Source organism: Allobosea sp. (genome assembly GCF_035944895.1).
In the GTDB taxonomy this organism is placed as follows: domain Bacteria; phylum Pseudomonadota; class Alphaproteobacteria; order Rhizobiales; family Beijerinckiaceae; genus Allobosea.
Genome location: NZ_DASZAT010000016.1, coordinates 1 through 53465 on the forward strand (window position 1 = coordinate 1; position 53465 = coordinate 53465).

General features: G+C 66.7%; 61 protein-coding genes. 32 read left to right on the forward strand and 29 right to left on the reverse strand.

Features of this window, described 5'->3' with window-relative positions:
- On the reverse strand, positions 1–1473 hold a 1473-nt coding region (locus tag VGV58_RS27015; protein WP_326877156.1), incomplete at its 3' end, for a beta strand repeat-containing protein.
- A 318-nt stretch (positions 1474–1791) separates the two neighbouring features.
- On the opposite strand from VGV58_RS27015, the gene VGV58_RS27020 reads away from it, so the two are divergent.
- The 5 genes from VGV58_RS27020 (at position 1792) to VGV58_RS27040 (ending at position 6777) form a co-directional block, all read left to right on the forward strand.
- Positions 1792–2973: an ABC transporter substrate-binding protein gene (locus VGV58_RS27020; RefSeq protein WP_326877157.1), complete on the forward strand. Its 1182-nt coding sequence runs from the start codon at positions 1792–1794 to the stop codon at positions 2971–2973.
- Between the two features lie 14 nt (positions 2974–2987).
- Positions 2988–4010 carry a Gfo/Idh/MocA family protein gene (locus tag VGV58_RS27025; protein WP_326877158.1) on the forward strand — a complete coding sequence of 341 codons (1023 nt, stop codon included), beginning with the start codon at positions 2988–2990 and terminating at the stop codon, positions 4008–4010.
- A complete protein-coding gene (locus VGV58_RS27030; RefSeq protein WP_326877159.1) occupies positions 4007–5011 on the forward strand; it encodes a Gfo/Idh/MocA family protein in 1005 nt (334 codons plus the stop codon). The genes VGV58_RS27025 and VGV58_RS27030 overlap by 4 nt, the downstream gene beginning before the upstream one ends.
- Positions 5012–5104: 93 nt before the next feature.
- Positions 5105–6313, forward strand: a complete 1209-nt coding sequence (locus VGV58_RS27035; protein WP_326877160.1) for an ImmA/IrrE family metallo-endopeptidase — start codon at positions 5105–5107, stop codon at positions 6311–6313.
- Positions 6310–6777 (forward strand): PIN domain-containing protein, encoded by a 468-nt coding sequence (locus tag VGV58_RS27040; protein ID WP_326877161.1) that lies wholly within the window; start codon positions 6310–6312, stop codon positions 6775–6777. Before VGV58_RS27035 ends, VGV58_RS27040 begins: the two co-directional genes overlap by 4 nt.
- 6 nt (positions 6778–6783) lie before the next feature.
- Here VGV58_RS27040 and VGV58_RS27045 read toward each other — a convergent pair whose 3' ends face one another.
- Positions 6784–8544 carry a methyl-accepting chemotaxis protein gene (locus tag VGV58_RS27045; RefSeq protein WP_326877162.1) on the reverse strand — a complete coding sequence of 587 codons (1761 nt, stop codon included), beginning with the start codon at positions 8542–8544 and terminating at the stop codon, positions 6784–6786.
- 286 nt (positions 8545–8830) lie between these two features.
- On the opposite strand from VGV58_RS27045, the gene solA reads away from it, so the two are divergent.
- The 5 genes from solA (at position 8831) to VGV58_RS27070 (ending at position 14751) form a co-directional block, all read left to right on the forward strand.
- Complete coding sequence (gene solA / locus VGV58_RS27050; protein WP_326877163.1) at positions 8831–9970, forward strand: N-methyl-L-tryptophan oxidase; 1140 nt, start codon at positions 8831–8833, stop codon at positions 9968–9970.
- A gap of 80 nt (positions 9971–10050) precedes the next feature.
- Positions 10051–10953 (forward strand): DMT family transporter, encoded by a 903-nt coding sequence (locus tag VGV58_RS27055; protein WP_326877164.1) that lies wholly within the window; start codon positions 10051–10053, stop codon positions 10951–10953.
- On the forward strand, positions 10950–12119 hold the full coding sequence (locus VGV58_RS27060; protein WP_326877165.1) for a multidrug effflux MFS transporter: 1170 nt from the start codon (positions 10950–10952) through the stop codon (positions 12117–12119). The genes VGV58_RS27055 and VGV58_RS27060 overlap by 4 nt, the downstream gene beginning before the upstream one ends.
- Positions 12120–12343: 224 nt before the next feature.
- Positions 12344–12943 carry a TRAP transporter small permease subunit gene (locus tag VGV58_RS27065; protein ID WP_326877166.1) on the forward strand — a complete coding sequence of 200 codons (600 nt, stop codon included), beginning with the start codon at positions 12344–12346 and terminating at the stop codon, positions 12941–12943.
- A 143-nt stretch (positions 12944–13086) separates the two neighbouring features.
- Complete coding sequence (locus VGV58_RS27070; RefSeq protein ID WP_414644148.1) at positions 13087–14751, forward strand: TRAP transporter large permease; 1665 nt, start codon at positions 13087–13089, stop codon at positions 14749–14751.
- A 175-nt stretch (positions 14752–14926) separates the two neighbouring features.
- Here the strand turns inward: VGV58_RS27070 and VGV58_RS27075 are convergent, their stop codons facing one another.
- Together VGV58_RS27075 and VGV58_RS27080 are read right to left on the reverse strand one after the other, a co-directional pair.
- On the reverse strand, positions 14927–15316 hold the full coding sequence (locus VGV58_RS27075; protein ID WP_326877167.1) for a hypothetical protein: 390 nt from the start codon (positions 15314–15316) through the stop codon (positions 14927–14929).
- Positions 15317–15383: 67 nt separating this feature from the next.
- Positions 15384–15830, reverse strand: coding sequence for an Lrp/AsnC family transcriptional regulator (locus VGV58_RS27080; RefSeq protein WP_326877168.1), 447 nt, complete (start codon positions 15828–15830; stop codon positions 15384–15386).
- Positions 15831–15940: 110 nt separating this feature from the next.
- On the opposite strand from VGV58_RS27080, the gene VGV58_RS27085 reads away from it, so the two are divergent.
- Positions 15941–16252, forward strand: a complete 312-nt coding sequence (locus VGV58_RS27085; RefSeq protein WP_326877169.1) for a cupin — start codon at positions 15941–15943, stop codon at positions 16250–16252.
- Positions 16253–16323: 71 nt separating this feature from the next.
- Here VGV58_RS27085 and VGV58_RS27090 read toward each other — a convergent pair whose 3' ends face one another.
- Complete coding sequence (locus VGV58_RS27090; protein ID WP_326877170.1) at positions 16324–17418, reverse strand: TRAP transporter substrate-binding protein; 1095 nt, start codon at positions 17416–17418, stop codon at positions 16324–16326.
- A gap of 243 nt (positions 17419–17661) precedes the next feature.
- Positions 17662–18747 carry a TRAP transporter substrate-binding protein gene (locus VGV58_RS27095; protein WP_326877171.1) on the reverse strand — a complete coding sequence of 362 codons (1086 nt, stop codon included), beginning with the start codon at positions 18745–18747 and terminating at the stop codon, positions 17662–17664.
- A 312-nt stretch (positions 18748–19059) separates the two neighbouring features.
- On the opposite strand from VGV58_RS27095, the gene VGV58_RS27100 reads away from it, so the two are divergent.
- From VGV58_RS27100 to VGV58_RS27115, 4 genes are read left to right on the forward strand one after another with little or no spacing between them, the layout of a single operon-like run.
- The gene (locus VGV58_RS27100) at positions 19060–19479 is read left to right on the forward strand and encodes a thiol-disulfide oxidoreductase DCC family protein (protein WP_326877172.1); all 420 of its coding nucleotides are present in this window, start codon (positions 19060–19062) and stop codon (positions 19477–19479) included.
- The gene (locus VGV58_RS27105; RefSeq protein WP_326877173.1) at positions 19476–21158 is read left to right on the forward strand and encodes an SDR family oxidoreductase; all 1683 of its coding nucleotides are present in this window, start codon (positions 19476–19478) and stop codon (positions 21156–21158) included. Before VGV58_RS27100 ends, VGV58_RS27105 begins: the two co-directional genes overlap by 4 nt.
- On the forward strand, positions 21145–22197 hold the full coding sequence (speB, locus tag VGV58_RS27110; RefSeq protein WP_326877174.1) for an agmatinase: 1053 nt from the start codon (positions 21145–21147) through the stop codon (positions 22195–22197). The genes VGV58_RS27105 and speB overlap by 14 nt, the downstream gene beginning before the upstream one ends.
- Positions 22194–22679: an Lrp/AsnC family transcriptional regulator gene (locus tag VGV58_RS27115; protein ID WP_326877175.1), complete on the forward strand. Its 486-nt coding sequence runs from the start codon at positions 22194–22196 to the stop codon at positions 22677–22679. The genes speB and VGV58_RS27115 overlap by 4 nt, the downstream gene beginning before the upstream one ends.
- 14 nt (positions 22680–22693) lie before the next feature.
- Here the strand turns inward: VGV58_RS27115 and VGV58_RS27120 are convergent, their stop codons facing one another.
- A complete protein-coding gene (locus VGV58_RS27120) occupies positions 22694–23317 on the reverse strand; it encodes a TetR/AcrR family transcriptional regulator (protein ID WP_326877176.1) in 624 nt (207 codons plus the stop codon).
- A 74-nt stretch (positions 23318–23391) separates the two neighbouring features.
- On the opposite strand from VGV58_RS27120, the gene VGV58_RS27125 reads away from it, so the two are divergent.
- The 4 genes from VGV58_RS27125 to VGV58_RS27140 all read left to right on the forward strand — a co-directional run bounded on the left by VGV58_RS27125 (position 23392) and on the right by VGV58_RS27140 (position 26587).
- Positions 23392–23988 (forward strand): isochorismatase family protein, encoded by a 597-nt coding sequence (locus VGV58_RS27125; protein ID WP_326877177.1) that lies wholly within the window; start codon positions 23392–23394, stop codon positions 23986–23988.
- 148 nt (positions 23989–24136) lie between these two features.
- Entirely contained in the window at positions 24137–25366 is a 1230-nt protein-coding gene (locus tag VGV58_RS27130) for an MFS transporter (protein ID WP_326877178.1), read from the forward strand.
- 245 nt (positions 25367–25611) lie between these two features.
- On the forward strand, positions 25612–26151 hold the full coding sequence (locus VGV58_RS27135) for a hypothetical protein (RefSeq protein ID WP_326877179.1): 540 nt from the start codon (positions 25612–25614) through the stop codon (positions 26149–26151).
- 64 nt (positions 26152–26215) lie between these two features.
- Complete coding sequence (locus VGV58_RS27140; RefSeq protein ID WP_326877180.1) at positions 26216–26587, forward strand: hypothetical protein; 372 nt, start codon at positions 26216–26218, stop codon at positions 26585–26587.
- Positions 26588–26602: 15 nt separating this feature from the next.
- Here VGV58_RS27140 and VGV58_RS27145 read toward each other — a convergent pair whose 3' ends face one another.
- Positions 26603–27205: a TetR/AcrR family transcriptional regulator gene (locus VGV58_RS27145; protein WP_326877181.1), complete on the reverse strand. Its 603-nt coding sequence runs from the start codon at positions 27203–27205 to the stop codon at positions 26603–26605.
- A 157-nt stretch (positions 27206–27362) separates the two neighbouring features.
- Here VGV58_RS27145 and VGV58_RS27150 point away from each other — a divergent pair, with 157 nt between their 5' ends.
- The 4 genes from VGV58_RS27150 (at position 27363) to VGV58_RS27165 (ending at position 30406) form a co-directional block, all read left to right on the forward strand.
- Complete coding sequence (locus VGV58_RS27150) at positions 27363–27569, forward strand: hypothetical protein (protein WP_152017374.1); 207 nt, start codon at positions 27363–27365, stop codon at positions 27567–27569.
- A 461-nt stretch (positions 27570–28030) separates the two neighbouring features.
- A complete protein-coding gene (locus VGV58_RS27155; protein WP_326877182.1) occupies positions 28031–28804 on the forward strand; it encodes a transporter substrate-binding domain-containing protein in 774 nt (257 codons plus the stop codon).
- A gap of 178 nt (positions 28805–28982) precedes the next feature.
- Entirely contained in the window at positions 28983–29693 is a 711-nt protein-coding gene (locus VGV58_RS27160) for an ABC transporter permease (protein ID WP_326877183.1), read from the forward strand.
- Entirely contained in the window at positions 29690–30406 is a 717-nt protein-coding gene (locus VGV58_RS27165; protein WP_326877184.1) for an ABC transporter permease, read from the forward strand. Before VGV58_RS27160 ends, VGV58_RS27165 begins: the two co-directional genes overlap by 4 nt.
- 12 nt (positions 30407–30418) lie before the next feature.
- On the opposite strand, the gene map is transcribed toward VGV58_RS27165, so the two are convergent.
- Complete coding sequence (map, locus tag VGV58_RS27170) at positions 30419–31171, reverse strand: type I methionyl aminopeptidase (protein WP_326877185.1); 753 nt, start codon at positions 31169–31171, stop codon at positions 30419–30421.
- A gap of 172 nt (positions 31172–31343) precedes the next feature.
- On the opposite strand from map, the gene VGV58_RS27175 reads away from it, so the two are divergent.
- Positions 31344–32210 (forward strand): NAD(P)-dependent oxidoreductase, encoded by an 867-nt coding sequence (locus VGV58_RS27175; RefSeq protein WP_326877186.1) that lies wholly within the window; start codon positions 31344–31346, stop codon positions 32208–32210.
- Positions 32211–32213: 3 nt separating this feature from the next.
- Here the strand turns inward: VGV58_RS27175 and VGV58_RS27180 are convergent, their stop codons facing one another.
- The 5 genes from VGV58_RS27180 to VGV58_RS27200 are packed head-to-tail and all read right to left on the reverse strand — an operon-like array spanning position 32214 to position 34867.
- Positions 32214–32855 carry a uracil-DNA glycosylase family protein gene (locus VGV58_RS27180; RefSeq protein WP_326877187.1) on the reverse strand — a complete coding sequence of 214 codons (642 nt, stop codon included), beginning with the start codon at positions 32853–32855 and terminating at the stop codon, positions 32214–32216.
- Complete coding sequence (locus VGV58_RS27185) at positions 32852–33322, reverse strand: hypothetical protein (protein ID WP_326877188.1); 471 nt, start codon at positions 33320–33322, stop codon at positions 32852–32854. Before VGV58_RS27185 ends, VGV58_RS27180 begins: the two co-directional genes overlap by 4 nt.
- Complete coding sequence (locus VGV58_RS27190) at positions 33319–33792, reverse strand: hypothetical protein (RefSeq protein ID WP_326877189.1); 474 nt, start codon at positions 33790–33792, stop codon at positions 33319–33321. Before VGV58_RS27190 ends, VGV58_RS27185 begins: the two co-directional genes overlap by 4 nt.
- A complete protein-coding gene (locus VGV58_RS27195) occupies positions 33789–34253 on the reverse strand; it encodes a hypothetical protein (protein ID WP_326877190.1) in 465 nt (154 codons plus the stop codon). The genes VGV58_RS27190 and VGV58_RS27195 overlap by 4 nt, the downstream gene beginning before the upstream one ends.
- Before the next feature lie 2 nt (positions 34254–34255).
- Positions 34256–34867: a glutathione S-transferase family protein gene (locus VGV58_RS27200; RefSeq protein WP_326877191.1), complete on the reverse strand. Its 612-nt coding sequence runs from the start codon at positions 34865–34867 to the stop codon at positions 34256–34258.
- Positions 34868–35093: 226 nt separating this feature from the next.
- On the opposite strand from VGV58_RS27200, the gene VGV58_RS27205 reads away from it, so the two are divergent.
- Positions 35094–35471, forward strand: coding sequence for a hypothetical protein (locus VGV58_RS27205; RefSeq protein ID WP_326877192.1), 378 nt, complete (start codon positions 35094–35096; stop codon positions 35469–35471).
- Between the two features lie 14 nt (positions 35472–35485).
- On the opposite strand, the gene VGV58_RS27210 is transcribed toward VGV58_RS27205, so the two are convergent.
- Both VGV58_RS27210 and VGV58_RS27215 read right to left on the reverse strand, forming a co-directional pair.
- The gene (locus VGV58_RS27210; RefSeq protein ID WP_326877193.1) at positions 35486–36406 is read right to left on the reverse strand and encodes an AEC family transporter; all 921 of its coding nucleotides are present in this window, start codon (positions 36404–36406) and stop codon (positions 35486–35488) included.
- A 165-nt stretch (positions 36407–36571) separates the two neighbouring features.
- Positions 36572–37183 carry a thermonuclease family protein gene (locus VGV58_RS27215; RefSeq protein WP_326877194.1) on the reverse strand — a complete coding sequence of 204 codons (612 nt, stop codon included), beginning with the start codon at positions 37181–37183 and terminating at the stop codon, positions 36572–36574.
- Positions 37184–37209: 26 nt separating this feature from the next.
- Between VGV58_RS27215 and VGV58_RS27220 the strand changes: the two genes are divergently transcribed.
- Positions 37210–38730 (forward strand): sensor histidine kinase, encoded by a 1521-nt coding sequence (locus VGV58_RS27220; RefSeq protein ID WP_326877195.1) that lies wholly within the window; start codon positions 37210–37212, stop codon positions 38728–38730.
- A gap of 3 nt (positions 38731–38733) precedes the next feature.
- Here VGV58_RS27220 and VGV58_RS27225 read toward each other — a convergent pair whose 3' ends face one another.
- Complete coding sequence (locus VGV58_RS27225; RefSeq protein WP_326877196.1) at positions 38734–39858, reverse strand: enolase C-terminal domain-like protein; 1125 nt, start codon at positions 39856–39858, stop codon at positions 38734–38736.
- Positions 39855–40517, reverse strand: a complete 663-nt coding sequence (locus tag VGV58_RS27230; RefSeq protein ID WP_326877197.1) for a GntR family transcriptional regulator — start codon at positions 40515–40517, stop codon at positions 39855–39857. The genes VGV58_RS27225 and VGV58_RS27230 overlap by 4 nt, the downstream gene beginning before the upstream one ends.
- Positions 40518–40599: 82 nt before the next feature.
- On the opposite strand from VGV58_RS27230, the gene VGV58_RS27235 reads away from it, so the two are divergent.
- Complete coding sequence (locus VGV58_RS27235; protein WP_326877198.1) at positions 40600–41574, forward strand: Bug family tripartite tricarboxylate transporter substrate binding protein; 975 nt, start codon at positions 40600–40602, stop codon at positions 41572–41574.
- A gap of 53 nt (positions 41575–41627) precedes the next feature.
- Here VGV58_RS27235 and VGV58_RS27240 read toward each other — a convergent pair whose 3' ends face one another.
- Together VGV58_RS27240 and VGV58_RS27245 are read right to left on the reverse strand one after the other, a co-directional pair.
- A complete protein-coding gene (locus VGV58_RS27240; RefSeq protein ID WP_326877199.1) occupies positions 41628–42092 on the reverse strand; it encodes a GNAT family N-acetyltransferase in 465 nt (154 codons plus the stop codon).
- 51 nt (positions 42093–42143) lie between these two features.
- Positions 42144–42491 (reverse strand): winged helix-turn-helix transcriptional regulator, encoded by a 348-nt coding sequence (locus VGV58_RS27245; protein WP_326877200.1) that lies wholly within the window; start codon positions 42489–42491, stop codon positions 42144–42146.
- Between the two features lie 109 nt (positions 42492–42600).
- Between VGV58_RS27245 and VGV58_RS27250 the strand changes: the two genes are divergently transcribed.
- From VGV58_RS27250 to VGV58_RS27260, 3 genes are all read left to right on the forward strand, one after another.
- On the forward strand, positions 42601–43305 hold the full coding sequence (locus VGV58_RS27250) for a glutathione S-transferase family protein (RefSeq protein ID WP_326877201.1): 705 nt from the start codon (positions 42601–42603) through the stop codon (positions 43303–43305).
- Between the two features lie 100 nt (positions 43306–43405).
- Complete coding sequence (locus VGV58_RS27255) at positions 43406–43642, forward strand: AbrB/MazE/SpoVT family DNA-binding domain-containing protein (RefSeq protein ID WP_326877203.1); 237 nt, start codon at positions 43406–43408, stop codon at positions 43640–43642.
- The gene (locus tag VGV58_RS27260) at positions 43639–44043 is read left to right on the forward strand and encodes a PIN domain-containing protein (protein ID WP_326877204.1); all 405 of its coding nucleotides are present in this window, start codon (positions 43639–43641) and stop codon (positions 44041–44043) included. Before VGV58_RS27255 ends, VGV58_RS27260 begins: the two co-directional genes overlap by 4 nt.
- Positions 44044–44051: 8 nt before the next feature.
- Here the strand turns inward: VGV58_RS27260 and cobT are convergent, their stop codons facing one another.
- A complete protein-coding gene (gene cobT, locus VGV58_RS27265; protein ID WP_326877205.1) occupies positions 44052–45083 on the reverse strand; it encodes a nicotinate-nucleotide--dimethylbenzimidazole phosphoribosyltransferase in 1032 nt (343 codons plus the stop codon).
- A gap of 106 nt (positions 45084–45189) precedes the next feature.
- Between cobT and VGV58_RS27270 the strand changes: the two genes are divergently transcribed.
- Complete coding sequence (locus VGV58_RS27270) at positions 45190–46038, forward strand: adenosylcobinamide-GDP ribazoletransferase (RefSeq protein ID WP_326877206.1); 849 nt, start codon at positions 45190–45192, stop codon at positions 46036–46038.
- Positions 46035–46235 carry a DUF1289 domain-containing protein gene (locus VGV58_RS27275; RefSeq protein ID WP_326877207.1) on the forward strand — a complete coding sequence of 67 codons (201 nt, stop codon included), beginning with the start codon at positions 46035–46037 and terminating at the stop codon, positions 46233–46235. Before VGV58_RS27270 ends, VGV58_RS27275 begins: the two co-directional genes overlap by 4 nt.
- Here VGV58_RS27275 and VGV58_RS27280 read toward each other — a convergent pair.
- From VGV58_RS27280 to dusA, 8 genes are all read right to left on the reverse strand, one after another.
- Positions 46192–46659, reverse strand: a complete 468-nt coding sequence (locus VGV58_RS27280) for a GNAT family N-acetyltransferase (RefSeq protein WP_326877208.1) — start codon at positions 46657–46659, stop codon at positions 46192–46194. The genes VGV58_RS27275 and VGV58_RS27280 overlap by 44 nt on opposite strands.
- 11 nt (positions 46660–46670) lie before the next feature.
- Positions 46671–47504 (reverse strand): sulfite exporter TauE/SafE family protein, encoded by an 834-nt coding sequence (locus VGV58_RS27285; protein WP_326877398.1) that lies wholly within the window; start codon positions 47502–47504, stop codon positions 46671–46673.
- Positions 47505–47668: 164 nt separating this feature from the next.
- On the reverse strand, positions 47669–48169 hold the full coding sequence (locus VGV58_RS27290; RefSeq protein ID WP_326877209.1) for a DsrE family protein: 501 nt from the start codon (positions 48167–48169) through the stop codon (positions 47669–47671).
- 24 nt (positions 48170–48193) lie between these two features.
- Positions 48194–48823, reverse strand: a complete 630-nt coding sequence (locus VGV58_RS27295; protein WP_326877211.1) for a hypothetical protein — start codon at positions 48821–48823, stop codon at positions 48194–48196.
- A complete protein-coding gene (locus VGV58_RS27300; protein ID WP_326877212.1) occupies positions 48820–49854 on the reverse strand; it encodes a TAXI family TRAP transporter solute-binding subunit in 1035 nt (344 codons plus the stop codon). Before VGV58_RS27300 ends, VGV58_RS27295 begins: the two co-directional genes overlap by 4 nt.
- Positions 49855–49893: 39 nt before the next feature.
- The gene (locus VGV58_RS27305; protein WP_326877213.1) at positions 49894–51648 is read right to left on the reverse strand and encodes a coiled-coil domain-containing protein; all 1755 of its coding nucleotides are present in this window, start codon (positions 51646–51648) and stop codon (positions 49894–49896) included.
- Between the two features lie 222 nt (positions 51649–51870).
- Positions 51871–52323, reverse strand: coding sequence for a PaaI family thioesterase (locus VGV58_RS27310; RefSeq protein ID WP_326877214.1), 453 nt, complete (start codon positions 52321–52323; stop codon positions 51871–51873).
- Positions 52324–52327: 4 nt separating this feature from the next.
- Positions 52328–53326, reverse strand: coding sequence for a tRNA dihydrouridine(20/20a) synthase DusA (gene dusA / locus VGV58_RS27315; RefSeq protein ID WP_326877215.1), 999 nt, complete (start codon positions 53324–53326; stop codon positions 52328–52330).
- Positions 53327–53465 lie beyond the last annotated feature (139 nt).

The following is a 53465-nucleotide window of genomic DNA, read 5'->3' on the forward strand; positions in this document are numbered from 1 at the left end:
GGCGTCGCTGCTGTTGCGCAGGCTGAGGAAGGCCGACAGCGTCAGGTCGCCGCCATAGCTGCCGGTCAGCCCGGTCGAGGTCAGGATGGTGTAGCGCTGGCCGGCGACGAAGGTCCCGCCGGTATAGTTGATCACCGAGACACTCGCGCCATTGGCCAGCGTTGCCGTGCCCTTCACGTCGATGCGATCCGAGGTTCCGGTCGTGGGATCGACCTCGACCTCGTAGACCGAACCGGCATTCTGGACATAGGCGCCATTGACGGTGAGCGTGCCAATCGAGTTGCCGGGCGTGATCCGCCCGCCCGAGGCCACCGTCGTCGCTCCGACCGTGCCCGAGCCGCCGAGGCGGGCGCCCGACGCAACCGTCACCGCCGAGCCGGCGAGCGAGCCGTTCACCACCAGCGCGCCTTCGCTGACCGTCGTCGCGCCCGAGAAATCGCCGCTGCCGGCGATCGTCCAGGTGCTCGCCCCCGTCTTCTCCACGCGGTCGAAGTTCTGGTACTGCGAGGCGCTGCCGAGGCCGCCATCCAGCGTCCAGTTGTCGGAGCCGGCCAGACGCAGCGTGTCCCGGGTGCCGGCAGCGCTCGCGACGACGTTGCCGGTGATCTGCGAACCGGCCTGAAGTTCCAGAGTGGTCACGCTGGCAGCGCCCGCGGTGACCGTGATCGCGTTGGCGCTGTTGCTGCCGGCGCTGATCGTTCCGGCATTGACGATGGTGGCGTTATTCGCCGCGCTGGTGATCGCAGCGGCCTCGAAACCACCTTCGATCACGCCGAAATTCCTGATCGTCTGGTTCCCGAGGGTAAAGAGCCGAATGCCGACGGCGCCCACCGTTCCGTCCGTACTCGTCGCCCCGCGGATCACACCGGTGCTGTTGTTGACGAGGGTACCGGTTTGGGAGGCGCCGGTGAGCTGAATCACTAAACCCACGCCGGCAGAAGCGGCCGCAGCGCTGCCCTGGATCAGGCCGTTGTTGATGATGGTGCCGCCACCGATGGAAATGCTCGCGCCGACTAATCCATTCGACCCACCCGTGATCGTGCCGTTATTGACCAGCGTCGAGGCATTCCACACCGACGCGCCGAGGCGGTTGGTATACCCTGTGATCGTTCCGTAGTTCGTCAGAAGCCCGCCGGTGTTGATCGTCAGGTTCAGGCTCGCGTCGCCGCCTGTGATATTACCGACAAGCTCCCACTCGCCCCGCAGCGTGGTGGCGGTCAGCGTGAAGCCTTGCGTATCGATCCTGATCGGCTTGGACGCCAAAGCCGATATACCGGGAACCTGGAAACTGCCCGTCAGCACGATGGTCGAGCTGGGATCGCCATCGGCATTGGCGGCGGTGAGCGCGATAGTGAACTCGCTCGCATTGCTCGCTGTGTAAGTCGCAGCCAAGGCAGTGGAGCCCTGCAGACAGGCCAGAGCCAGAGCAGCGCCGCTGACGCCAGCGACCAACGCCGAGCGGCTGCCAGCCATTCCAGAACGCTTCCCCGCAGCGAAACCCTTCAAGCCAGCGCGCATACCAAGCCCCTCCATAGCCAGCGCCGCTTAAATCGATTCGAGCGGCGTACAACCAGGACTAGAACCGGCTCGCTAAGGGACTGTTAAGACCTAAGGCAGGAACCGCATCGGGGGCCTGCGTCCAGTGCAGGAGAGAGGCGCATTCGGACGGCTCCAGCGCGCTCCGTCCCGCCACGCAGCCTCCCCCTGCTTTCGTCGCATCTTGCCGGGCGCGCCTTGTGTACTAGTATACCGGCAAGGCCGCAGCAAAGCAGGCCAGCACAGGGAGGTAGCATGACCCATCTCACACGGCGCGGCGTGATCGCCGGCGCTTCCAGCCTCGCCGCGCTTTCCGCCGGCGGAGCCCTCGCCCAGAGCGCGCCAGCAAGCCCGGTGATGCTCAACATCATCGACGTCGCCGGCAATCTGCAGCTCACCCAGGCTGCGATCGAGAAGTTCGCCAAGGACAATCCGAAGCTGATCTCGCGCCTGAATTTCTCGCGCGCGCCCTCGCCGGAGCTGCCGGCCAAGCTCAAGGCGCAGCAGGACGCCAACCGCGTCGACATCGACATGGTGCTGACCGGCCCGGGCGCGATGTCCGATGGCATCCAGCAGGGGCTGTGGATCGACGTCTGGAAGTCGCACACGGCCGCCCTGCCCAAGGCCGAGGAGATCTATCACGAGCAGGCGCTGATGATGCAGCGCAATTTCGGCCAGAACGAAGGCGTCGCCGTCGTCTATTCCCCGTCCGGGCCGCTGTTCGAATACATGGCCGACAAGATCAAGACGGTGCCGAAGACGGCCGAGGAATTCCTCGCCTATGTGAAGGCGAACCCCAACCGCTTCACCTATGCCCGCCCGCTCAATTCCGGGCCCGGCTGGACCTTCCTGCAGGGCATGCCCTACATCCTCGGCGACAGCGATCCTACCGACCCGATGAATGGCTGGGCCAAGACCTGGGCCTATCTCAAGGAGCTCGGTACCGCGATCGACTACTATCCGACCGGCACCGCCGCGACGATGAAAGAGCTCGGCGACGGCACGCGCGACTGCATCGTCTCGACGCTTGGGTGGGACATCAACCCGCGCGCCCTCGGCATCGTCCCGAAGGAGGCGAAGGTCTTCACCATCGCCAACACGCACTGGATCCCCGACACCCAGTTCATGTGCATCCCGAAGGGGGTGGTGGCGGACAAGATCGCGGTGATCCTGCAGCTGATGTCGCATCTGCTGAAGCCGGAATCGCAGGCGGCGACCTATGACAAGGGCTATTTCTATCCCGGCCCGGCGATCAAGGGCGTGACGCTCGCCATGGCGCCGAAGGAGAGCCAGGACGTGCTGAAGGAGTTCGGCCGGCCCGAATATGACGGGCTGATCTCCAGCCTGCCGACCCGTCCGCCATTGACGCCCGAGCGCCTGGTCGCCGCTTTCCGGCGCTGGGACCAGGAGATCGGCGTCGGCCACGCGCCCAAGTAGGATGCGCAAGTAAGATGCGCTTTTCAGCCATCGGCCTCGACCACCGCCATATCTACCATATGGTCGGTGGCCTGCTGGAGGCCGGCGCGGACTGCGCCGGCTTCGATCCCGCGACCAGCGATCCGCGCGTGCTCGCCGGCTTTCGCGAGCGCTTCCCGCAATTGCGGGAGGCGCCAGCCGAGGCGCTGCTCGACGATCCCACGGTCGACCTCGTCGTCTGCTCCGGCATCCCCTCGGAGCGGGCTGGCCTCGCCGTCAGGGCGATGCGGGCCGGCAAGGACGTGATGGTCGACAAGCCGGGCGTCACGACCTTCGAGCAGCTCGCCGAAGTCGAGCGGGTCGTCGCGGAGACCGGGCGGATCTTCTCCGTCTGCTTCTCCGAGCGCTTCATCGTCCCGGCCACCATCGTCGCCGGCAAGCTGATCGCGGACGGCGCGATCGGACGCGTGGTGCAGACGGTCGGTCTCGGCCCGCACCGGCTCAACCCGGCGATCCGGCCGGACTGGTTCTTCGACAAGCGCTATTTCGGCGGCATCCTCACCGACATCGCCTCGCACCAGATCGACCAGTTCCTGCATTTCACCGGCTCGCAGGATGCCGAGATCGTAGCCTCCGGCACCGGCCATTTCGGCCTGGCCGACCTGCCCGATTTCGAGGATTTCGGCGAGATCCTGCTGCGCAGCGACCGGGCCAACGGCTTTATCCGCGTCGACTGGTTCACCGCCGACGGCCTGCCGACCTGGGGCGACGGGCGGCTGACCATCCTGGGCACGGAAGGGACGATCGAGCTGCGCAAATATGTCGATATCGCCGGCCGACCGGGCACCGACCATGTCTTCCTGGTCGACAAGGCCGGCACGCGCCATATCGACGCCTCGGGCGAACCATTGACCTATTTCCGCGACCTGATCGCCGACATCGCCGATCGCAGCGAAACAGCGGCGACGCAGCAGCACATGTTCACGGTCTGCCGGCTCGCCTTGCATGCGCAGGACCGGGCCGTGCGCCTGCCCGTCAGAGGAAGCGACGCAAAGTGACACGCAAGCTCGGCATCGCCGTCATCGGGCTGGGACCGGCCGCCCTGCCCCATTCGCGCAGCCTCGTTGACCTGGCAGAGCGGGTCGATGTCCGGCATGTCGTCAGCCGCTCCCGGGAGCGGCTCGACGCCTATCGCGCGCAGTTCCCCTTCCCCGGCACGACGGACATCGAGGCCGTGCTGGCCGACAAGAGTGTCGAAGCGGTCATCGTGCTGACGCCGCCGGCGAGCCATCGCGATGTCGGCGCGCGCTGCCTTGCCGCCGGCAAGCATGTGCTGGTCGAGAAGCCGCTGGAGCTGACTGTCGCCCGCGGCGAGGAACTGGTCGCGGCGGCACGGCATGCCGGCAAGGTCTTCGGCGTCGTCCTGCAGCATCGCTTCCGCCCGGCGAGTCGGCGGCTCAAGGCGGCGCTCGACGGCGGTGAGCTCGGCAGCGTCGAAGCCGGCTTGCTGCAAGTGCCGTGGTGGCGCCCGCAGAGCTACTATGACGAGCCCGGCCGCGGCACGATGGCCCGCGACGGCGGCGGCGTGCTGCTGACGCAGGCGATCCACTCCTTCGACCTGTTCCGCTCGCTGGTCGGCGTGTCGAAGGTTGTCGCGGCGCAGGTACGCACAACCTCGCTACACAGGATGGAGACCGAGGATTATGTCGGCGCCCTGCTGGAGACCGGCAACGGCGCCCCGGCGACGCTGGTGACCACCACCGCCGCCCATCCCGGCCATCCCGAGCGCATCGAGATCATCGGCAGCAAGGGCCACGCCGCGCTGGTCGGCGGGCGGCTGCAGCTCTCCTTCCTCGACGGCCGCTCGGAGGTGGTCGAGGCCGAGGGCAATACCGGCAGCGGCGCCAACATCATGGACTTCCCGCATGATGCCCACCGCGCCGTGATCGCCGATTTCCTCGACGCGATCGAGACCGGGCGCGATCCGGTGGTGACGGGCGAGGAAGCCCTGACCTCGCAGCGCTGGATCGACGCGATCCTGGCGGCCGGGCGCGGCTGATCCTTGGCGCTCACCATTTGCGGCGATTGGACAGTTAGCTAATTTCAGATCTACTGACTCGGCTCAAAGGGTCGGATTCTTTGAACTGCCAGTTTGCTTCTAAAGCCCATCGTTAAAGGAAAAGCGGTCATCGCCAAATCGTCGCCAGTCGTGGGGCTAACGCCCGCCGTGCTGAAATGGGCGCGCGAAAGCGCGAACATGACGGCGGCTGATGTGGCAGAGCGACTGAAGAAAACGGCTGACCTCGTTGAAGCCTGGGAGGCCGGCGAGACCGCCCCCAGCTATCCCCAGCTCGAAACGCTCGCCTATGACATCTATAAGCGACCTCTCGCGCTGTTCTTCATGCCGACGCCGCCGGACGAGCCCCGCCCCCGCGCAGAGTTCCGTTCGCTGCCTGATGCCGACCTTAGCCATCTCTCACGCGACACGACCCTGCTCATCAGGAAAGCACGCGCATTTCAGGTTGCCCTGATTGAACTTTATGGCGACCGAAATCCGGTCGCTGCTCCGATATGGCGGCAGGCACGCTTGAACCCTCGCGCTGCCGTAGTTCAGCAGGCTGCTCGCGTTCGCGAAGTGCTCGGTATCAGCTTGGACGATGTCAGGCAGCGCCCCGATGCTGACACGGCCTTAAAGCTCTGGCGTCGAGCAATCGAGCGTGGCGGCGTGCACGTTTTCAAGGACACGTTCAAACAGCGCGAGCTCTCCGGATTTTGCCTCTGGCACCCAGAACTCCCTCTTATCCTGATCAATAACAGCACGACCAAGACGCGGCAGGTATTCAGCCTCATCCACGAATTGGTGCATGTGCTGTGCGATCGAAGCGGGATCAGTCGCTTTGACAGTCGCGGTATCGAAGAACTGCCGCCGGCCGACAGGGCCGTTGAACGCTTCTGCAACGCCGTAGCTGCCGAAATCCTCGTGCCCATGGCGGATTTCGAAGTCGCCGCGCGCGGCATTGATCCAGGGCGCGCATCCGATGAGCAGTTCGCAGCGCTAGCCGGACGCTATCACGTAAGTCGAAGTGTCGTTCTTCGCCGCTTTGTCGAGCGCGGCGAGGTGGCCGTAGACCGCTATCTCGCGAAGGATCGGGAATGGGCTGATCAACAGCGGGACGGAGGCAACGGCGGCAACTATTATGCGACGCAGGGCGCATATCTCAGCGAGCAATTCCTGCGCGAAGTGGTATCCCGCTATTCGCGGAGACTGCTGACAAGAACTGAGGCCGCCGAGCTAATCGGTGTAAAGCCGAAGAATTTTGAGCAATTCGAGGAAATGGTGCTGCGAGGTGCGGCAGCATGATTTATGTATTCGATGCCAATTCTTTTTCTGAGATGAGTCCATATTTTCCAGATATTTTCCCAACATTCTGGACCAGATTTGAGCAAGCTCTGGAAGCTGGAGAGATAACATCGACGCGCGAAGTGTTGCTTGAGTTGACCGATGGTCCCCAGCATCACGTTTTGGATTGGTGCAATCGGAACAAGACGATATTCGCCACTCCCGACGCGCAAGAAACGGCCTTTGTTGCGAGGATTTTCGCAGTTCCGCACTTTCGAGGCCTAATCGGCGAGAAGCAGCGTCTGCGCGGAACTCCAGTAGCTGACCCTTTCCTTATTGCACGGGCATCGGTGCTCAACGGCACGGTCGTCAGCGAAGAGAGTCCCAAGCCCAACAAGCCCAATATCCCGGGTGTCTGCCAGCACTTCGGCGTGCCGTGTATAAAGCTGGGCGACTTTCTCAGGGCGAAGGGCTGGTCCTTCTAGCCGAAACTACGCCATGCGATAGGCCATGCGCACGCCGCCCCAATGGCGGCCAGCGACGCGTAAGGGTGCGTCGACCTCGCGCATCAGCTGGACGCCCGCGCTGCCCATGTCGCGCTGATAGGACTGGATGATGAAGGGCCGCGCCGAACGCGCGGCCGTGATCCCGGCCCGGTCGTCGAAAATACGGCGATCGCGGCTATAGGCCGGGTCCCAATCCCGATCGTCGGGCCGTTGCGGCTGCGAGTATTCGGGGTGGTGCACCGGGACATAGCCGTTGCGGTCGATCGGCAGGGTGAAGACGAGGCGCGGATCGCTCGCCTTGGCCTGCTCCATCACCGACGGCAGGATCGCCTGCAAGACCGGCAGCGCCCGGTTGGCGAACTGGCGCGGATTGGAGTCCGGCACCGGCAGATAATCGGTGTCGAACAGGTCCTCCTCGCTGAGGCGGCCGGTGCGCAACGCCGACTCGAGCAGAGCGGCGACCCGGTGCGCGAATTCCTGTGCCTGCTCGATCAACGGGCGATAGCCTTCCTCGATCTCGGCAAGCCGCCTGTGCAGCGCCGCATGCGCCGCTTCCTCGCCGCGCTCGAAGGCAACGTGGAGGCCAAAATCGCTGCGCGCCATCACCCTGCACGGCAGCGGCGGCAGTCCCTCGACCGCGATCGTGCCGCGCATCCGCGGCCTCAGTTCGGAATCGGCAACCGACAGAAGGGCGCCGCCAAAGCCGAGGTCGATCGTCTGCCCGGCGACGATGCGCTCGCCGAACTCGAGCCTGACCGGACACTCGGCCGGAAAACGGTCGTGCTGGCGCCGATCGGCGAAGACGGTGTGGCGCAACGTCGGCACGAAGCGCTCGAGCAACCCTTCCGCCTGGCGCGCACCTTCGGCCAGCGCCCGCCTGGCATCGATGTTCTCCTGCGCGGCCGCGAGCGCGACACGATCGACCTCGCCGACGCGGTCGCGTACCGTATCGATGAAGCGGGCGGTCGCCTCGGCGCTGCGCGACAGCTCTGCCGCCGCCGCCGCCTGCTCATGCGAGGCCTCGCCGACCGTCGCCATGACCGGATTGACCTCGCCGACCAGGCGGAAGGCATCGGTGACGACAGCTGCCGAGCCCTGCGCCGTCTGGTTCAGCCGATCGACCTGGTTGCGGATATGGTCGACCGCCTCGCGCACGCCGAGCGAGAGCGACTTCACCTCCTGCGCGACGACACCGAAGCCCTTGCCGGCCTCACCGGCTCTGGCCGCCTCGATCGTGGCGTTGAGGGCGAGCAGATTGGTCTGGCGGGCGATCTCGGCGATGGCATCCACGATCGAGCGGATCTCGCTGGTCGCCGCCGCGAGCCCGTTGATCATCGCCGTCGCCTCGGCGGCGCGATCGGCGGCGTTGTCGAGCATGTCGCGGGCGCCGGACATGGCTGCGCCGACACGCTCGGCCGCCTCCGATACCTGCAAGGTCGCCGTCGCCAGCGCCGAGGAATTCTCGCTCGCCTGAACGGCCGCCTCGCTCAGCTCGGCCATGCCACCGCGGATCTCGCGGGAGCGGATTTCCGAACGCTCGGAGCAATGCTCGGCCTGGTCGAGTCCGTCATTCAGACGACGCATCGCAGCGACGACGTCGCTCTCCAGCTCGTTGATCGCCTCGCTGATCGAGGTCTCGGCGGGAACGGGAAGCTGCTGCGGTGTCTCCGCCACGGCCCGCAACGCAGCCGGCGCGGCAGCGGGGCCGGCACGGCCCAACAGGCGCCAGACGGAACGAGCAAGCATAGGCATTCCCGGGGCGAGACAGGATGCAAGAGCATGCCCCGACAGGGTTAACAAACCCCTGAGACAACCGGCGCGAGGCACGACTTCCCGACGCGGCCAGCTCCAGCGCCGGATCCGACCAGATTGAATCAATCTGGTCGGTGAATCCGGCTCTCACTTTGAGCTAGAGCCCTGCCCGCGACGCAGATGCGCTCACCTACCGGGCAGGATGGACCGCCATCGCCCGCCCGCCTAGATTGCAGGTAGTTTCAACCGGCGACACAGCCGGGCTCTCCAGGGACCTTCAATGAGTTCATCGCATTACGACGTGATCGTCGCCGGCGTCGGTGCGATGGGCTCTGCCGCCTGCTGGCACCTGGCCAAGCGTGGGCTCAAGGTGCTCGGTCTCGAGCGTTTCGACCTCGGCCATGCCATGGGCTCCTCGCACGGGCTGACGCGGATCATCCGCCTCGCCTATTTCGAGGGCTCGCATTATGTGCCGATCGTCAAGCGCGCCCACCAGCTCTGGCAGGAGACCGGTGATGCGGCCGGGCTGAAGCTGCTGCACGTCACCGGCTCGCTCGACCTTGCGCCCGAGGGTCTCGGCCCGGTCGAGTCCTCGCTGCAATCCTGCCTCGACCATGATCTCGAGCACGAAATGCTCGGCCGCGACGAGATCATGCGTCGCTTCCCCGGCTTCCATTTGCCGGATGGCTATCTCGGCCTCTGGCAGCCGGGCGGCGGCTTCGTCGCCTCGGAAAAGGCGATCTATGCCCATGTCGGGCTGGCGCAGTCGAAAGGCGCGGATATCCGCACCGGCGAGCCGATGCTCGACTGGCAGCCGACCGCCGATGGCGGCGTCACCGTCCGCACGGAACGGACTACCTACTCGGCCGGGCGGCTGGTGATCACCTCCGGCGGCTGGATCACGGATGCCGTGCCGCAGCTCGCGCGCTCGATGACGACGGTGCGCCAGGCGATCGGCTGGTTCACCACGCGCCGCCCGGAGCTGTTCCGCGAAGGCGCCTTCCCTGTCTTCATCCTCAGCGCCGAGGAAGGCACCTTCTACGGTTTCCCGCTCTACGAACATCCCGGCTTCAAGCTCGGCGGGCCGCATTTTGCCCGCGAGCCGATGGACCCTCGCGAGCCGGACCGGACGCCGAGCCCGAACCAGGTCAGGCTGATCCGCGAATGCCTGGCGCGCTACCTCCCCGACGCCAATGGCGACCCGCTGACGGTGAAGGGCTGCGTCTATACGGTCTCGCCCGACGAGGACTTCGTCATCGACGCCGTGCCCGGCGTGCCGCAGGCGGTATTCGCCTCGGCCTGCTCCGGCCATGGCTTCAAATTCGCCAGTGCGATCGGTGAAATCCTGGCGGACCTCGCCACCACCGGCCACTCCGCCTTCGATCTCTCGCCCTATTCCCTCGCCCGCTTCGACGCCTGAACCGTCGATCCGCCGCAACGCCTTGCCGTTTCGCCGAGATCGGCCGAGCGGACGATACGCAAAGCCTGACAGGACCCGCCTTGGCCACCGCCGCCCAGAACCGCCGCGGAATCATCGCCATGATGGCGGCGATGACGCTCTTCTGCTGCAACGACGCGCTGATGAAGCTCGCCCGCGAGGTCTTCCCAGCCGGCCAGGCGCTGGCGCTGCGCACCATCTTCGCCATGGTGGCCAGCCTTGCGCTGGTCGTGTTCATGAGCGACTGGCGCAAGTTGCCGCTCGGGCTGAGGCCGGTGGTCCTGGCACGCGCAGGTTTCGAAGCACTGTGCGCACTGACCTTCATCTGGGCATTGGGTTTGCTACCGCTCGCCAACATCACGGCGATCGTGATGGCCTCACCCTTGCTCATCGTCTTGCTGGCGGTGCTGCTGCGGATCGAATCTGTCGGCTGGCGACGGGCCCTGGCGTTGACGGTCGGCTTCATTGGCGTGCTGATCGTGATGCGCCCAAGCGCGGACGGCTTCAGTGCAGCCGCGCTGGTCGCGCTCGCCGGCGCCGGCTTCGTGGCGATCCGCGATCTGACGACCCGTTTCATCAGCAGCGACGTGCCATCGACCGTCGTATCCCTGACCGCAACGGTGGTCGTCGGGCTGCTGGGCGTCGGCATGAGCGCGCTCGAAACCTGGCAGTCGCCCTGGCGGATCGAGCTCGCCTATCTCGCAGGCGCTGCGCTTCTGGTCACAGCCGGCAGCTTCAGCATCATCAGCGCCTTCCGCAACACCGATGTCGGCGTCGTCGCGGGCTATCGCTACTCCGTCGTCCCGATCGCGGTGCTGATCGGCTGGCTGGTCTGGGGCGAGACGCCGGACGGCATCGCCTTCGCCGGGATTGCGCTGATCGTCGGCAGCGGCCTCTACACGCTGCACCGCCAGCGCGCCCGCCCCGATTCGCAGCTGAAGCCCGAGGGCGACAAACCGCTATGACAGCGAAGCCCACCCTCACCGTCCTCGTCGCGATCTCGACGCTGCAGCCGATCGCCCTCAACATGCTGGCGCCGGCGACCCCGGCGCTCGCCCGCAACTTCGCCACCAGCTATGCGACGATCCAGCTGACGCTGACCCTCTTCCTGGTCGCTGTCGCGCTGACGCAGCTGATCGTCGGGCCGCTCTCCGACCGCTACGGACGCCGCCCCTGCGTGATCGCCGGCACAGCCGTGTTCGCGGCGGGCTCCGTGCTCGGCGCCCTGGCGGACAGCGCCGGGGTCCTGCTGCTCGCGCGCGTGCTGGAAGGCGCCGGTTCGGGCACGACCTTCGCCCTGGCGCGCGCCATCATCCGCGACACTGCGGGCCGCGATCAGGCGGCGCGTCAGATCGCGACCGTGACCATGGTGATGGTGGTCGCTCCGATGATCACGCCCTATCTCGGCGGCCATATCGAGACCAATCTCGGCTGGCGCATGATCTTCTGGTCGATGGCCGCGGCAGCCGCGATCGTGCTGGTCCTGGTCGGCCTGCGCCTGCCGGAGACGGCACCGAATGTCGGGGTTCGGACCTCGCTCACCGGCATCTTCCGGGCGTTTCCAGAGCTGGCGCGCGACCGCAGCTTCATCAGGAACGTCGTCGCGCTGGCGATGACCTCGGCCGCCTTCTTCGTCTTCATCGCCGCAGCGCCCTTCATCGTGGTCGAGACGATGGGGCGCGGCTCCGACACTTACGGTGCCTATTTCATCCTGAACGCCTTCGGCTACATGGTGGGCAATTTCACCATGTCCCGATTGGTGCTCAGGCACGGCACGGCGACGATGGCCTGGATCGGCCTCCTCATCTCGTTCGTGGCGACGACTATCGCCTTTGCCATCGCACTGACGCCCTGGTGGACCCCTCTCACCCTTTTCCTGCCGCTCGCCATCAACGCGATCGGCAACGGCCTGACACTGCCGGGGGCGACCGCCGCGGCGCTTTCGGCCCGGCCTGAGCTCGCCGGCTCGGCGGCCGGACTCGCCGGCGCAATCCAGCTCGGCTCCGGCGCGCTCGCCACCGTCGTCATCAGCTCGCTGGTGGCGCATTGGCCGCCGGCCCTGATGGCGATGATGTGGCTGATGCTGATCGTCGCCCTGCTCGCACTGCGCAGGGAGCCGCGCAAGCGCTGAACCCGCCCAGCCTGGGACGCCCGACCGGCGAATCCGCCTCTAAACTTTAGTCGCAAGGACCGGTTTGCCGGCCAGCTTCCGCGCCAGACCGGCCGGAATGGGTTCAGCGCCTGATCCACAGCGCCTTGCACCCGGCAATGTTGTACGGCATGTAGCAATCGTATAACCGCCCTTCGCAAACCGCATGATGCGGCCGCAAATCCACGAGGTCAGGGAGGACTGAGGTGGACGCACCCCTCGCTTTGAGCCGCGCGATCGACACGCTCAATCTCAAGATCGGCCGATCGGTCGCCTGGTTGATCCTCGTCGCCGTCATCGTCTCCGCCGTCAACGCGATCATCCGCAAGGTCTTCAACATCTCGTCGAACGCCTGGCTCGAATTGCAATGGGTGCTGTTCGGCGCGGTGTTCCTGCTCTGCGCGTCGTGGACGCTGCAGGTGAAGGAGCACATCCGCATCGACATCGTGAACAACCTGCTGCCCAAGCGCGTGCAGCAATGGATCGACCTGATCGGTCATCTCCTGTTCCTGCTGCCGTTCTGCGCGCTGATGGTCTACCACTCCGGCCCGTTCTTCCTGCGCTCCTACCAGGTCAACGAGCAGTCGCTCTCGGCCGGCGGCCTGCCGCAATGGCCAGCCAAGGGCCTCGTCATCGTCGGCTTCTTCCTGCTGCTTCTGCAGGGCATCTCGGAAGTGATCAAGCAGATCGCGATCATGACCGGCAGGCTCGACGACGACGCCCATGGCGGCGGCCACGCCGCCGCCGCGGAAGCCGAAGCCCAGCGCCTGATCGACCAGGCCAAGGCCGAAGGCCTCGCCCCGTGAGCCCAGACGCAGCTTTCCGGACCCGCTCCATGACCTTCGTTCGTTCCGCCGCGCTGCTGCTCGCGCTCACCGCGGCCGCCTTCCTCAGCCTGCACACCGGCGACGCCCATGCCGCCGGGATCGGCGATTTCCTGCGCGTCAACATGGCGCCGGTGATGTTCGCCGCGCTCGTGCTCTTCCTGCTGCTCGGCTATCCCGTCGCCTTCGCGCTCGCCGCCAACGGCCTGTTCTTCGCGGTGGTCGGCATCGAGCTCGGGATGTTCCAGGAGAACTTCCTGCAGGCGCTGCCGGAACGCATCTACGGCACGATGAACAACGACGTGCTGCTGGCGATCCCGTTCTTCACCTTCATGGGCCTGGTGCTCGAGCGCTCGGGCATGGCGGAGGACCTGCTCGACACGATCGGCCAGCTCTTCGGGCCGATCCGCGGCGGCCTCGCCTATGCGGTGATCTTCGTCGGCGCGCTGCTCGCCGCCACGACCGGCGTCGTCGCAGCTTCCGTCATCTCGATGGGCCTGATCTCGCTGCCGATCATGCTGCGCTACGGCTATGACCGCCGGCTCGCCTCAGGCGTGATCGCGGCCTCGGGCACGCTGGCGCAGATCATCCCGCCCTCGCTCGTCCTGATCGTGCTCGCCGACCAGCTCGGCCGTTCGGTCGGCGACATGTACGAGGGCGCCTTCATTCCCGGGCTGGTGCTGTCCGGGCTCTATGCCGGCTATGTCTTCCTGGTCACCATCGTCAAGCCCGAACGCGCGCCCGGCCTGCCGCCGGAGGCGCAGACCCTGCGCGACGCCGACGGCAAGACCCGCCGCTTCTCGCTGCTGGTGGTGACGATCATCGCCTTCGCCGTCGCCATCGCCTACATGAAGTACTTCACCAAGGTCGGCGGCGGCGCGGACTTCGTCATCCTGACCATGTCGGTCGCGGTCGCGATCTCCTTCGTGATCGCGCTGGTCAACAAGTTCCTGAAGCTCAACCTGCTCTCGCGCATGACCGAGCAGGTGGTCTTCGTGATGGTGCCGCCGCTGGCACTGATCTTCCTGGTGCTCGGAACGATCTTCATCGGCGTCGCCACGCCGACCGAAGGCGGCGCCATGGGCGCGGCCGGCGCGATCCTGCTCGCCTGGGGCAAGAAGCGCATGACCTTCGACCTGCTGCGGCAGGCGACGGAATCGACCGCCAAGCTCTCGGCCTTCGTGCTGTTCATCCTGGTCGGCGCGCGCGTGTTCTCTCTGACCTTCTACGGCGTCAACGGCCATGTCTGGGTCGAGCACCTGCTCGTCGGGCTGCCCGGCGGTGCGACGGGCTTCCTGATCGTCGTCAACGTCCTGGTCTTCCTGCTCGCCTTCTTCCTCGACTTCTTCGAGCTCGCCTTCATCATCGTGCCGCTGCTCGGCCCGGCGGCGGAGAAGCTCGGCATCGACCTGATCTGGTTCGGCGTCATCCTCGGCGTGAACATGCAGACCTCGTTCATGCATCCGCCCTTCGGCTTCGCCCTGTTCTTCCTGCGCTCGGTCGCGCCGAAGAAAGCCTACAAGGACAAGATCACCGGCAAGATGATGGAGCCGGTGACGACCGGACAGATCTACTGGGGCGCAGTGCCCTTCGTGGTGATCCAGTGCATCATGGTCGCGCTCGTCGTGCTCTTCCCGCAGATGGTGATGCACTACAAGAACTCTGGCGTTCAGCTCGACCAGCAACAGATCAACAAGCAGCTCGACAGCATCAGCATTCCGGGGCTCGGCGGTTCCGGTGGGCTGCCTGGGCTCGATCTCAATGCCCCGCCGACGCTGAATTTGAAATAAGCGCCAAGGCCAGAAACGACGAAGCCCCGGATCGCCGATCCGGGGCTTTTGCTTTTTCAGCCGTCATGCTCGGGCCTGTCCCGAGCGTCTCAGCTCGAAAGAGGCGCTTATCGGCCCCTTCTTGTCACGAGTTTCCCGGGTCTACGCTTCGCTTCGCCCGAGAATGACGCCAGCCTCACCAGCGCTGCCAGCCGTTGTTCAGGTTGTTGTCGATCCGGCCGCGGCCGCTGATGACGGCGCGCACCTCGCCCACGGAGCTCTGGCTGCGCGCCTCGCCATAGACCATCGCATCGGCACCGGAGCCGTAGCCGCGGCGGCCAGAGGTCTTGCCGAATTCGACACGGACCCCGCCGCCGACGCGGACGCAGGCCGAGGAGCCCTCGACGCGGACGAAGCCCGGCCCGTATTCCGGACAGGGACGTGTCGCCTGGTTCGGCGCGGGCCGCGCAGCAGCCGGTTTGGCCTGGACGGGGCCGCGACCGGGGATCGGCTCGCCGATCGACTGGGCAACGGCGAGCGCCGGCAAGCCCAGGGTCGCGAGGATGATGGCGAGTGGCAGCTTCATGTGCACCCCGATTTGCGATGCGCCCAGCCTAGCGCCTCGAACAAGGCCGGGCTAGGGCGACAACGGCTCAACCGGCCCTGAGACTTTCCGCCAGGATCGGCGCCGTCTCGATCTCGCCGACCCCTGGCACCGCGCTCAGCCTGTCGACCAGTCGCGACAGGGCCGGCGCATCCTCTGTCTCCACGATCAGCATCGCATCGACGGGACCGGCCAGCGAATAGCAGGCGACGATCTCTGGCCAGGTCCGGAAACGATCGAGCACGACAGCGCAGGGGCGCGTGCGGATACGCAGCGAGAGCATCGCGCGGGTCACCGGCGGCTTCGGCCGCTCCGCCAGCCGTACCGTATAGCCGAGGATGACGCCGTCGCGCTCGAGCCTCGCCATGCGCTCCTGGATCGCGGTGCGCGACAGCCCCGCATCGCGCGCCAGCGCGGTGAAGGAGGCGCGGGCATCGGCCTGGAGCAGCGCGAGCAGCCTTCGGTCGATGGCGTCGAGATCACCGTCGTTTCGCAAGCGACATCCCTCCAGAAACCGCCGATCGCAGGCGTCGCCGGCGTCTTGCCTATGGCATGGGCGCCGCTGCCGGTGAAGATTCCAGGCCTCTTCCACCATGGAGAACCGGAATGAGGACGATCAAGCCGCAGGACTTCACCGGCAGCCGCGCCTGGGAGGCGCTCGACATCGAGCGCATCGACGACGCCACGATCCGGCTGCACTGGACCGACCAGCCCTACAAATGGCACGTCAACGACGGCCCGGAGGTCTTCGTCGTCCTCGACGGCGAGGTCGACATGCACACCCGCGCCGAGGGCATCGAAAGCGTGCAGCGGCTGGTGCGCGGCGACATCTTCCATGCGCAGGACGGCGACGCCCATGTCGCCCATCCCGTCGGCCCCGCACGCGTGCTCGTGATCGAGCGCGCCGGCAGCGTCTGAAAGGAAAAATCCCCGGCCTCGCGGCCGGGGATTTCAAGAAGTTGGCCGGCGGACCGGCATTCGCCCTCTTCTCAGAGCAGGTTGCCCGCGCGGGCGCGGATCAGGAAATTGTCGTAGGTGTATTCGGCGATCTGGAACCAAAGATATTCGTCGCCGCGGAAGGCCGACATCGCCTCGTAGATCTTCTTGAAGTCGGGGTTCTTGGCGTTGGTCTCGGCATAGACCTCCTTGGACGCCTTGAGGCAGGCTTCCATGATCTCCTGCGAGAACGGCCGCAATTGCGCGCCACCGCCGACCAGCCGCTTCAGCGCCGCCGGGTTGCGCGCATCGTACTTGGCCTGCATGTCGATATTGGCGAGGCCTGCGGCCGTGGTCAGGATCGACTTGTAGACCTTCGGCAGGGCCTCCCACTTCGCCGTGTTCAGGAAGAAGTGCAGCGAGGCACCGCCCTCCCACCAGCCGGGGTAGTAATAATAGGGTGCGACCTTGTTGAAGCCGAGCTTCTCGTCATCAGCCGGCCCGACCCATTCGGCCGCGTCGATCGTGCCCTTCTCCAACGCCGGATAGATGTCGCCGCCGCCGATCTGCTGCGGCACGACGCCGAGCTTGCTGACGACCTGGCCAGCAAAGCCGCCGATGCGCATCTTCAGCCCCTGGAGATCGGCAACCGTCTTGATCTCCTTGCGGAACCAGCCGCCCATCTGGCAGCCGGTATTGCCGCCCGGCAGCGCGTAGATGTTGTGCTTCTTGTAGAACTCGTTGAGCAGGTCCATGCCGCCGCCATGGTAGAACCAGGCGTTCTGCTGGCGGGCATTGAGACCGAAGGGCACTGCCGTGCCGAAGGCGAAGGTCGGATCCTTGCCGACATAATAGTACGAGGCGGTGTGGCACATCTCGACCGTGCCGTTGGTCACCGCATCCGCCGCTTGCAGCGCCGGCACGATCTCGCCAGCCGCGAAGACCTGGATCTGGAACTTGCCGTCGGTCGCTTCGGACACCGCCTTCGACAGCACCTCCGAGGCGCCATAGATCGTATCCAGCGATTTCGGGAAGGATGAGGTGACGCGCCATTTCACCTCGGGCATGGATTGCGCGATGGCCGGAGCGGCAATGACGCTGGCGGCACCGCTGGCACCTGCGACCTTCAGAAACTGACGACGCTTCATCGTGAGGAGCTCCTCCCAGAGCATGCGAGGCGCGCCGGTGTTTTCCGGTTCGCGCGCAAGAGCGTCAGAAGAGGCGATCCGCAGCGCGAGCGCAAGCATGAGGCATGGCCCCCATGCGATTTTCGCATAGGTATTTAGTCCAACCCATCTTGGCATCTGCGCACAACCTGCCCTCGCTATCCGGGCAAAACAAAAGCCCGGCCTTGCGGCCGGGCTTCACAGTCGCAGCCGTGCTGGAGGCCGTTACTTCCCGCGGTTGCGCACCTGGAAGATGTCGTAGGTGAGCTCGGCCACCTGCCACCACAGATACTGGTCGCCGCGGAAGGCGGTCATCGCGTCGATCGCCTTCTTGAAGTCGGCGTTCTTGGCAGAGATCTCGGCATAGACCTCGTTGGCGGCCTTGAGCGAGGCCTCCATCATGTCCTGCGGGAACGGACGCAGCTGCGCGCCAGCCGCCACCAGACGCTTCAGCGCGGCCGGGTTCTGCACATCGTACTTTGCGGTCATCGTGTTGGTGGCGACGGCCGAGGCCGCCCGCAGCGCTGCCTGGTAGTGCTTCGGCAGGCCTTCCCACTTCTCGATGTTGATGAAGGCGTGAACCGCCGGGCCACCCTCCCAGAAGCCGGGATAGTAGTAATAGGGCGCGACCTTGGCGAAGCCGAGCTTCTCGTCGTCATAGGGGCCGACCCATTCGGCGCCGTCGATCGTGCCCTTCTCCAGCGCCGGATAGATGTCGCCGCCGGCGAGCTGCTGCGGCACGACGCCGAGCTTCTGCAGCACCGAACCGGCGATGCCGGCGATACGCATCTTCAGGCCCTGCAGGTCGGCGACGGTCTTGATCTCCTTGCGGAACCAGCCACCCATCTGGGCGCCGGTGTTGCCGCAGTGGATGCCGACGACGTTGAACTTCTTGAAGAAGTCGTTGAACAGCTGCTCGCCGCCGCCCTGTGCCAGCCAGGCCTGCTGCATGCGGGTGTTCAGGCCGAACGGCACCGAGGAGGGAATGGCGAAGGTCGGATCCTTGCCGACATAGTAATAGGCGACGGTGTGGGCGATCTCGACGGTGTTGTTCGAGACCGCGTCGAGCGCCTGCAGGCCGGGAACGATCTCGCCGGCCGCGAAGACCTGGATCTGGAACTTGCCGTCGGTCAGCTCGGAGACCACCTTGGCCAGCGTCTCGCCGCCGCCGTAGATCGTGTCGAGCGATTTCGGGAAGCTCGAGGTCAGGCGCCATTTGATCTCGGGGCTGGACTGGGCGATCGCCGGCATGGCGATGGCAGAGGCAGCCGCGCCGGCACCGGCGACCTTCATGAATTGACGACGCTTCATATGGGACATCTCCTCGTTTCGACGTTTATCGCCGCGCCCGTGCAGCAATAGCACCGGCGCGAACGACATTTGTAGGGCGACCTTGGTGTGATGCAGCGATGATCGGAAGCGGCAATCCGGGTTGACCCACGGTTAGTCGGCTCGCTTCGAATCTATACTTGCACAGGATTTGCGCAGCACTCCCCCAATCGTGACCGGATCGTCAACCAGTGCGAGGCGCTCGACAATTGCACTCAGAGCATGGCACGGCTGCATGGGAAGCGCATGGACCTTTTTCTATCCTTGGTCAACCGTCGGCTGTAACGAGGCCTCATGACCAGCCCTGCCGCCCCGATCTGGCTCTATGACGGCGTCTGCGTGCTCTGCTCCGGCGGCGTGCGCTACACCCTGCGACAAGAGCGCGACCACGACATCCGCTTCGTCGCAATCCAGTCGAACGAAGGCCGCGCGCTGGCGCAGGCGCACGGCATCGATCCGGACGAGCCGGACAGCTTCCTCTTCATCGAGAATGACCGGGCGCTGGCGAAATCCGACGGCGTGCTGGCGCTGACCCGCCATCTGAATGGGCCGGCACGCCTGCTGCTGCTCGGCCGGGCGCTGCCGAAAGCCTGGCGCGACTGGCTTTACGATCGCGTCGCGCGCAACCGCTATCGGCTCTTCGGCCAGAAGGCGTCCTGCGAGATGCCCGATCCGGCGACGCGCCATCGCTTCACTTTGCCAGACGGCCCATGAAGCGCGTCGTCCTGATCGGCGCCACCGGCGTCTTCGGCCGGAGGCTGGCGCGCCATCTCTCGCGCATGGATGGCATCGAGCTGGTGCTGACATCGCGAAACGGCGCGAAGGCCCATGCGTTCGCACAGGAGCTGGCAGACGGCGCGAGCGCCCCGGTCAGCGGAGTGGGGTTCGATCGCGACAAGGAGCTCGTGGCCTCGCTCGCCGCGCTGAAGCCCTGGCTGGTGATCGACGCCTCCGGGCCGTTCCAGCAACAGGGCTATGAAGTCCCGACCGCGGCGCTGCTGCTCGGCGCCCATGTCGTCGACCTCGCCGATGCGCGCGGCTATCTCGCCGGCTATGGCCCGCAGCTGGATAAGCTCGCGAAGCAGCGCGACCTCGTCGCGCTCGCGGGCGCGAGCTCGACGCCGGCGCTCTCGGCCGCGGCGGCGCGGGAATTGAGCGAAGGCTGGGAGCGCCTCGACAGCATCGACATCGCGATCACGCCGGGCGGGCGCAGCGAAGTCGGCCCCTCCGTCATCGCCGCGATCCTAAGCTATGCCGGCAAGCCCGTGCCGATCTGGCGCGAAGGCGAATTGCAGGCGATTTCGGGCTGGGGCACCGGCGAGGTCATCGACATGCCTGGTCTCGGCCTGCGCCGGGTTGCGCCAGTGGAGACGGTCGATGCGGAGACCCTCGGCCCGGGCCTCGCCGTGCGCTCGCGGGTGGCCTTCTCGGCCGGACTGGAAGCCGGGATCGAGCAATGGGGCTTGGCGCTGCTCGCCTGGCTGCACCGCCGCGGCTGGGTAACGGATCTGACGCCGCTGGTGCCCTACCTCGTGAAGGCGCGCAGGATCACCCGGCTCTGGACCTCGGACCGCGGCGGCATGCGCGTCGCCATCTCCGGAATCGATGCGAAAGAGCGGCCGCGCCGGGCCTATTGGTCGTTGCTGGCGGAGAACGACGACGGCCCGCAGGTGCCGACACTGGCGGCGGCCGCGGCGGTGCGCGCCTTACTCGGGAATGCCATCGCTCCGGGCGCGCGCTCGGCGGCCGAGGCGCTCGACCTCGCCATGATCGAGGCCGAGATGGCGCCCTATGCGATCAGCACCAGCCAGGACGAGCGCGCCGTCGGCCCTGCTTTGTTCGAGACCGTGCTCGGCGCGCAGCCCTTCGCGATGATGCCCGCAGCAATCCGGGCCTTCCACGCCAATGACGCCGAGCCGGTCTGGCAGGGCCGGGCCGAGGTCACGCGAGGGGATGGAGCGGTGATCGGGCTGCTCTGCCGGCTCTTCGGCTTGCCTGAGACCGGCGCCGCGCTGCCGGTGACTGTCAGCGTCGCCAGGGGCGATTCGTTCGATGAGACCTGCGAGATCTGGACCCGCAACTTCGCCGGCCAGCGCTTCCAGTCACGCCTGAGCGTTGATCGGAAGGGCGAATTGCGCGAGGCCTTCGGCCCGTTCTCCTTCACGCTTGCCGCCGAGGGAAACCGGGAGGGCCTGTCGCTGCCGATCTCGGCCTGGCGCGTCTTCAGCCTGCCTTTGCCGCGCATCCTGATACCATCGGCCGAGGCGTATGAGACGGTCGACGCCGATGGCCGCTTCCGGTTCGACGTGAAGCTCTCTTTGCCCTTCTTCGGCCTGCTGGCGCATTATCGCGGCTGGCTCAAACCTCGGAGACCAAGCGATGGACCAGGATAAACTCGCGAAACTCAGGGCGCGCTATGCCGGGGCGAGCGGCGCCGACATCCATGATCCCCGCTTCGCCAAGGTCGCGGCCGGCCAGTTCCAGGGCGACCGGCGCAAATGGCCGTTCTCCGATGTCGCGACCTTCATCAATGCGCCCTACCGGCCGGAGGCCCTGAGCCAGCCTGATCTCGGTGGGCTCGACGTCGCGATCATCGGCCTGCCGATGGATCTGGGCGTCACCAACCGGGCCGGCACCCGTCTCGGACCGCGCGCGGTGCGCGCCGTCGAGCGCATGGGGCCGATGGACCATGTCAACGGCACCGCCCCGTTCAACCTGGTCAAGGCGGCCGATATCGGCGACGTGCCGTTCCGCTCGCGCTATTCGCTGGAGAGCTGCCATGAGGACATCGAGGCGACCTTCAAGCAGATCGTGAAGGCCGGCGTCTCGACGCTCGGCGTCGGTGGCGACCATTCGATCACCTATCCGATCCTGAAGGCGGTCGGCGAAAAGCGGCCGGTCGGCATGGTCCATATCGACGCCCATTGCGACACGTCGGGCCCCTATGAAGGCTCCAAGTTCCATCATGGCGGGCCGTTCCGGCAGGCGGTGCTCGACGGCGTGCTCGATCCCGAACGCGTCATCCAGATCGGCATCCGCGGCGGCGCCGAATATCTCTGGGAGTTCTCCTATGAGTCCGGCATGACCGTGATCCATGCCGACGAGGTCGACCGCATGGGGCTCGACGCGGTGATCGCCAAGGCGCTCGCCGTGATCGGCGATGGCCCGACCTACGTCTCCTTCGACGTCGATTCGCTCGATCCGGCCTTCGCGCCCGGCACCGGCACGCCGGAGGTCGGCGGCCTCACCCCGCGTGAGGCGCTCGCCATCCTGCGCGGCCTGAAAGGCCAGAACATCGTCGCCGCCGACGTGGTCGAGGTCGCCCCGCAATACGATGCGACCAGCAACACGGCGCAATGCGCGGCGCAGGTGCTCTTCCTCGAGCTCTGCCTGATCGCCGAGGCACGGGCCGCCGGCAAGGGCAGGCCGTGAAGCGCAAGGCGCTCCAGCTCGACGCGATCGATCGCCAGATCATCGCGATCCTGCGGGCGGAGGGCCGGATCACCAACCAGGCCCTGTCGGAACGGGTCGGGCTCTCGGCCCGGCCCTGCCTGGAGCGGATGCGCCGGCTGGAAGCCTCCGGGTTGATCGCAGGCTATGGCGCAAGGCTCTCGCCCGAGCTCGCCGGCCACGCCATCATCGCCTTCGCGCAGATCTCGCTGCGCGATCATTCGGTCGGTCGGCGCGAGCGGGTCGAGAAGGTGCTGCGCGCCTGTCCGGACGTGGTCGAGCTGCTGGTGATCAGCGGCGAGGCCGACTATCTCGCCCGCATCGTCGCCCCCTCGCTCGCCACCTATGAGGAGCTGACCGGCGCCTGGCTCGCCGACAACCAGCTCGGCATCGCCCGGATCGCGACCACCTTCGCGCTGAAGGCGCTGAAGGATTTCGAGGGCTATCCGCTGCTGGAGGAGTAGCGGGCGACCCTGCCCTAGCCGCCCTGCCCGGCGAGATGCCCCTTCAGCATGATGCGTAGTTCGGCAATGGCCGGCGCACGCACATTTTCATCGTCATCGGCACGCAGCAGCGCCGCGACCCGGATCAGGTGCAGGATCACGGCCGCGAGCGAGGCGACGCGCGCCTCCGCGACCGGCGGCTCGACCGCGCCGAGCAGCGCCACGATGCGACCGCGCAGACGAGCGCGCGCCTCCTTCTTGACGGCTGGATCGAGACTGCGCCGCTCGCCGACAGCGAGGAAGGCGGGGTTGTCTTCGAGATAGGTGACGAAGCGGGCAAAGAGCGCATCCACGACTGCCTCGACCGGCTGACCGCGCACCTCTCCCGCGAGCAGATCGAGCATGCCGACGAGCGCATGGAGATGGCGGGCATGCAGCGCCGCCGCGACATGCTCCTTGGTCGGGAAGAACTGGTAGAGCGAGCCGATCGAGGCGCCAGCGCGCGCCGCGATCTGCGTCATCGTCGCCGCCTCGTATCCGGCCTCGGCGAAGACAGCGCTGGCGCCGTCGAGCAGCGCCGAGACGCGCTTCAGGCCACGGCTGCGACTCGGTTCCTTGGCGGTCTTCTCTGCCGGGGGGCTTGAATTTTGTGAGGACATACTCATAAATCTACAAACATGAGGATATCCTCATATAAAAGCCATCTCGGCCACGTTCCCTGACGGAGATACCGATGACGCTCCAGCTCGACCCTCGCAAAACCGCCCTCATCCTCATCGACATGCAGAAGGGAACGCTCGCCTTCCCGCTCGCACCCTATGACCGGACAACCCTCATCGCCAACACGGCCGCGCTCGGGCAGGCCTTCGCCAGGGCCGGCAGCCTGATCGCAACAGTCAGGGTCGCGTTCGCTCCCGATCGCTCCGACCTGCCGCCGCAAACCATTGATCACCCGATGATGCTGCCGCCGGGCGGCTTTCCGCCGGATTGGTCCGAGCTCACCCCCGAGATCGCCGCGCTGCCGGCGGCCGTTTCCGTCACCAAGCGGCACTGGAGCGCCTTCTACGGCACCGAGCTCGACCTGCAACTCCGGCGGCGGCGGATCGAGACAGTGGTGATCGGCGGCATCGCCACCAATTTCGGTGTCGAATCGACGGCGCGCGACGCCTGGCAGCACGGCTATGACGTAATCGTCGCCGAGGATGCTTCGAGCTCGGTCGGTGCGGAGCTGCACGCCTTCGCCATCGCCTCGACGCTGCCGCGCGTCTCGCGGGTCCGCAACATCGCGCAGATCATGGCTGCTCTCGCCCCTGTAGCCGCAGCGGCCTGACCGCCCGTCATGAATTGAGGTCATGCCACCTTTGCTCAGGCGCGATTGAACCGCATTTCGCTTGCGCACAGCGCATGACGGCCCCATTATGTTGCGGCGCGGCATGATTTCCGTGCCGCAACACAATAATCCATATCCGGATATCGTCATGAGCCTCTCGAGCACGGGAGACGCGTTCGCGCGCCCTGCCCGCTCCACTGCTGCGCCACGCGTCGGCCTCGTCCTGTTCGCTCTGGCGATGGGCGGCTTCGCCATCGGCACGGCCGAATTCGCGGTGATGAGCCTGCTGCCCTATTTCTCGGCGGGGCTGGGGATCGACGAGCCGACGGGCGGGCACGTGATCAGCATCTACGCCGCCGGCGTGGTGGTCGGCGCCCCGATCATCGCGGTTCTCGCGACGAAGCTGTCGCGCCGCACGCTCCTGATCGCGCTGATGGCGGCCTTCGCGCTCGGCAACGGGCTTTCCGCGCTCGCCCCCTCCTATGGCTGGATGCTGCTGTTCCGCTTCCTCAGCGGACTGCCGCATGGCGCCTATTTCGGTGTCGCGGCGCTGGTCGCGGCCTCGCTGGTGCCAGCAAACCGGCGCGCGCTCGCTGTGGCGCGGGTGATGCTCGGGCTGACGATCGCGACGATCCTCGGCGTGCCGCTGGCGAACTGGCTCGGCCAGGCGCTCGGCTGGCGCTGGGGTTTTGGCGTCGTCACCGCACTGGCGCTGACCACGATGGTCCTGATCGCGCTGTTCGCGCCGAAGGACAAGCCGCAGCCCGGCGCCAGCGCCTTGCGCGAGCTCGGCGCGCTGCGTCATCGCCAGGTTTGGCTGACGCTCGCCATCGGTGCCGTCGGCTTCGGCGGCCTCTTCGCGGTCTATACCTACATCGCCTCGACGCTGATCGAGGTGACGCAGGTCGCGCCGACGATGGTGCCGGTCGTGCTGGCGATCTTCGGCCTCGGCCTGACCTTCGGCACCCTGGCTTCCGCCTGGCTGGCCGACCGAATGCTGATGGCCTCGATCGCGATCATCCTGCTCTGGACCGCCGGCTCGCTGGCGCTCTATCCCTTCGCCGCCGGCAATATCTGGGCGATCTCGGTGGTCGCTTTCATGATCGGCTGCGGCGGCGGGCTCGGCACGCCCCTGCAGACGCGGCTGATGGATGTCGCACAAGACGCGCAGACCCTCGCTGCGGCCCTGAACCATAGCGCCTTCAACACCGCCAATGCGCTCGGCCCCTGGCTCGGCGGCATGGCGATCGCGGCCGGCTATGGCTGGACCTCGACCGGCTGGGTCGGCGCCGGCCTTGCGCTCGCGGGCCTCGCGATCTGGCTGGTGACGGCGTGGGATGCGAGGGGCCGAAGCAGTGAAGCAGCAGCTGAGGACTGAAGTCAGAACCGATCTGCCATTTTTAGGATATCGAGCGCCGCTATCGTCCTTCAATTGGGTCCGGCATCTTCAAGGGGCGGGTTTTCTGCGCCCGGCGTCGGAGCGATCCATGAAGCGGATCACTGCTTGACGCTGGCGGCCATGTCATAGTTCATCATATGCGGCAGCATGCCGCTACGGCATCCTGCTGCCGACGTCGCGCTTACCCTGACTATCCCCGCAGGATCATTCATGAGGCGCCCCGAATGCCTCTCGCGAGCAAGGTGTTGGCATTACTCCTGCCCGCCGCCCTGTGCCTGTCTTTGGCAGCGCCGCGTGCAACCCTCGCAGGCGAGCCCCGCTTCAGGGTCGTGATGAACTGGACCTCTGAATCGGTATCTCCTCCCAAGAGGGAATTCTGGAATCATTTCGACATCAATTTCGCCTTGATCGGCGGTCGTCAGGTCGAGGAGCGTGTCAATAACAATCCCTCTGCGTCTGACATATATGGCCGGAAGCAGACCAAAACGATCGCGCTCGGGGATGAGTACGCGGTCGGTCGCTGGCCTGCCGTCTGGCGGGTTCTGGATGACAAGACGCTGATCCGGATCGTGGCCTACCCGACCCACTCGTGGATCGTCCGGGTCAGCACGGATGGTCAATCGTCATGCACCGCCAGATTCGAGTGGCGGCTCAAGGAGGGGCTCACGGAATACCAGGGCTGGTCGGCTTCCCGAAAAACGACGACCCGCTACATCAACCCGACCGTGCGCAACTGGCGATGCGACATCCTGAGGCAGACATGAGCTTCTGCCTCATGCCGGCGACAGGCTGGTCTAGCGAAGCAACTTGATGGCCTGGGAGCGCTGCATGCTTCGGGCGTCCCTCGCTTCAATGATCGCGATCGCCGCGCTGACGATGTCGACGGCCGCATTCGCCGAGTGCCGCGTCACCGGGCCGAAATGGTACCTCCATACCAATGATAGGGTGACCCTCAAGGCCGAGATGGACTCGCAGGGCTGCGGCCATACCTATGCCGTCGCCGGCACATGGCGGATGGACAAGCTCGTGGTGATGAAGCCACCGTCGAACGGTCAACTGCGCCAGATCGGGGAAGTTACCTTCTACTACATTCCGAAAGCCGGCTTCAGGGGGACGGACAACTACGTCCTCTACATCTGCGGCAAGGATAGCTGGGGCTCCGGCTGTGCGCGGCTGAGCTATGAAGCGGCAGTCGAATAGGATGCGGCCAACAGCTCACGGCCCGCTCCGCGCCGCGATCAACCTCATCGCCGCCGGGATCGACGCCTGACCGGCATCGAGCTGGTCGGTCAGCACATAGAACCAGTTGAAGCCGATATAGAGAGAAAGCCTGGCCTCGACCTCCGCGGCCGGGATGTCGCCGCGCGCCACCGCTGCAGTGAAGAGACCGCGGACGTCCTGCAACCGCTCCGGCAGGAACTTCTCGCGCAAGGCAGCGAGCGCCTCGGGATCGCTCTGAGCCTCAGCCAGCAATGCCCGGAAGGTGCGTCCCGACGGGGTGCCGCACCAGAAGCTCCAGAGCGCGCTCGTGTGATCGATGAGGTCCTGGGCGAGATCAGCGCTCGGCACCGCCCTGATGCCTGCCTTCTCGGCGGCATAGACCTCCATCAACAGATCGGCGCGGTTCTTCCACCAGCGATAGATCGTCGGCTTGCCGGCGCCGGCGCGGCGCGAGACCGCATCGATCGAGAAGCCGGCATAGCCGTCCTCCGCCAGCACGGCGCGAGCGGCGGCGAGGATCGCCGCCTGCGAGGCCGGGTTACGCCGCGCACCGATCGAGGCGCGGCGAACCGGAGTTGCGGCTTTTGCGGCCTTCATCGTCGTTCCCTTTCGCTGCGGCCCCGCAGCAACGCTTTTGGCCCGCCCCGGCAAGCACGTTCCCTGCAAGCGCTATCTTGCAACAGATGACTTGATATCGAAACGATCCGTATCTATCAATAATAACGAAACGGAACGTTCCGTTATGGAGATGACCATGACCACCCTCACCCGCAACCCCATTCTCGCCCGCCTGCGCTTCCTGGGAACGCTGATGCTGGGCGCCTATCTGCTGATCAACGCGATCCTGGCCTTGCTGGCGCCGCTGACGTCCGGCTGGTCGACCTGGTCGGTGACGGCGCTCGCCGTGCCGCCGATGGTGCTCGGCATGGTCTATCTCGTCATCCCGATCGCCCGGCGCTGAAATAGCCGCCTACCTCGGCCCGAATCTGTCGCCGCCACAACAGATTCGGCTGCGGCCCAGCGCCGAGGCGACCCGCCTCGGCTGTTTGCACAGCCTTACCCTCTGGGAAACGAGGGGGAGCGCCATGAATGTGATCGTGTTCGAAGGGCAAGCCTGTGCGCCGAACGACGCGCCCGATCGGCTGCCGAATTGCTGCTGCGGCGCCTTCGCAGCAGGAGCGCGCTAACCCAAGCGACAAAATCCGTGTGCAGCCGCTTTGGCCGCGGCAGCGGAAATCCGTCGCCACCGCCTGTTTTCACCAACAAGAACAGCGCCTTGCCTTGCACGATCCTTGTGCGGGCATGATCGGAAAAGCTGCAAGAGCCTACTTGCGGCCCGCCCCGATGATCGCACAAGCTGTCGCGCACAAGCCGATACGGGAACTCGAAACGCCCGATCGGCCAGATCCAAGGGGAGGTCCCATGAAAGGTTTCGCAAAATTCATCGCAGCCGCGGCACTCACGGTCGCCGGCGCTACGGGCGCGCTCGCCCAGGCGAAGGAATGGAAGGAAGTCCGAATCGGCACGGAGGGCGCCTATCCGCCCTACAACAACCTCAACGCCAAGAAGGAGCTGGAAGGCTTCGAGATCGATTACGGCAACCTTCTCTGCGAGAAGATGAAGGTGAAGTGCAGCTGGGTGGTGCAGGACTGGGACGGCATCATCCCGGCGCTGCAGGCGAACAAATACGACATCATCCTCGCCGGCATGAACGCCACCGAAGAGCGCAAGAAGCAGGTCGACTTCACCACGCCCTATAGCAAGACCCCGATCTGGATGATCGGCCCCAAGAGCACGGCCTCGAACGACATCTCGCCCGCCACCCTGAAGGGCAAGTCGATCGGCGCGCAGGGCTCGACCATCCACGCCAATTATGTCGAGAAATTCTACAAGGACTCGACCGCGCGCCTCTATCCGACCCAGGAAGAGGCCAATCTCGACCTGCTCAACGGCCGTCTCGACTACATCGTCGCCGACGCGCTCGCCCTCGCCGACTTCCTGAAGGGCCAGGGCAAGGATTGCTGCAAGAAGATCGCCGAAGTCACCCGCGACGACGCGATCCATGGCGCGGGCGTCGCCGGCGCCGTGCGCAAGGCCGACACTGCGCTGAAGGAGCTGGTCAACAAGGCGATCGCCGAGACCGTCGCCGACGGCTCGCTGAAGAAGCTCGAGGCCAAGTGGTTCAAGTTCGAGTGAGCCAGCCCCGCTGACGCCTGCCCCGCCGGCTTGATCCAGGCCGGCGGGTTTTGGAGCAACCCCGCGCTTCTTCGCGCCGCGGACTATCTCCAAACCTTTGTATTGTCGCGTTTCCGGACGGCGAACCGGTACCCGCTTCGCCTGAAAACACTCCAGTTCCTCGCGCGCCGGCCCTCCCATGTTCGACAAACTCGCTCTGCTCGGCTTCGGCCCCGGCGGCTGGGGCTGGGCCCTGCTGCAAGGCGCGGCCAACACCATTTCGGTCGCGCTCGCGACCCTGCCCTTCGGCCTGGCGCTCGGCCTGATCATCGCCCTCTGGAAGCGCTCGGACAGCATGCTGTTGCGCTCGCTGGCGACGATCTACACCACCGTCTTCCGCGGCGTGCCCGAACTGCTGACGCTCTACATCATCTATTTCGGCATCCAGGTGCTGGTGCAAAAGGTCTGGAGCGGCTTCTCGATCCCGCCCTTCGTCGCCGGCATGGTCGCGCTCGGCATGGTGCTCGCCGCCTTCTCCAGCGAGGTCTGGGTCGGTGCGCTGAACTCGATCCAGAAGGGCCAGCGCGAGGCTGCCTCGGCGCTCGGCCTGTCGAAGGCGCAGGCCTTCCGCCTCGTCGTCTTCCCGCAACTGATCCGCGTCGCGCTGCCCGGCCTCGGCAACAACTGGATGGTGCTGCTGAAGGAGACCTCGCTGATCTCGGTGATCACGCTGCAGGACATCATGTTCATCGCAACGCGCGCCAATGTCGTGACCAAGGAGCCGTTCCTGTTCTTCGGCACGGCGATGATGCTCTACTTCTTCTTCTCGCTGGTTTCCGCCTGGGGCATCGGCAAGCTCGAACAGCGCACCAATCGCGGCTTCGCCGCCTTCGGCGGAGCGACGCGATGAACTGGTGCGAATATCCCGGCTACCTGATCGGCAGCGAGGTCCTGCAGAACTATGGCTGCCGCATGGCGAGCGGGCTGTGGATCACCTTCGAGCTGGTGGTGCTCTCGGTCGCGTTCGGCTTCGTCCTGGCGCTCGGCCTTGCCATCGCCAGGCTCTACGGGCCGCGCTGGGCGAAGCTCGCGATCCAAGGCTACACCACCTTCTTCCGGGGCACGCCGCTGCTCTGCCAGCTCTTTCTGGTCTACTACGGCTTCGGCCAGTTCCGGGTGTTCTGGCAGGATATCGGCCTGTGGTGGTTCTTCCGCGAGCCGTTCTATTGCGCGCTCTTCACCTTCACCATCAACACCGCCGCCTATCAGGCCGAGATCCTGCGTGGCGCCATCCAGTCGATCCCGCGTGGCCAGTTCGAAGGATCTCTCGCGCTCGGGCTGCATCGCTGGGCGACGCTGCGCCGGGTGATCCTGCCGCAGGCGATGATCCTGGCGCTGCGGCCGCTCGGCAACGAGCTGATCGTGATGATCAAGGCGAGCGCCATCGCATCGCTAGTGACGCTGTTCGACCTGATGGGCGCGACCCGCCTCGCCTTCGCCCGCTCCTTCGACCTCTCGATCTATCTCTATGCGGCGCTGATCTACCTCGCGCTGACCGAGATCATCCGCCGGGTCTGGGACCGGATCGAGCTCAGGCTGACGCGGCATATGGCGTTGAGATAAGCGCCTGACCGCTCAGCCCGATAGAGTCAGCACCAGCGGGCCGTTGGCGGTCGCGACCACAGTGTGCTCGTACTGGACCGTTGGCGCGCGCGGCTCGGAATAGAGGGTCCAGTTGTCGCCGTCGGCATGCTCGGCCCAGTCGGCGCCGAGCGACAGGAAGGGCTCGACCGTGAAGACCAGCCCCTTCTGCATGACACGGCGCTCCGAGCGCTCGGGCCAGGTGGCGATCTCCTTGGGCTCCTCGTGCAGCGAATGGCCGATGCCGTGGCTGGCCAGGTTGCGCACCAGCGTATAGCCGTTCTTCTGCGCGAAGCGGCCGACGGCCTCGCCGATCCCGGCGATCGGCTTGCCGGCGCCGACCTGGCCGAGCCCGGCCCAGAGCGCGCGCTTGCCGTCACGGCACAGCTTCTCGATACGACGATCGACCGGCGGCACCGTGAAGGACGCGCCGGTATCGGAGAAATAGCCGGCCTTCTCGGCGGAGACGTCGATGTTCACGAGGTCGCCCGCCATGATCCGGCGCTCGCCGGGAATGCCGTGGGCGACCTCCTCGTTGATGCTGATGCAGGTGGCGCCGGGGAAATTGTAGACGGTCTCGGGGGCGGAGCGCGCGCCGTGCTTTTCGAGCATCGCGCGGCCGATCGCGTCGAGTTCGGCCGTGGTGATGCCGGGTTCGAGCGCCTTGCCCATCGCTGCCAGCGTATCGGCGACAATGCGGCCGATCTCGCGCAGGGCCTGCAGCTCTTCGTCATTGGTGATGGTCATGCGAGGTTCCTGACGGATTTCGGCGAGGGCGGCAAGGCAGGGCGTGGCAGACTGCCCATGCGCGATCCCTGCGGAATCGCGATCACTGCTATCGCACCTGCATCGCTTCCCTCGCCTTCCTCGGCGCGGTAAAGCCGCAATGACCTTTCAGACGATTGCAGCGGAGCACCTCATGGCCAAAGTCGCTTTTCTCGGTCTCGGCGTGATGGGCTATCCCATGGCCGGCCATCTCAAGGCCAAGGGCCACGAGGTCACCGTCTACAACCGCTCGCCGGAGAAGGCACAGAAATGGGTGGCGCAGCATGGCGGCGTCTACGCGCCGACCCCGGCCCAGGCGGCCGAAGGCCAGGAGATCGTGTTCTGCTGCGTCGGCAATGACGACGACCTGCGTTCGGTGACGATCGGTGAAGGCGGCGCCTTCGCCGCGATGGGCAAGGGCACGGTCTTCGTCGACCACACCACCGCTTCCGCCAATGTCGCGCGCGAACTCGACGCGGCGGCGACCGCAGCCGGCTTCGGCTTCGTCGACGCGCCGGTTTCGGGCGGTCAGGCCGGCGCTGAGAACGGCGTGCTGACCGTGATGTGCGGCGGCGACCAGGCGACCTATGCGCGGGTTGAGCCGGTGATCGCCAGCTTCGCCCGCATGTGCCGGCTGATGGGCCCGGCAGGCTCCGGCCAGCTCACCAAGATGGTCAACCAGATCTGCATCGCCGGCCTGGTCCAGGGCCTGTCCGAGGGCGTCCACTTCGCCAAGCGCGCCGGCCTCGATGTCGAGGCGATGCTGGAGGTGATCTCGAAGGGCGCCGCCGGCTCCTGGCAGATGGAGAACCGCGGCAAGACGATGAACGCCGACAAGTTCGATTTCGGCTTCGCCGTCGACTGGATGCGCAAGGATCTCGGCATCGTGCTCGACGAAGCCCGCCGCAACCATGCCCGCCTGCCCGTGACCGCGCTGGTCGACCAGTTCTATGCCGATGTGCAGAAGCTCGGCGGCGGGCGCTGGGACACGTCGAGCCTGCTGAAGCGGCTGGAGCCGTAAGGCTCAGCCGACCAGCCGCGCTACCTCCTCCCGCAGCACCGGCACCAGCTCCGCCTCGAACCAGGGGTTCTTCCGGAGCCAGCCATTGTTGCGCCAGGAGGGGTGCGGCAGCGGCAGGATGCGCGGCCGGCGCTCCCCGGCGAAGATGCTGCGCCAATCGGCGACGGTCGCCGTCAGGTCGGCCGCCGCCTTCGGCCCGAGATGCCAGGCTTGCGCATAGCGGCCGATCACCAGGATAAGCTCGATCTCCGGCAGGCCCGCGAGCACCCGGCTTCGCCAGGCCGGCGCGCATTCGCGCCGCGGCGGCAAGTCACCGCCCTTGCCGTCGAGCCCGGGAAAGCAGTGCCCCATCGGCACGATCGCGACGCGTGAGGCCTCGTAGAAGCGGGCATGGTCGAGGCCGAGCCAGTCGCGCAGGCGGTCCCCGGAGCGGTCGGTGAAGGGCCTGCCGCTGGCATGGACCCGCGTGCCGGGCGCCTGGCTCGCAATCAGCAGGCGGGCGCTGGCCTCAGCCTGGATCACGGGTCTCGGCTCATGCGGCAGGCGCGGCAGATAGACCGGCTCGTCCCGGCAGATGCGGCAGGCGCGCAATTCGGCGAGGACATCGCCGAGCGCTTCGGGTGCATCTACCCCCTGCCCGCTCATCGCCCGGCCAGCCGCCCCCGGCCCTTTCCCTGCGAGATCAGCCCGTCGCAATACCAGGCCGGCACCTTGTCGGCATGCTTCTCGGGATCGCCCGGCTGGACAGTGAAGGCGCCGATGATGCTACCGCTGACGGCGCTGCGCGGCACGTATAGCGTGCCGCTGCGTTCGACAGTGAAGCAATAGGTCTGCCGCGTCTCGATCGGGCCGTAATAGTAGCAGATCGCAGCCTCAGTCGTGGTCCAGCAGGCATCGCGGTTCGGCGTCGCACGATCGCGATTGTAGCCGCTCACGCGCCCGTCCGGGTGATGGTACTCGCTGAAGGTCTCGCCGCTGCTGTAGCGCCCGGTCGCGGTATTGCCCTCGACGAGCTGGCGCATCTGCTCGCCGGTCAGCCGCTCGACGGCGAATGCCTCGCCCAGCCACAACAGCGAGAGCCCAGCAAGCAACACCAGCGCCAGAAGCCTCATCGCGAAGCGAGCCGCGACGACAGCGCCGGCGGGTGCGCCTGCGAAATCAAGCCGTCGCAATGCCAGGCCGGCGCCTTGTCGGCATGTTTCTCCGGATCGCCTGGCTGGATCGTGGCGATGGCGTTGATGCGGCCGGTCCGATAGGTCTGCAGCACATAGAGCGAGCCGCTGCGCTCGACGGTGAAGCAATAGGTCCGGCGGGTCGCGAACGGGCCGTAATAGTAGCAGACGGCCTCATCGGTCGTGGTCCAGCAGGCATCGGTGTTCTGCACATGCCGGTTATGCCCGGTCGCGCGGCCGTCCTGGTGATGATACTCGCTGAACGGCAAGCCGTTATTGTAGCGGCCGGCAACCGTGTTGCCCTCGAAGAGCTTGCGGATCTCCTGGCCGGTCAGGCGCTCGACCGCGAAGGCGCTCGTCGCCGAAACGCACAGCGCCAGCAGCGCCGCGATCCTGCCGGAGCGCCTCATCTGGCCGCCACGCGTCGCGACATCAGCGGACCCTGCGGGCCGCGCGAGATCAGCCCGTCGCAATACCAGGGCTTGCCGCCGTCGGTGTGGTTGCGCGGATTGGCGAGCTCGATGGTCGCCACCGCGTTGATCCGGCCATTGTCGAGATTGCGCAGGATGTAGAGCCGGTCGGTCAGCTCGACCGTGAAGCAATGCGTCGTGCGCTCCTCCGGCGGGCCATAGTAATAGCAGACGGCATCGCCCTTGGTGATCCAGCAGGCGTCGCGGTTCTCCTGCCAGCCATTGTTGCCGAGCGCCCGCCCGTCCGGGTCGTGGAACTCGGTGAAAAACCCGCCGCCAGTGTAGCGGCCGCTGACCGTGTTGCCGGTGAAGGCGCGGTTGATCTGCTCGCCGGTCAGCTTCTCCATCGCCGTCGCGGCGAACGGGAACATCAGAGCAAGCAGGATCAGCGGCAGGCGCATGATCAGACCTTCCAGCTCGGCCTGGCCGAGAGCTCGCCATGCCAGCGCCGGATATTGGCGAAATCCTCCGGCAGCGGGATGCGCGAAGGCTTCATGAAGTCGATGGCGATGCCGGCGGTGATGTCGGCGACCGTCAGTTCGTCGCCGCAAAGGAAGCGATTGGCGCCGAGTTGCAGGTCGAGCAGCACGAGATGGTCGTCGATCTGCTCGCGGCTGGCCTCGGCCCATTCCGGCACCTGGTCCTCGAGCTCGGCCATGGCGGGATGGCCGTGGCGGAACACCGCCGAGACCGCAGAGAACAGGCCGAGCTCGATGCGGCGATTCCACATCTCGATCAGGGCCGCTTCCTTGGGGGCGGCGCCGAACAGCGGCGGCGCCGGATGCAGGCTCTCGATATAGCGGCAGATCGCTATGGTCTCGGCCAGCGCCGTGCCGTCCTCCAGCAGCAGCACCGGCAAGCGCTGCGACGGGTTGATCCGGGTGAACTCCGGCGTCCGATGCTCCTTCCTGGCGATGTCGACCGGGATGAGCTCGGGCAGGGGCACGCCCTTCTCGGCGAAGAATATGCGGACCCGCCGCGGATTGGGCGCCCGCCCGCCATCATAGAGCTTCATGCCTTGCCTCTTCGCCCACGACGCCACAGCCGCATTCAGGGCGGCGAGCCTGCCCTGTCAAGACAAAGCCCGACAAGACGGCGCGAACATGGCTGCGACTCGCCACGCCCCATGACGCCGAAGCCCCGTGTCCACGACTGACTCGTGCGTTTGAATGACGAAAGCCGGCCCGTTTCCCTCTCCAATGCTCCAACACGCTCTGACATCGAGCGTTCGGAGGGACATCATGGCCAAGTTGACCGAGATCGCCAGCTTCGGCGGCCAAGCCGCCAGCGCTCCCTCGTTCGGAGAGAGATCCACCGCCAACAGCCATGAGTTCAACATCATCCTGATGAAGGACGGATGGGCTGAGCTCCAGGTCACGGCCTTGCAGGCCGATGTCTTCGTCTCGCCGACGAACATGAAGTTCTCGACCTGGGTGAACTCCGACGCGGACGATGTCAGCGTCAAGGGCAAGCTGAAGCTGCGCGTCCCCAAGGACGAGACCCGCACATTCTGGTTCACCGCCTCCGAGAGAGTGGGCGGCTTCCATACGACCTATCTGGTCACCGCGCCGAGAGCGGCCCATGCGAAGAAAACGAAGATCACCGTCGGCGTGATGTGAGCGGCACGGCAACTCTATCCAGGCGCAAGCAGGGTCAGCGCGAGCGGCACCGCAACCGCCGCCAGCACCGTCTGCAGCGCACAGATGCCCGCCATCAGCGGGGCATCACCACCGAGCTGACGCGCCATCACATAGGATGACGAGGCGGTCGGCAGCGCCTGGAACAGGATGGCCAGCGTCGCCGCCGGGCCACCGAGGCCGAAACCCTTCAGCGCCGCATAGGTGGCGAGCGGCATCAGCACGAACTTGACGACGGAGGCGACCAGCGCCGGCTTCAGGCCGCGGCCGAGCGCGCCCCAGTCGAGCGCCGCGCCGACGCAGAGCAAGCCGATCGGCAGCGAGGCCTGGCCGAGCGCCTTGAGGCAGCCCTCGACGCCGGGCGGGAGGCCGAGGCCGCTGAGCTGGATGGCGATGCCGAGCACGCAGGACATCAGCAGCGGGTTGAGGGCGAGACCGCGCAGGATGCCGCGCAGGGTCGGCTGGGCCGAGCCCCAGCGGGCGAAGACCAGGACGCAGAGCACGTTGACGGTCGGCACGATCGCGGCGTTGGCCACGGCCGCAAGCGGCAGGGCGGACGCCCCCAGCATGCTGCCGGCCGCACTCAGGCCGACATAGTTGTTGAAGCGGATGCCGCCCTGGAAGACCGAGGTGAAGGCGGCATCGCTGTAGCCGAGCCAGGGCTTCGCCAGGACGAGCACGGCGGCAACGGCGATGATCGCCGCGATCAGCGTCAAAGCCAGTTCGGCGACGGGCAGCCCCCTGAGATCGGCCATCGCCAGAGCGTGGGTGAAGAGCGCCGGCAACAGCACGTAATAGCTCAGCCGTTCCGCCTGCGGCCAGAACGAGTCCGGCAGGAAGCGCAGGCGCCGCATGGCGTGGCCGAGCGCGATCAGCAGGGCGATCGGCGCCAGAGCGAGCAGGATCGCGCCGATCATGCCGGGAACTCACAGACGGGTGGCCAAGCGGGCAGCAATGTCATGCGGTAGCGAATCCGGCGCGGGAGCGAGAAGAAGACGATCCTTCTTTAGGTCGCCCTCACCGGAGACGAAACCACCTGAACTGTCAGCGGGATTGAGGAATCCGCATGGCCGGCTGAGACCTCAGCGCGGATGGCTCCGGCGCCACGCTTCCGGTCGCTCGAAGCTCGTCGCCCAGATGCCGCGGCCGGCCGCCTTGGCCTCGGCCTCCTCGGCCTGGTAGGCGCCATAGGAGACCGCATGGCCCTGGCGCACCAGGGCCGCGTTGATCTCGGCATCGCCCTGCCGGCAGCGCGCCAACCCGCGGCCATAGCGATCGGGCCGCGAGACCGTGCAACTGACTTTGCCGAGCGCCAGCATGGCGGCGAGCGCACGCCGGGCCTGCCGGCCGCAGGCGACCTCGCCGCCATTGCGATCGCGGCAGGTCTGCCGGTACTCCGGCGCATCGATGCCTTCCAGCCGCAGCTCCTCGCCGAGCAGCCGCAGCGAATCGCCGTCTATCGCCTCGGCCGCTCCGGCAAGATCGCGGCCACCGCCCAGCCGGTATTGCAGAACGGCCCCCGCAATCGCCAAAAGCAGAAGGAATCCAAGGGCTACGACGAAGTCGACGGACCGGCCGACCCGCCGCCAGCCGAACGGTCCGTAACTGCCTGTCCTGAATCCGAAGCGCGCCATCAGCACAAGCTTAACGATTTCCAACTCATCATGGCGAGCCGGGGCGCGCGGGTGCGCCACCGGTCGGGAACCTTTGCCTTCGAGCCATGCCGGAACTGACAGCCGAACAGGTGCAGCGTGGTCGCGGACCCGATCCGACCGTGCTGGCGCGCCGCAAGCTGATCAACCGCGAGGTCCGGTCGGCGCGCGAGAAATTGACCTCCTCGACCGGGCTCCAGCGCGCCTTCGACTACGAACTGATCCGCGTCTTCGCGCAGTATCGGCTGAACGGCTCGGCCGGCACGCTGCTGCTCGCCTTGTTGGTCGCGGCGGCCGCCTGCGTCTGGGTGCCGTTCTATGCGGTCTCGGGCTGGCTCTGCCTGGTGGTGCTGACCACAGCCTTCGCCGCCGTGTTGTGCCGGCGTTTCCTGGCCGAGCCTTCCGCAGCCGCCCGCGTCAGCTTCTGGCGCAAGCTCTTGCCCACGGCCGAGCTGCTGCATGGCCTGTCCTGGGCCCTGCTGGCCGGCCTGTTCGTTGGCATCGAGGCACCCGGCGCCCGCTTCTTCCTGATGACGGCGCTGCTGATCGTCAGCGCGCTCACGGTGACGCTCGCGGCGACGATCCCGGTCGCGGTCTATTCCGGCCTCGTGCCGATCGTCGGTGCGATCATCCTGTTCTTCAGCGGCCGCAGCGACATCGACAGCATCACCATGCTGCTGATGGCGGCCAGCGCGCAGCTGTTCTTCGTCTTCCTGACCAACCGGCTCTATTCGACCTCGGTCGAGACCATCGAGTTCCGGGCCGAAAAGGACGCGCTGATCGCCGAGCTCGAGACCGCCAAGGCCAACTCCGACGAGGCCCGGCGCAAGGCGGAGGAAGCCAACCTCGCCAAGTCGCGCTTCCTGGCAACGATGAGCCATGAGCTGCGCACGCCGCTCAACGCCATCCTCGGCTTCTCCGAGGTCATGAAGAACGAGGTGTTCGGCCCGCACGCCAATGCCTCCTACAAGGAATATTCCGGCGATATCCATTCCTCAGGCCAGCACCTGCTGACGCTGATCAACGAGATCCTCGACCTCTCGCGCATCGAGTCCGGCAAATACGAACTCAGCGAGGAAGCGATCAGCCTCGCCGCCATCGCCGACGACGCCGCCCACATGCTCAACCTGCGCGCCAAAGCGAAGGGTCAGGCCATCAGCCAGGCGACCGAGCCCGATCTGCCACGGATCTGGGCCGATGAGCGCGCCATCCGCCAGGCCGTGCTCAACATCCTGGCGAATGCGATCAAGTTCACCCCGCAGGGCGGCGAGATCTCGATCAAGGTCGGCTGGACCGCGACCGGCGGACAATATGTCTCGATCACCGATACCGGCCCCGGCATTCCCGAGGACGAGATCCCGGTGGTGATGCAGACCTTCGGGCGCGGCTCCCTCGCGATCAAGACCGCCGAGCAGGGCTCGGGCCTCGGCCTGCCGATCGTCAAGGGACTGGTCGACCTGCATGGCGGCGGCTTCCGCATCAAGTCCAGCCCGCGCGCCGGCACGGAAGTCACGATCACCCTGCCGGCCGAGCGCGTGATGGACACGCTGCCGGCCCTGCCCCAGCCCGGCGAGCGCTCGGCGGCGTAACGCCTATGATCGCAATGTGAGATCGAGGATGCAGAGCGGCTTCGCCCGCTCTTCATCGAGATCAAGCCCCAGCCCGGCTCCAGCCGGCAGATCCGAAGCTCCGCCGGAAAAACCCGGCAGGCGGGGCAGCCCGAGGTCGAAGAACAGCGGCGTCTCGTCGAACTGGACCTCCAGCATGCCAAAGCCCGGCAGGGCCGCGCTGAGATGCAGGCTGGCAGCATGGCAGACCGGCCCGGTCGGATTATGCGGCGAGACCGCGACGCCGCGCCTGGCGAGCGCATGGCCGGTGCGCAGCATTTCGTCGACACCGCCGACGTATTTCATGTCCGGCATCATCACGTCATAGACGTCGGCGAAGGCCAGGAAGGCGGGCGCGCCGGAGAACTCCTCCAGCCCGGCCAGCAGCGTGCCGGAGGCGTTGAGCTTGCGCCGCATCTGCCCGAGCAAGGGCAGGTTGGCCGGCGTCTCCGCGACGGGGCATTCGAGCCAGTAGAGATCGTGCTCGCGCACCGCCTCGACCAGGCGCCAGGCCAGGTCCGGTGAAAAACGCCAATGGCAATCGACCAGCAGGCGACGCTCGCTCCCCACAGCCGCACGGACCGCACCGATCCGGTCAAGCCCTCGCTGCAGCGCGACATGCCCTTCGACATCGTCGGACAGAGCAGGCGTGACGTCATCGAAAGGCGCAATCTTCACTGCCGCGAAACCGGCAGCGAGCGCGTCCCTGGCGCTGGCGGCATGGCCGGCGGGAGAGCGGTCACGCGTGCGCCGGTTGATGTTGGCATAGAGTGGAATCCGGGCCTCGGCCGGCGCCCCGAGCACAGCCGCCAGCGGCTTGCCCTCACGCCGGGCGGCTGCATCGCGGCGGGCGACGTCGAAGGCGGTCGCGACCGCTGCGAGCGGCAACGGCACCGGGCGGCCGAAATCCGGCATCTGCCCGCCGGCGAGCCAGGCCGGCAGATGCCCCAGCGCCGCGTCGACGAGCTGTCGCTCGCGCCCGTTCAGGCTGGCCTCGCCAAGCCCCGTCACACCGGAGGCGAAGGCGAGTTCGAGGAAGACCCAGCGCGTCTTGTCGGTGATGCGCAGGACCCGCAACCGCGCGCGCTCGATGCGATCGGCTACGGTCATGGCCCCTTTCCCCCGTGGCTTTCGAGCTGCGCCAGCATGTCCTGCCGCGTCTTGGTGACATGGGCTGCGGTCATCACGCCGCAGGCATCGGCATCATGTTCGGCCAAGGCCCGCAGGATATGATCGTGATCGCTGGCGACGCCGCCGAGCCGCCCAGGCCGATAACCGTAGCGCGACCAGATCGCCGCCAGCAGCAGCCAGTGCCGGTCGAGCAGGACGAGGCCCTCGGCATTGCCGGCGGCCTCGTAGATCCGGCGATGGAAGCGCTGGTTGATGGCGACGCCGCCAGCGAAGTCGCCTGCGGCGACCGCAGCGAGCCGCTCCTGCTCTAGCGCCGCGACCTCGGCCAGCCCGGTATTGTCGATCGCGAGAGCCGCCTGCCGCGCCAGCGCGACCTCCACGGCAATGCGGATGGTGAAGAGATGGCGGATATGCTCCGCATCGACCGTGACGACACGCGCGCCCTTGTTGGCGATGGCCGCGACCAGCCCCTCCCCGACCAGGCTGCGCAACGCCTCGCGCACCGGCATGTGGCTCGCACCATAGCGCGTCGCCAGCTCGTCGATGCGCAGGCGCGCGCCGAAATCGAGCCTGCCGGCCAGGATATCGGCACGGATCAGGTCCTTGACGGAATCGGAGAGTGATAGAGCTGCATCCATTGATTTGATCAAAAATGCCGTATATCTCTCTATGTCAAGGTTTGATTATACCAACTTTGATCATATCACTCGGGAGACAGGTATGCGGAAGTTCGTCGCGTCGTTCGCGGGCGCCTTGCTCGGCTTCGGCCTGCTCACGGCGCAGGCCGGCCCCTGGCCGGAGCGGCAGCTGACCCTGATCGTGCCGAGTGCCCCCGGCGACGGCTCCGACATCGCTGCCCGGCTGATCGGCGAGAAGCTGCAGGCGGCGCTCGGGCAGTCCGTCGTGGTCGAGAACCGGATGGGCGCGGGCGGCGTCGTCGGGTCGGCGGCGGCGGCCAAGGCCGCGCCAGACGGCTACACGCTGATCATGGGCAATGCCGGCTCGCACGGCATCATCCCGGCGACCTACAAGGATGTGCCCTACGACGCGATGCGCGATTTCGCGCCGGTCTCGCTGGTCTACCGCGCACCGAACATCTTCCTCGCCAGCAAGAAGCTGCCGGTGAAGTCGCTTGCGGAGCTCGTCGCCTATGCCAAGGCCAATCCGGGCAAGCTCAGCTTCGCCTCGGGCGGCAACGGCTCCTCGGCGCATATGAACTCGGAATATCTCAAGGTGCTGACCGGCATCGAAGCGACGCATGTACCCTATCGCGGCTCGGGCCCGGCGCTGAACGACCTCGTCTCCGGCCAGATCGAATTCATGGCGGTGAACCTGCCGCCGGCGATCGGGCTGGCGCAGGCCGGCCAGGTGACGCCGCTCGCCGTGACCACCCGCAAGCGCGCCGCCGCGCTGCCGGAGGTGCCGACCGTCGAGGAAAGCGGCTTTCCGGGCTATGAGACGGTCGCCTGGTTCGGCCTGCTGGTACCGGCCGGCGTGCCCGCCGAGATCGTGACCAGGCTGCACGCCGAAGTGGTCAAGGCCTGTGCCGACCAGGAGATTCAGAAGAAGCTCGCCGTGCTCGGCGGTGACGTCGTCTGCAACACGCCGGCCGAGTTCGCGACGTTCCTCAGCGCCGATATCGCACGCTGGAAGGAGGTTGCCACGGCGGCCAAGATCACGCTCGACCCGAAGTGAGGGGAACCGCGCTCGCTGCGACGCAACGTCCTTGCGCGGGTGATGGCGCAGGATCAGAGGCTCCTGCGGAAAACCGTATGCCCGGAGCGGCTGGCGACCTTGTCGTAGAGCTCGCCAGCCGTCCGATTGTCGACTTGCATATGCCAGTAGACTCGCAAGGCACCCTCAGCCCGGGCGAGATCATAGAGGCCCTCGATCAACCGCCGGCCGACCCCATGCCGGCGGGCTGTCTCGGCCACGAACAGATCATTGAGGAAACAGACTGGCTTGTCCGACGAGGTCACGGGGTGGAAGACCGCGTGAACGATGCCGACGAGACCGTCATCCCGGACAGCGACCAACGCCCGCATCGCATCGTCGCCGAGAAAGCACGCGAAGGTCGCGTCTGTCACGCCCGCCGGCGGTGGCGGGCCGCCGAACGGCCCATGCGCGTAAGAGCCGATCCACAACTGCTCCCAATCGGCGCGATCGCCGGCTTCGAGCGGCCGGATCGTCACTCCGTCTGCATTGTCGCTCATCGGCTCCGCTCGTCAGCTCTCAGACTGTGACAGCGAGATCCAGCCCTGTGGCTAGGCAACCTTTGACAGGACCGGTGGCTCGCCGCGCTCCGCTTCGGCCTCTTCCCACCAGTCGCCGAGCGCGTCGATCAGCGGCACGAGGCGCAGGCCCGCTGCTGTGAGCTCGTAGTCGACACGGCGCGGATAGCCGTCATGGTCGATCCGGCTGACGATGCCGGCCGCTTCCAGCTTGCGCAGTTCCAGCGCGAGCATGCGGTGCGACACCGTCGGATTGTCGCGCCGGAGCTCGCTGAAGCGCTTGCTGCCATCCTTCAGATAATAGAGCAGCAGGGTCGGCCAGCGGCCGCTCAGCACCCGCATGACGCTCTCGATCGAGCAGTCGGACACGACGTCCTTCATGATCCGTTCCGCGCCTGGTTACAGAAAAGTGCGTAATTTACATGGGGCCGCGAGTGACTAGGTTCCACCTCGCTGCGCAGCGTTTCCCAACCCTAATGGAAAACGCAAGATGGAACCGATCCTCGTTTATGGCTACCCGTCCGGCACCTCGATGGGCCTCGTGGCAGCGCTGGAATGGCTTGGCCAGCCCTACAGGCTGAGCCGCGTCGACATGCTCGGCGAGATGCGCGAGCCGCCCTACAAGCGGATCAACCAGCGCGTCGAGACTCCGGTGCTGATCACCGATCAGGGCCGCCTGCTCACGGAGACCATGGCGATCGCCGCCTATATCGAAGCACGCGACACCCAGCGGCGGATCAGCTTCGACCCGCTCTCAGCCGAGGCCGACCGGATGCACCAGCTCATGGGCTTCCTCAACACCGGCTTCACCGGCGCCTTCAGCCCGCTCTGGGTCGCGCTGGAGCTGCCCGAGCCTGATCCCGATTTCGAGGCGGCGCTGCGCCGTTTCGGGCGCGATCGGGTGATCGAGCGCCATGACAGGCTGGAAGAGATGCTGGATGGCAGCCGCTGGCTGGCCGGCGACAAGCACACGCTCGCCGATGGGCTGCTCGCCGGCGTGGCGCGCTGGCTCGAATATCACGAGGTGGCCGATCTCTCGCGCTGGCCGAAGCTGCAGGCGCTACGCCAGCGGGTCGAGAGCGATCCTGCTGTGGCCTTCGCGACCGCGCTGGAAAATGGCGAGACCCCGGCCGGCGAAGGCGCCTTCAAGGGCCATGTGCCGCTGGCCGAAGTGATCGAGCGCTTCGGCGCCTGATGAGCCAAAGACGCGCCGGTCCGAGGGTCCGGCGCGTCTTGTATGCCTGACCGCACTTCCTATGATATACATGATCCGTGTATATCATAGGAGGCGATCCATGCAGGTCTCGCGTTGGGGCAACAGCCTCGCCATCCGAATTCCGGCAGCCGTCAGCGAGGCGCTGGCGCTCAAGGAAGGCGACGATGTCGAGATCCGCATCGCCGACGACCGCACCTTCCTGATTGCTCGCGACGAGCGCAAGCCGCGCGCGCTCGCCCGCATCCGCAGCCTGCGCAAGCCGCTCCCGCCCAGCTGGCGCTTCGATCGCGATGAGGCCAATGAGCGCACGCCATGACGCGCGCCTTCCTCGACAGCAATGTGGTCGTCTACGCCTTCAGCGACGATCCGCGGAATGCCGCCGCGGAGGAGTTGCTCGGCCGCGGCTGCGAGATCAGCGTCCAGGTGCTGAACGAGTTCGCCAATGTGGCGCGACGCAAGCTCGGCTTCTCCTGGGCGGAGATCAGCGATGCGGTCGATGCGATCACCACGCTGAGCCGGAGCATCCATCCGCTCGATCTCGCTACGCACCAGGATGCCGTGCGCCTGGCCGAGCGACACAAATTCGGCTTTTACGACGCGCTGATCATCGCCAGTGCACTACGAGCAGCTTGCACGGTGCTTTACAGCGAAGACCTGCAACACGGCCTTGTCGTCGAAGGACAGCTCCGGATCGAGAATCCGTTCCGGACGGAATAGCCGAGCCCCTACTCGCCCTTCTGCGAGACCTGCGCCTGCGCGAAGGTCGCCATGCCGGAATGGACGCCGGCCGCCGCCTTGACCAGGCCGGCGGCGAGCGCCGCGCCCGTGCCCTCGCCCAGGCGCATATCGAGCGCCAGCAGCGGCTGTTTGCCGAGCTTCACCAGCGCCTGCGCATGGGCGCCCTCGGCCGAGAGATGGCCGGCGATGCAGTGGTCGAGCGCCGAGGAATCGAGCGCGTGCAGGATCGCGGCAGCGGCTGTGACGACATAACCGTCGAGGATCACCGGGATGCGCTGCAGGCGGGCGGCGAGGATCGCGCCGCAGATCGCCGCCATTTCGCGGCCGCCGAAGCGGCGCAGTATCTCCAGCGGGTCGTTCAGATGGTTGGCGTGCAGCTTCAGCCCGGCCTCGACCGCGGCGATCTTGCGCTTCAGCCCGTCCTCATCGACGCCGGTGCCACGGCCGCACCACGTAGCGGCACCACCGCCATAGAGCGCGGCGAAGATTGCGGCGGCCGAGGTGGTGTTGCCGATGCCCATCTCGCCAAGCGCGAGCAGATCGGCGCCGCCGGCGAGCGCCTCCATGCCGAAGGCCATGGTGGCGACACAGGCGCGCTCGTCGAGCGCGTCTTCCTGCGTGAAATCGCCGGTCGGCAGGTCGAGAGCGAGGTCGAAGACCTTGAAGCCGAGATCATAGGCGGCGCAGATCTGGTTGATCGCGGCGCCGCCGGCAGCGAAGTTCTCCAGCATCTGGCGCGTCACGCTCTGTGGGAATGCGGACACGCCCTGGGCGACGACGCCGTGATTGCCGGCAAAGACGCAGACCAGCGGCCGGTCGACCCGCGGTGGCGCCTTGCCCTGCCAAGCGGCGAGCCATTCGGCGATCTCCTCCAGCCGACCGAGGCTACCGGCCGGCTTGGTCAGCTCCTTGTCGCGGGCGCGCACCGTGTTGGCCGCCGCCATGTCGGGCCCCGGCATGTTGGCGATGAGGTTGCGGATATCGTCGAAGGGCAGGCCGGAGGCGGGCATCGCAGACATCTGAGGAGCCGATCTTGAAAACCTGAGGAATCGGGCAGCACGAGATCGCCGCCGCGCAGCCGCTGCTGCTATAGGCTGGAGCGGACGAAGACAATCCGAGGGCAGCGTGGCGCAAACCGACAGCGATGATGCGACGCAGGCGACGCCCCCCGCCTGGCCAGGCTGGCTGATCGCGACCGCGACCTGCATCCGCTTCTATTCGCGCCTGCCGGTGCCGGCACTGCCGGGCGAGAACGCGCATTCCCTGCCGGATTTCCGGCTGGTGCCGCGCGCCCTGCCCTTCGCGGCGCTGGCAATCGCGCTACCAGGGACGCTGATTGCGCTGCTCGCCGGGCTTGCGGGCGTCAATGCGCTGCTGACGGCGGCGCTGACCGTGGCCGCCCTCGTCGTGACCACAGGCGCCTTCCACGAGGATGGCCTCGCCGACTCGGCCGACGGGCTGTTCGGCGGGCATACGCCTGAGCGGCGGCTGGAGATCATGAAGGACAGCCGTGTCGGCACCTTTGGCGCGCTGGCGCTCGGCCTGTCGCTGCTGCTGCGGGTGAGCGCGCTCGCGGCGATCCTGCAAGCCGCCGGCGCATGGGCGGCCGCGGCGGCCGTGCTCGTCGCCGCGCCCTGGTCGCGCGTCGAGGGCATCCGTATCCTCGCCACGACCTCACCAACCCGGCGCGACGGTGCCTCCGCCTCAGTCGGACAGCCGGACCGATCGGTGCTGCCGGTCGCCTATGGGCTATCAGGTGCCTTGGCTTTGCTCCTCATTGCCGTTGGCGCCCTCCCCTTGGCCGGCATCGTGCTCGGCTTAGCGTTGTCGGCGCTGACGACCCTTTGGCTGTCGCGCACCGCGATCCGCCTGATCGGCGGGCAGACCGGAGACATCCTCGGCGCGGCGCAGCAGTTCGGCGAAATCGCGATCTATCTCGGCCTCGCCCTCGTCATCGGCTGGGGCGGACGATGAGCGCGATCTCGAGTCCGTGCATCAAGATTTGCGTGATCGATCCCGCGAGCAAGCTCTGCCAGGGTTGCGGACGGACCTTGCAGGAGATCGCGCAATGGTCGCGGCTCTCCGAGGTCGAGCGGCTCGCCATCATGGCCACGCTGGAAGCGCGACTCAGCCCTCAGCGAGACGGGCAAGCCCCTCGCCGGTCAGCCTGAAGAAGACCTTCTCCGGGTGCTGCCTCCCGCCGAGGCTCTCATAGAAGCGCAGCAGGCGCTCATCGTCGCGCGCCGCCGTCCAGTCGATTCGCCCAAGGCCGCGGGCGAGTGCGAGCCGCGCTAATTCGGCGAGGAGCGCCTTGCCGGCACCGAGGCCGCGGGCGGCTTCCGCGACGTAGATCTCCTTGAGGAAACAGCCGGGTCGGAGAGCGGGGCCGGGGTAGATCGCCGAGAAGGCGGCGAAGCCGACGAGCGCACCGCCTTGTTCAGCGACGAGCAATTCTGTTCCCGCCGGCCGGTTCGCCAGCCCGGCGCGGATTTCGGTGTCCGGCGGGCAAGGCACGCGGTAATGCGCCTGCATCTCGGCCATCAGGCCGGCGAGTGCGGGATGATCGGCCTCACCGCAGGCGCGTACGGCCACCATGCCCGGCTCGCTCAGACGATCAGAGACCAGAAGAAGCGGGCGCAGACCACCAGCAGGAAGATGCCGAAGGCGACCTCGAGCTTGCGCTTCGACAGCCGGTGCGCCAGGCGCGCGCCGATCGGCGCCGTCCAGATCGAGGTCGGGATGAACAGCAGGAAACCGATGAAGGAGACGTAGCCGAGCGAGAGCGGCGGCAGGATGTCCATCTTCGGCCAGCCGGCATAGATGTAGCCGAGCGCGCCGGGGATCGAGATCAGCACGCCGAGCCCCGAGGAGGTCGCGACCGCCTGGTGGATCGGCCGGCCATAGAAGGTCATGAACAGGCTGGAGAGCTGGCCGCCGCCGATGCCCATCAGCGCCGAGAGCACGCCGATGACCAGGCCGTAGATCCGCATCAGGAACGGCCCGGGCATGTCGTCGCCGAGCTTCCAGCGGTCGGAGGCGAAGAGCAGGCGCATGGCGCTGGCGAAGGCGACCGCGACGAAGACCGCCTTGAACACGTCCGGCGGCGCATAACGCGCGATGAAGCTGCCGCCGAGGACGCCGAGCACGACCGGCACGGCCCACATCTTGATAATCGAGGTATCGACCAGCCCCTTGGCGAGATGCGCGCGATAGGAACGGATCGAGGTCGGGATGATCACCGCGAGCGAAGTGCCGACGACGAGCGGCATACGCACCTCCTCGGGCACGCCGATCACCCGGAAGACCTCGTAGAGCACCGGCACGATGACGGCGCCGCCGCCGACGCCGAACAGGCCGGCGAGCAGACCGGTGACGGCGCCCGCCGCGATCAGCGAGACCGCGAGGAAGATCAGATCGTTCAGGGGAATACCGGCAATCATCATGCACCCGAGCCAGGACAGGTCGGGCTGCTCTTAGGCTTTTGGCCGGAAAGGGCAAGGTTCAGGCGGCAGAGGTGGCATGCGCCGAGGCGACTGCACCATAGGATCGGTGGCGGCGAGCTGCGCGTCAGAACAATCCCGACGCGCCCTGAAACAGCGGCCGGTCACGGCCTGACATAGGTCCAGCCCTTCTCCTGCAGCTCCATCACCCGGACGACACCCGACTTCACCACCGCCGCCTCGGGGATCAGGGCGATCTCCTTGTTCTCGGCCTTGCTCATATTGCCCTGGGTGTTGCCGCAGGCCTTGAAGGAGATGGCCGGCGTGCTCAACGCGATCGTCGCGATCCGCGCCTTCACCGGCGAAGTATCGTCGCGCAGCATGTGCAGGCCGGGGCCGAAGGTGACGACCTCGATCTCCACCTTCTCGCCGAGCTCCTGATAGTACTGCGCCACATTGGTCGCATTGTTGAGCGCGAGATTCATCATCGCAGGATCGTTCGTGTTCACCTGCAGGATGAGCCGGTGCGCCTTCCTGTCGGGCACGGGCGGCTTCGGTGCCTGTACTGCACTGTGCTTCGTGGCCTGCGCCATCGCGGGCGGCGCGGCGAAGGCGAGCCCGGCCAGCAGGATCGCGCCGAGAGCATCTTTGAACCTGATCGTCATCGCATCCCACCCATGGTTCGAGGACTATTCGCTACGTGGCCTGGCAAGGGTGCGCGGCCATTTGCAGGCTGCGGCGACCCTGTCCCGCGCCGCCTTCAGGCCGACGAGGCTGAAATGCGCGTCATGGACGGCGCCGGCGCGCGTGGTGAGGCGGATTGCGATGCCGCCCTCATTGGGAAACGACAACAGCAGGCCGACGACATCGCCGCGGAAGGCGACACCCGTCCCGTAAGTCGGCCGTCCGGCCGCAACCTGCACAGGCTGGCTGTCATCGAGGCGATAGGACAGGCTGTAGTCAGCGCCGCTCTCCGTAGTAGCCTGCCCGCCAAGAACCAGCTCGGTCCGGCCGCCCCGGCAGTGAATGGAAAGCTGCCGCAGCGCGCCGCTCGTATCGCCTTCGGCGAAGGTGGTGGCGGTGACGATCGGCGTGTAGTCCACCGGAGACGTGGTCTCGCTGACGATCCAGCCCTCGGCATCGCCGGGCGGGCGACGAGGTACTGTGACGGGCTGCGGCAGCTTGTTCAGGCAGGCAGGCCGCTCCGCCGGGTCGAGCAGCGAGCAGGCCCGAAGCAGCGCCATCGGATCGGGCGCGCCCTGCGCGAAGGCGATCCGGCTCGCAATCTCGAAGGCGACCGAGAGCATGACCAGCTTCATTGGCTCGCACGTTGCGTCTGCGCCTTGCGATCGAGCCAGTCCTGGGCTGCCGGGAAGCGGTCGAGGCCGGGGACGGTCGCGGCGAGATTGATCGACTTCCATTTCGGGTCGAAGCCGGGCGCCTGCAGCTTCTCGACACGGCTGAACAGGAGGTCGACGAAGCGGGCGACGCGCTCGTAGCGGTTGCTCTGGGGAGCCCAGTTGAACGCGACCAAAGCGGTTGGCACCGCGATGGTCGAGACCCGCTCGCCTTGCTTGATCAGCCCGGGATATTCGCCGGCCTCGAGCACGGCCGGCAGGTAATAATCCTCGAACTTGCTGTCATAGGCCACCGGCAGGAACTTGAAGCCGGGCTCGAAGCGCCCGCGGACGAAGGCGTCGACCGGTTTCGAGGTGATGAAAACGACGGCGGCCATCTCGCCCTTGCGCATCTGCTCGAGCGCGAGCTGATGCGGGATGAAGGTGTTTTCGGCATTGATGCCGAGACGGCTGAAGATCAGCGGCCCCGAATAGGCGGCTGCTGTCCCGAGCGTGTTGAAGTTCACCTTCTTGCCGGCGAGGTCCTGCAGGCTCTGGATCTCGGGCCGCACGAAGACATGCAGCTCCGAGGGGAAGAGATTGAGCACATAGGTGATCTTGCGCCGGATCTGCGGGAGCTGGGCCTTGTACTCCTCCAGCGCATCGGAGTTGATGATCGCCGTGTCGATGCCGCGCAGATAGAGCAGCGAGTTCAGGTTCTCGGTGGCGCCACGGGTGACGATCGGCAGCACGTGCAGGTTATTCCCGTCGTCGACGACGCGGGCCATCTCGGCCCCCAGGCGAAGCGGTGCGCCTTCCAGCAGCCCCGCCGCGAGACCGACCGTCCAGGCATTGACCTTGTCCTGTTCCGTCGGGGCCGGCCGGACCATGCGTCGCGGCTGGCCGGAGCTTGCTTGCAGGGTCTGGGCCTCCAGGCCGGGTGACGCGAGCATAGGCACCAGCGCCACCAACCCGGCCAGAAGGAGCAGGCATCGTCCTGAAGGCATTTTCATCCCGAACTCTCCCCTAGAGCCCGCGCCAGCGAGGCCGAGTTAGCGCGGCAACGCATCGACACGATCCTTCGCCTCCTGGATGCCCCCGACCTGCGCCCGCGCATAAAGCTCGCGCGCCCTGGCGATCTCGCCGCGCGTGCCATAGGTCCCCCAGGCCGACAGGATGCGGGGATCGTAGGTCTCCGCGAGCATGAAGCTCGCCCGGGCACTGCCCATGTCCGCGGCGCGCTCGAGCACGGCCCGAGCGGAACCGATATCGCCTTGAGCGAGCAGCGCGCTCGCCCTGGCGATCAGCCGCATCGCCTCGGGGCTGTTCCGAGCTTCTCCAGACGTCGGCGGCAGCGTCGCGCCGGCGACGATCGCTTGCGGAGGCTTGGGAGTCTCCCTGGGTACGGCCGCAGGCTGTACCGTCGCGGCGCGTAGCGACGCCAGTTCCTCCGCCGCGGTGACGGCACGGTCGCGCTCCTGCTGGAGAGCCTGACGCAGGTCGGAGATCGTGCTCTCGCTCGCCTGCTTGAACTTCTCCGCTTCGCCACGAGCCGTTTGCAGCTGTGCCAGCTGGGCCTCGGCTTCGCGCTGTGCAGCCGACAGCTCGCCCGTCAGGGCGGCCCGTTGCGCGCGTTCCTGCTCGATGGCCTGACGATACTGCAAGGTGCCGGCAGCCTGCTCCTGTCGAAGCGCCGCGACCTGTGCGAGGGCTGCCGCCTTCTGCCGCTCGAGGTCGAGCCCTTGCGCGGTCCGCGCCGCCTCCGCCTGCCGGAGCTGGCCCGCCTCCTCGCCGGCCCTGCGCAATTGTGCCGCCTGCGCCTCGTTCTCACGCCGCGCGGCCGCCAGCTCGGCCATCAGCGCAGCACGTTGTCCGCGCTCCTCGTCGAGAGCCTGACGATGTTGCGCCGCGGCCGTGGTCAGGGCCTGCCGCGCGGCTGTGGCCTGGGCGATGGCCGCCGTCTTCTGCCGCTCCTGCTCAAGCGCTTGCCCGGCTTTCATCGCCTCCGCCTGCCTGAGCTGGCCTGCCTCCTCGCCCGCTTTGCGCAACTGCGCCGCCTGCGCTGCGGCCTCGCGCTGCGCCGCCGACAATTCCTGCGCGAGAGCCACCGCCTTCTGCCGCTCCTGCTCCAGCGACTGGGAACCCGTTGCTGTCGCGAGTTGCTTGAGCTGTTCGATGTCGTCGCTGGCGCTCCGCAGCTGTGCTGTCTGCGCCTGCAATTCGCGCTGCGAAGCCGCCAACTGATCGGCCAGCGCGGCACGCTGCGCGCGCTCGTCGTCAAGCGCCTGACGATGCTGCGCTGCCGCTGCGACCAATTCCTGCCGCGCCGCTGCGGCCTCCTGCGCCTGAATCGCCGCCTTGTCCTGCTCCTGCCGCAATGACTGCTCGTTCCTGCCGGCATCGGACTGCAATTGCGCCTTCAGGGCTGCAATAGCGCCACGAGCCTCGGCCAGCTCCCGCGCCATGACAGCGGTGTCCGAGGCCTCGCCCGCCGGCAAAGCGACAGGCGCGGGCTCCCGCAACCGGCCGGGTTCCGGTCGATTTGCATTCCGCGGGACGAGGAGAAGCAGGATGGCGGCCGCCACGCCGCACGCCAGGGGGATGAACCGGCGCCGCAGCGGCACATGGTCAGGCCTATCGGATTTTCCCGGCATGTCCTGCCGGCTATCGGGGGCCTTGCTGCGCCCCGGCACGGCGGGCGGCGCACTTGTCAGCGTCCAGTGAGCGGTATCGATGGTCAGGCCTGCGTCGTTCCTTGCGACGACGGCCTTTCCATCTCCCGATGCGCTTTCGATCGCGTCGCGCATGTGGCTGACGCCTCTTGGTCGGCGGCATGGCCCTGGCGAACCGGGCACGAGCGACTTCGTTCCGGCCGATGCGAGCCGCGGCGCCTGTGCGAGAACGCCTGCGAGAGCGTCGACCACCCCCTCGCAGCGATCGAGCTGACCTCAGATCGGACAGGTCCAGAAGACGGGCAAAGGGGCAGGAGATTGCCCGAACGGAGTACCCTGCCGAGAGCAGCCAGCTCGCTAGTCGCTGACGCCCTCGCGCGCCACGATCGCCATCAAGGTCGCCGTCAGCATGGCGCAGAGCTTGGGCTTGCCGTCGGTCACCGCGAAGACTTCGGCCATGGCGAGCGTCAGGGTGCGGCCAGCCTTGACCACCCTGCCCTTGGCGATCAGCTCGTCGCCGGTCGCGGGCGCCAGCAGGTTGATCTTGAACTCGGCGGTGAGGATGCCGTTGCCGGCCGGCATGGTGGTGAGGCCGGCATAGCCAGCGGCGCTGTCGGCGATGGTCGCGACCGCACCGGCATGAACGAAGCCATGCTGCTGGGAGAGATGCGGCGAAGCCGGCATGGCGATCTCGACCTCGCCGGGAGCGACACGCACAAGCCGGGCACCCAGCGTCGTCATCATCGCCTGTTTGGCGAAGCTCGCCTCGATGCGGGTGACGAGGGCCGGATCAGTCGTCTGGTCAGCCATCAGGTCACTCCGCGGCGATCGCCGGCGGGGCTTCACGCTCGACATGAGCGATCGCGGCACGCAGCTCGGCAAGGCCCGCGCTCGCCGCAACGCAATGCTCGGCGAGATGGCGGCGGAACAGGCGCGAGCCGCGCCGGCCGGGGAACAGCCCGACAAGATGGCGAGTGAAGGCATGCAAACGCCCGCCCCGCTCAAGATGAGCGGCGATATAAGGCTCGAGCGCCTCCAGCATCGCGAAGGCATCCGGGACCGGCGCAGCCTCGCCAAAGAGCAGCGGGTCGACTGCGAGCAGCACCTCGGGGTTCTGATAGGCCTCGCGGCCGAGCATCACGCCATCGAGATGAGCGAGATGCGGCAGCCACTCGTCGGGATGCCTGATGCCGCCATTGAGCGAGACGATCAGGTCGGGATTGGCCGCTTTGAGGCGATAGGCGCGCTCATAGTCGAGCGGCGGGATCTCGCGGTTCTCCTTGGGCGAGAGCCCCTGCAGCCAGGCCTTGCGGGCATGAACGACGAGCGCATCGACGCCGGCCGCGCGCACGGAGGCGGTCATCGCGTCCAGCGCGGCTTCGGGGTCCTGGTCGTCGACGCCGATGCGGCACTTCACCGTGACGGGGATCGAAACGGCCGCCTTCATCGCCGCGACGCAATCGCCGACCAGCGCCGGCTCGCGCATCAGGCAGGCGCCGAAGGCTCCGCCCTGGACCCGGTCGGAGGGGCAGCCGCAGTTCAGGTTGATCTCGTCATAGCCGAAATCGGCGCCGATCTTCGCGGCCTCAGCCAGCAGCGCCGGATCATTGCCGCCCAGTTGGAGAGCGACCGGGTGCTCGACCTCGTCGAAGCCGATCAGCCGCTGCCGGTCGCCACGCACCACCGCCTGCGCCGTCACCATCTCGGTATAGAGCCGGGCGCGGCGCGACATCAGGCGATGGACGATCCGGCAATGCCGATCTGTCCAATCCATCATGGGCGCAACGGAAAATCTAAGCGACTGACATTTCATCGTTTTTTGAGTATCTTCAGGCCGTTGGATCGCGTCGTGCGCACTCGATTTTACGCCACGACACGCCCGTTCTCCGATTTGTCGACGCGCGAGTGCACGCGGAGCGCACACGCAATTGCCACCTTCACTAAACTAAAAT

Coding starts and splice junctions, on each gene's coding strand:
- VGV58_RS27310 (WP_326877214.1), bottom strand. CDS start 52,323: ATGGCTGACCAGACGACTGATCCGGCCCTCGTCACCCGCATCGAGGCG.
- VGV58_RS27095 (WP_326877171.1), bottom strand. CDS start 18,747: ATGAAGCGTCGTCAATTCATGAAGGTCGCCGGTGCCGGCGCGGCTGCC.
- VGV58_RS27165 (WP_326877184.1), top strand. CDS start 29,690: ATGAACTGGTGCGAATATCCCGGCTACCTGATCGGCAGCGAGGTCCTG.
- VGV58_RS27295 (WP_326877211.1), bottom strand. CDS start 48,823: ATGAAGCTGGTCATGCTCTCGGTCGCCTTCGAGATTGCGAGCCGGATC.
- VGV58_RS27260 (WP_326877204.1), top strand. CDS start 43,639: ATGACGCGCGCCTTCCTCGACAGCAATGTGGTCGTCTACGCCTTCAGC.
- speB (WP_326877174.1), top strand. CDS start 21,145: ATGGACCAGGATAAACTCGCGAAACTCAGGGCGCGCTATGCCGGGGCG.
- VGV58_RS27230 (WP_326877197.1), bottom strand. CDS start 40,517: ATGGATGCAGCTCTATCACTCTCCGATTCCGTCAAGGACCTGATCCGT.
- VGV58_RS27280 (WP_326877208.1), bottom strand. CDS start 46,659: ATGGTGGCCGTACGCGCCTGCGGTGAGGCCGATCATCCCGCACTCGCC.
- VGV58_RS27155 (WP_326877182.1), top strand. CDS start 28,031: ATGAAAGGTTTCGCAAAATTCATCGCAGCCGCGGCACTCACGGTCGCC.
- VGV58_RS27125 (WP_326877177.1), top strand. CDS start 23,392: ATGACGCTCCAGCTCGACCCTCGCAAAACCGCCCTCATCCTCATCGAC.
- cobT (WP_326877205.1), bottom strand. CDS start 45,083: ATGTCTGCGATGCCCGCCTCCGGCCTGCCCTTCGACGATATCCGCAAC.
- VGV58_RS27135 (WP_326877179.1), top strand. CDS start 25,612: ATGCCTCTCGCGAGCAAGGTGTTGGCATTACTCCTGCCCGCCGCCCTG.
- VGV58_RS27205 (WP_326877192.1), top strand. CDS start 35,094: ATGGCCAAGTTGACCGAGATCGCCAGCTTCGGCGGCCAAGCCGCCAGC.
- VGV58_RS27250 (WP_326877201.1), top strand. CDS start 42,601: ATGGAACCGATCCTCGTTTATGGCTACCCGTCCGGCACCTCGATGGGC.
- VGV58_RS27075 (WP_326877167.1), bottom strand. CDS start 15,316: ATGAAGCTGCCACTCGCCATCATCCTCGCGACCCTGGGCTTGCCGGCG.
- VGV58_RS27070 (WP_414644148.1), top strand. CDS start 13,087: ATGGCGCCGGTGATGTTCGCCGCGCTCGTGCTCTTCCTGCTGCTCGGC.
- VGV58_RS27185 (WP_326877188.1), bottom strand. CDS start 33,322: ATGAGGCTTCTGGCGCTGGTGTTGCTTGCTGGGCTCTCGCTGTTGTGG.
- VGV58_RS27140 (WP_326877180.1), top strand. CDS start 26,216: ATGCTTCGGGCGTCCCTCGCTTCAATGATCGCGATCGCCGCGCTGACG.
- solA (WP_326877163.1), top strand. CDS start 8,831: ATGAGTTCATCGCATTACGACGTGATCGTCGCCGGCGTCGGTGCGATG.
- VGV58_RS27060 (WP_326877165.1), top strand. CDS start 10,950: ATGACAGCGAAGCCCACCCTCACCGTCCTCGTCGCGATCTCGACGCTG.
- VGV58_RS27120 (WP_326877176.1), bottom strand. CDS start 23,317: ATGTCCTCACAAAATTCAAGCCCCCCGGCAGAGAAGACCGCCAAGGAA.
- VGV58_RS27195 (WP_326877190.1), bottom strand. CDS start 34,253: ATGCGCCTGCCGCTGATCCTGCTTGCTCTGATGTTCCCGTTCGCCGCG.
- VGV58_RS27305 (WP_326877213.1), bottom strand. CDS start 51,648: ATGCGCGACGCGATCGAAAGCGCATCGGGAGATGGAAAGGCCGTCGTC.
- dusA (WP_326877215.1), bottom strand. CDS start 53,326: ATGAAATGTCAGTCGCTTAGATTTTCCGTTGCGCCCATGATGGATTGG.
- VGV58_RS27045 (WP_326877162.1), bottom strand. CDS start 8,544: ATGCTTGCTCGTTCCGTCTGGCGCCTGTTGGGCCGTGCCGGCCCCGCT.
- VGV58_RS27225 (WP_326877196.1), bottom strand. CDS start 39,858: ATGACCGTAGCCGATCGCATCGAGCGCGCGCGGTTGCGGGTCCTGCGC.
- VGV58_RS27235 (WP_326877198.1), top strand. CDS start 40,600: ATGCGGAAGTTCGTCGCGTCGTTCGCGGGCGCCTTGCTCGGCTTCGGC.
- VGV58_RS27290 (WP_326877209.1), bottom strand. CDS start 48,169: ATGACGATCAGGTTCAAAGATGCTCTCGGCGCGATCCTGCTGGCCGGG.
- VGV58_RS27085 (WP_326877169.1), top strand. CDS start 15,941: ATGAGGACGATCAAGCCGCAGGACTTCACCGGCAGCCGCGCCTGGGAG.
- VGV58_RS27025 (WP_326877158.1), top strand. CDS start 2,988: ATGCGCTTTTCAGCCATCGGCCTCGACCACCGCCATATCTACCATATG.
- VGV58_RS27105 (WP_326877173.1), top strand. CDS start 19,476: ATGAAGCGCGTCGTCCTGATCGGCGCCACCGGCGTCTTCGGCCGGAGG.
- VGV58_RS27175 (WP_326877186.1), top strand. CDS start 31,344: ATGGCCAAAGTCGCTTTTCTCGGTCTCGGCGTGATGGGCTATCCCATG.
- VGV58_RS27020 (WP_326877157.1), top strand. CDS start 1,792: ATGACCCATCTCACACGGCGCGGCGTGATCGCCGGCGCTTCCAGCCTC.
- VGV58_RS27240 (WP_326877199.1), bottom strand. CDS start 42,092: ATGAGCGACAATGCAGACGGAGTGACGATCCGGCCGCTCGAAGCCGGC.
- VGV58_RS27160 (WP_326877183.1), top strand. CDS start 28,983: ATGTTCGACAAACTCGCTCTGCTCGGCTTCGGCCCCGGCGGCTGGGGC.
- VGV58_RS27090 (WP_326877170.1), bottom strand. CDS start 17,418: ATGAAGCGTCGTCAGTTTCTGAAGGTCGCAGGTGCCAGCGGTGCCGCC.
- VGV58_RS27210 (WP_326877193.1), bottom strand. CDS start 36,406: ATGATCGGCGCGATCCTGCTCGCTCTGGCGCCGATCGCCCTGCTGATC.
- VGV58_RS27190 (WP_326877189.1), bottom strand. CDS start 33,792: ATGAGGCGCTCCGGCAGGATCGCGGCGCTGCTGGCGCTGTGCGTTTCG.
- VGV58_RS27275 (WP_326877207.1), top strand. CDS start 46,035: ATGAGCGCGATCTCGAGTCCGTGCATCAAGATTTGCGTGATCGATCCC.
- VGV58_RS27245 (WP_326877200.1), bottom strand. CDS start 42,491: ATGAAGGACGTCGTGTCCGACTGCTCGATCGAGAGCGTCATGCGGGTG.
- VGV58_RS27145 (WP_326877181.1), bottom strand. CDS start 27,205: ATGAAGGCCGCAAAAGCCGCAACTCCGGTTCGCCGCGCCTCGATCGGT.
- map (WP_326877185.1), bottom strand. CDS start 31,171: ATGACCATCACCAATGACGAAGAGCTGCAGGCCCTGCGCGAGATCGGC.
- VGV58_RS27040 (WP_326877161.1), top strand. CDS start 6,310: ATGATTTATGTATTCGATGCCAATTCTTTTTCTGAGATGAGTCCATAT.
- VGV58_RS27220 (WP_326877195.1), top strand. CDS start 37,210: ATGCCGGAACTGACAGCCGAACAGGTGCAGCGTGGTCGCGGACCCGAT.
- VGV58_RS27285 (WP_326877398.1), bottom strand. CDS start 47,504: ATGATTGCCGGTATTCCCCTGAACGATCTGATCTTCCTCGCGGTCTCG.
- VGV58_RS27300 (WP_326877212.1), bottom strand. CDS start 49,854: ATGAAAATGCCTTCAGGACGATGCCTGCTCCTTCTGGCCGGGTTGGTG.
- VGV58_RS27100 (WP_326877172.1), top strand. CDS start 19,060: ATGACCAGCCCTGCCGCCCCGATCTGGCTCTATGACGGCGTCTGCGTG.
- VGV58_RS27200 (WP_326877191.1), bottom strand. CDS start 34,867: ATGAAGCTCTATGATGGCGGGCGGGCGCCCAATCCGCGGCGGGTCCGC.
- VGV58_RS27255 (WP_326877203.1), top strand. CDS start 43,406: ATGCAGGTCTCGCGTTGGGGCAACAGCCTCGCCATCCGAATTCCGGCA.
- VGV58_RS27150 (WP_152017374.1), top strand. CDS start 27,363: ATGACCACCCTCACCCGCAACCCCATTCTCGCCCGCCTGCGCTTCCTG.
- VGV58_RS27180 (WP_326877187.1), bottom strand. CDS start 32,855: ATGAGCGGGCAGGGGGTAGATGCACCCGAAGCGCTCGGCGATGTCCTC.
- VGV58_RS27130 (WP_326877178.1), top strand. CDS start 24,137: ATGAGCCTCTCGAGCACGGGAGACGCGTTCGCGCGCCCTGCCCGCTCC.